The sequence below is a fragment of the Amycolatopsis endophytica genome (assembly GCF_013410405.1).
Lineage (GTDB): Bacteria > Actinomycetota > Actinomycetes > Mycobacteriales > Pseudonocardiaceae > Amycolatopsis_E > Amycolatopsis_E endophytica.
Map to the genome: position 1 here is coordinate 4,519,174 of NZ_JACCFK010000001.1, position 57,328 is coordinate 4,576,501.

Genomic DNA, 57,328 nt, shown 5'->3' on the forward strand with positions numbered 1-57,328 from the left:
GGTGAGGCCGCCGAACGCGATCACCTTCGTGATCCGCGCCCGCACGAGCGCTTCACCGGGTACGGCGTTGCGCTTGCCGAACTCCTCGGCTCGGTCCCCGCCCATGTAGCGGGCGCCGAGCCGGCTCGACCAGTACCGCATCTCCTCCAGGTCCTCGAACAGGTTCGCCTCGGCGGTGAACTGGACGAACGAGAACGGCGGCTGCTGGTCGTCCACGCACAGCGACAGGCGCGGGTCACGCCGCAGCGCCCGCCCCTTGACCGTGTCCAGGCCCGTGGTGAAGACCAGCTCGTCGTCGCTGCCGTTCGCGTGCAGGAGGAACCAGACGGGGGTGACGTGCGGGCTGCCGTCCGCGTGGGTGACGGCGAGCTTTCCGGTGCGGGTGCCCGCCGAGGCGAACCGCCACCAGTCGTCCCTGTTCAGTGCGTGCATGGCGCGACAGTAGCGCCGTGCGATCATCGGCTGCATGTCGAGCGAGGAACCGACCGCGTCGCTGAGCGGGTTCTCCCTCGCGTCGCGGCACCTGTCGCTGCCGTCCTGCCTGCTCTCGGACGGGCCGATGACGGTCAACGAGCTGGCCGCCCGGCTGGAGGTCGCGCCCACCACCGTCAGCCTGATGGTCGGCGGCCTGTCCCGCCGCGGCATCCTCGACCGCGGCGAGGACGAGAACGACCGGGGCCGCACCATCGTCAGCATCGCCGGGACCTACCGCGCGGACGTGGAGAGCCGGCTCACCGCCGGTGCCCGAGCCCGGCGCACCGCGCTCGACCCCCTCACCGCCGACCAGCGGCGGATGTTCATCGACACGCTGCTCACCTACGAGCGCGAAGTCGAGCGGGAGCGAGGGTAACCGTAGCCCGCCCGTCTGCCGCCACCTCCCTCAACCGACGCGCTGCGCGCGGCTGGCCTAATCTGAACCGCTGTGCGTGACTCGGACCTGATCAGCGGCGGGCTGGTGGATGAGGGCCTGGCCCGGCGGCTCAAGGCGCTCGCCTGCACCGCGCCCCTGCACGACCTCGACGCGCGCAAGGCGAAGCTGGACTGGGCCGACGCGACGGTTTACCAGATGGCCGAGATCGCGCTGCACACGATCGACCTGGTCACCATCGCGATGGACTTCGACACCGGCGCCGACCACGAGGACGTCGTGCGCCGCCTGCAGCCGTTCATCGCCGCGCAGGCCCCGCGCCGCCCCGCCGACGAGCACCTGCGGGTGGCGCGCTGGGTGCTGGACAACCTGATCAACGTCGGGACCACCGACCGCGGTTTCCGCCGGGTCTACGGCAGCGTCGACGCCGGGGGCACCTACCGGCGCCGCGCGTTCGACTTCAAGCTCCTCGTCGAGCTGTCCGCGCCGGACGGCGAGGTGTACCTGCGTGCCAGCGACGAGGCGATCAACGTGCTGGTCGGCGCGCTGGACACCGACGTCGAGTCGGCCCAGATCGCGGCCGAGGTCAAGCTGGAGAACCTGATCAGCCGCGGCCGCCTCGCCGACGCCAAGCTGGCCGCCGAACAGGCCCGCTACCGCACCGTCCAGTACGGCGAGACGCTGCGCGCCAAGCTCGACGCGACCCGCCGCGACGTGCGTGCCGTGGACTGGGACCGGGAGATGCCGGAGCTGCTGGACTCCGCGCTGACCCACATCGAGGCCCGGTTCCGCGCCGAGAACGCCATCCTGCGCAATATCACCGCCGCGCGTGACGAGGCCGAGGACGTCGACCACAAGCGCCGCGCCGCCGAGCTGGTCGACATCGTGGGCGACTGCATCAGCCGCCACACCCAGCTGCAGGCGCGGCTGCAGGCCGCGGGCGCCGTCTTCCGCGCCGAGCAGGACCGGCAGCAGTTCTCCGGGCCGCCGCAGCGGGCCACCGTCGACCTGTTCGGCCAGATTCTGGTGCCCGCCCTGGAGCTGCCGATCGCCGACGCGGTGTCGCCCCTGGAGTCCTACTTCCACGCCTCGGCCGGGCTGGTCGTGCCGACCGTGCCCGCGCTGCCGTCGCTGGTCTCGCTGCTGCTGCGGCCCTCGCCGGAGCGCGACAAGGTGGTCGGCGAGGTGCCGGAGCCGGAGCTCGTCCCGCCGGAGAGCCTCGACCACTACAGTGACGAGCAGTGGCGGCGGGCCGACGAGCTGCTGGACCTGCCGGAGGTGCCGCGGCGGCTGTCCGGCCTGCTGGCCGAGGCCCGCGAGCTGGACCCGGTGCTGCCCCGTCTGGTGGCACTGCGGGCGCTGCACTCCTACAGTCCCGGGGTGGGCGCGGCCCTCCGGCAGGGGGACGATCGCGCGCTGCTCGCCGTCGACGACGGCACGCTGCTGGAGGACGACGAGTTCGGCGGCGCCGACCTGCTGCTGAGCAGTGCGGCACTGGAGAGGGAAGAGGAGGGGGCGGCATGACGCGTCCGGTGACCACCGGCGACGCCGAGAACGCTGCGCGGCTGATCTCGTTCGGCATGCGGCCCAAGCACCTGCCCTCGCGCGACGTCGTCTACGCCGACCTGGTGCGCCGCTACGGCGAGGACAGCGTGTTCAAGCAGCTGACCAACTCGGTGGCCGCGGGGCTCGGCCTGATGGTGCTCGACGTGAGCCACCAGGCGGGCGCGGTGCTGGCCGCCACCGACGAGTCGGTGTTCGAGGTCAAGATGGACAGCTACGCGCGCCAGAGCAAGATCCGCGAGCGCCGCGACACCGAGAAGGTGCTGCACGGCCTCGTGCACCTGGCCACCGCGGCGCTGGGCTATCCGCGTCCGGACGATCTGGCCAACGACACCTACATCGGCCGGGTGAGCGTCGACCAGGTCGACGGGGTGGTGCGGGAGGCGTGCCGCATCCTCGACGAGCGCGCCGCCAAGGCGGAGGCCAACAACGATCCGCTGTCGGACTCGCCGGAGCTGGAACAGGCATGGCGCGCCTACGCCCGCCGTCCCGAGGCCGCGGCCACCAAGGACGGCAGGCTGGCCTCCGACACGACGCGCGGGATGGTGTCGCGTGCCCTGCGGTTCCTGTCCGACCAGGGGTTCCTGGTCCAGGTCAGCGGCGAGCAGGGCGGCACCTACCGCACCACGCCGCGCTATCAGGTGCAGGTGCGGGAGCTGGCCGCGGACAGCGCGTTCGAGGAACTGCTGGAGCTCGGTGTGGTCGCGGTCGGTGACGGCGGCGGCACGCTGCGGCCGTCCATTTCGGACACTCTGTAGGGGGAGACTGGTGTACGAGCTGTCCCGGGTGCGGCTGCACTCGGTCGGACCGGCCGGTGCCCGGTACCAGAACGTGGTGCTGGACTTCAGCGGCGTCGGCCCGCTGGTCAAGGCGCCGGCGCAGGACGCGTTGTTCACCGCGGGCATCCACTCCGCCGACGGGAGCCTGCCGCGGCGGCCGTCGCCGGCGAGCGTGCTGTTCCTGGAGAACGGCGGCGGCAAGTCGGTGCTGATCAAGCTGATCTTCTCGGTCATGCTGCCCGGGCGCCGCCAGGTGGTCGGCACGACGAGTACGCGGGTGCTGGAGAAGTTCGTCACCGCCAAGGACGTCGCGCACGTCGTGCTGGAGTGGCAGCACACCGAGACCGGGCAGCGCGTGATCACCGGCAAGGTGTCGGAGTGGCGCGGGCACGTGGTGTCGGGCGATCCGGCGAACCTGGTCGACTCGTGGTACTGCTTCCGGCCGACCGCGTCGCTGGGCCTGGAGTCGCTGCCGTTCACCGACGAGGGTCGCCTGCTCACGATGTCCGGTTTCGCGGAGAAGCTGGAGCAGGCACACAAGGCGGAGCCGGAACTGGAGCTGTCCACCACGCGCCGTCACCACGAGTGGACCGAGCGGCTGGACGCCCTCGGCCTGGACACCGAGTTGTTCCGCTACCAGCGCGCGATGAACGCCGGGGAGGGCGAGGCGGCCGACGCGTTCGCGTTCACCTCCGACGAGGCGTTCGTCGAGTTCCTGTTGCGCGCGGTGATCCCCGAGGACGATCCGCGCGATCTGGCCGAAGTCGTGCAGACCTACGCGCACAACCTCGGGCAGCGCGGCGAACTGATGAGCGAACGCGATTTCGTCGCGGGCGCGCTGGACCTGCTCGCCCCGCTCAGCGAGGAGGAATCGCTCGCTGCCGCGTCCCGCAAGCTCGCCGGCGTCGCCCGCGAGGAGGCCCGTGCGCTGGCCGCGTCCGTCATGGCGCGGCACGAGCTGGAGGCCGAGCGGCTGGACGGCCTCAAGTCCTATGTGGACGAAACGCGGGACGCGGAGAAGCTGGCGGAAGGTGACCACCGGCGCCTGCACGCGGTGGTGACCGAACTGCGCCGCGTGGTGGGGGAGCTGCGGCTGGCCGACGCGACGGCGGAGAAGAAGCGTCTCGACGACGAGCTGAAACGGGCGCGCGAGGCCGCCGCCGCGTGGCGCGAAACCGGCACGGTGCTCGCGCACGTCAACGCCGCGCAGAAGGCGACCGGCATCCGCGAGCTCGTCGGCGACCGCGAGCAGAGCGCGAAACCGGCCCTGGAGGCCAAGAACGCGGCGGCCGTCGCGCTGGCCCGCGGTCTGCTGGCACTGGCCCGCGAGGCCGAGGAGCAGGCTGCCGCTGCCGAGTCCCGCGCGAACACGGCGCGATCGGCGGCCGCGCGGGCGCAGGATCAGCGGGACGAGGCGACCGCCACCGCGGCCGGGCACCGGGCCGAGCTGGGACAGCTGACGCGCCGCATCGAGGAGGTCCGCGCGCAGGTGCAGCAGTCCGTCCGTGACGGGCTGCTCAGCGACGGTACTCAGGTCGCCGCCGCCGCGCAGGAAGCCCGCAGCCGCGGGGAAAACGCGGTCACCGAGCTGGGCGCGCGGGAGAGCGAACTCGAAGGTGTCGCCGAGGACCACGCGCAGGCGCAGTCCGCCCTGTATGCGGCGCAACAGCGCGCGGCGACAGCGCGTTCGGCGTCCGAGCACGCGGCCGAGGAACTGGCGAAGGCGCACCGCCGGTCGGACAGCCTGGCCGCGCACCCCCGCCTGCTGGAACTGCTCGGTGGCGACTCGGTGCAGCTGGAAACCGACACGCCGGCGTTGCTCACCCGCCTGCGTGAGGCTCGCGCCACCGCCGAGCGTGAGCAGACCGCGCTGCGCATGGAGGAGTCGGTCGACGAACGGGCGCTGGCCGCGCTCGGCAGCGGGGGACTGCTGCCCGCGCCGCCGGAAGTCCAGTCCGCTTTGGACGTTCTGGAAGCGGCCGGGATCACGGCGCGCTCGGGCTGGCGTTATCTGTCCACCATGGACGTCACGGGTCGCGAGCGGGTGCTGCGCGATCTGCCGCACCTGCTCGGCGGGGTGCTGATCAACGACCCGGCGCAGCTGGACCGGGCGAAGCAGGCGCTCGCCGGTGCGAAGCTGTTGCCGAGCGTGGTCCTGCCGGTCGCCACCACCGGGGCGGTGCGGGCCGAGGGCTCCGCGCCCGGCGTGGACTTCCTGGTCACGCCCAATCCGGCGATGTACGACGAGGACGCGGCGGACACCGAACGGCAGGCCATCGCCACCCGGCACGCGCGGCGTCAGAAGCAGCTCGAAGCGCTCGCCGGGGCGATCAACGACGACGCGGCGCTGGAGTGGAAGCTCACGACGTGGCGTGAGGACTACCCGGCCGGGGCGCTCGCGACGCTCGCGGAAGAGGCCGAGGCGGCGGCCACCGAACAGACCGAGGCCGAGGCCGCGGCGGCCGCGCAGGAACGGGCGGTGGCGGATCTGGCCGCGCGGCGGGCACGGCTGCGCGAGGTGATTCCCGCGCTGCGGGCCGAAGCCCGGTCCGGTGAGGAGCGGTCCCGCAAGCTCGCGGAACTGGCCGAGCGGGTCGCGATGATTCCGCAGTGGACGGAGACGGCGGAGCGCGCGCAGGAGGTCGTCACCCGCGCCGAGGCCGAGACCGAGCAGGCCGCGTCCCGCGCCGCCCGGCTGCGGGAAGAGGCGGCCGAGGAACAACGCACGGCCGACGGCCACCGCCGCACGGTGACCCACGCCCGCGCCGAGCTGGCCGAGGTGCCCGGCGGCGGTTCGGTGTCCGAGGACGAGCCGGTGCCCGCCGAACCGGTGGACGCGCTGCGCCGTACGTTCGCCGCGGCCAGCGACGCCTACGCACGCGTCGAGGTCGGCAGCGATCTGCGGGCCGAACTGGACCAGGCCGAAAACGCGGAGTCCGCGGCGCGGGCGGCGCTGGAAGCGCTGGACCCGGCGGTGCGGGAGCAGGCGGCGCGGCTGCTGGAAACGCCGGACGGCTCCGACGCCGCCACGCGTGCCGCGGCGCTGGCCCGCGCGGGGCGGACGGTGTCGGCGCTGGAGGCCGAGCACAGCGAGGCGATCGGGCTGGTCGCGACGTGCAAGGCCGAGCTGGACCAGTTGCCGAAGCAGAACGCGTCGCTGGACACCCGGCCGCGCGACGTCGAGCACGGCCGCGAGCTGATCGACGAAGCCGCGGAGGAGGTTTCGGCGGCGGCGCGGGCGCTGGAGGAGGCCCAGGCTCGCCGGGCGGAGGCCGAGCGCACCCTGGAGTCCGCCACGGCTTCGGCCGCGGGGTTCAAGATGCTCGCCGAGTCGCTGGCGCACCTGGCTCCCGAGGGTGAGCCGGACAGCGTGTTCGACGGCGACGTGGACGCCGCGCAGGCGCGCTACCGCAAGCTGAACACGACGCTGACCGACGCCGAGGCCGCGGTCGACTCCGCGGAGAAGCGGGTGCGCGCCGCGGCCGACACGCTCGCCCAGTACGCCACGGACAAGCGGTTCGAGAAACTGACCAGCCCGGTGCGGCAGCAGATCGTGTCGGTGCGCCGCGACAGCCTGCCCGCGCACGCCCGGGAGTGGACCACGGCGCTGAAGCCGCGGTTGCGCACGCTCACGGACGATCTGGCGCAGATCGACCGGCACCGGTCCGGGATCGTGGCGCGGTTGCAGGGCATGGTCGAAGGCGCTTTGCGGATGCTGCGGTCGGCGCAGCGGCTGTCGCGCCTGCCGGAGGGGCTGGGCGGCTGGTCGGGGCAGGAGTTCCTGCGGATCCGGTTCGGCGATCCGGAGGAGCCGAAGCTGTCCGAGGCGCTCGGGCAGGTCGTGGACGAGGCGGCGATCGGCAAGACCAGCGACGGCCGCGACGTGAAGCGGGACGGGATGTCGCTGGTGCTGCGCGGGGTGCGGGCGTCGGTGCCCAAGGGGTTCCGGGTGGACATGCTCAAACCGGATTCGGTGCTGCGCACGGAGCGGCAGCGGGTGTCCGAGATCCGCGACGTGTTCTCCGGCGGGCAGCAGCTGACGGCGGCGATCATCCTGTACTGCACGCTGGCGGCACTGCGCGCGAACAACCGCGGCCTGGTCCGCAACCGGCACTCCGGGGTGCTGTTCCTGGACAACCCGATCGGCCGCGCGTCGGCCGGGTACCTGCTGGAGTTGCAGCGGGTGGTCGCCGAGGCGCTGGGAGTGCAGCTGATCTACACGACGGGCCTGTTCGACGCCGGAGCACTGTCGGAGTTCCCCCTGATCGTGCGCCTGCGCAACGACGCGGACCTGCGCGCGGGCCGCAAATACCTGTCCGTCGACGCGACGATCCGCAACCACCTCGACGCCCTCGACGAGCCCGACGGCACAGCCCGCATCTCGGCGACGCGGCTGTTCACGAAGCCAGGGGAGCAGACGGCGGACACCTGACGCACACCCTCACGCCCCCGGGCGTGTTGGCCGCTCCCGGCGCCGTGTTTGCCCTTCCGGGCGCCGTGTTTGCCGTTCCCGCTGGCGTGTTTGCCCTTCCGGGACCGCCACCCGGCAACGCAAGGCAACACCCGACCGGCCCGGACCTCCCCCGCCCCTCATCCCCAGCCCGCTTCGGTCGCCGATCAGGCGGGTCAAGGCACTCTTTCCCGCCTTGACGCGTCTGCTCGGCGACTGAAAACCATCCGCGAGGAGGGGCGGGGGCGGTCTGTGGTGACCGACTACTGGGCGGCGGCGTGCCCAGCGGTCACCTCGCCTGCCGGAAGCCCGGGTTCAAAGATCAAGGGATAGTCCTCGCCGGACGGGCTGGCTCCGGGATGACCACCCAGCTCCGGTGTTACTGCAGCTCGCTGGCGCTCGCCACAGCACGGCGCCGCGCTTGTCCTAATCCGACCGCCCATTGACAGCCAGCCCGGCGCCGAGCCCGATCATCACCAGCCCACCCGTCCCGCCGACCAGTTCGAGTCGCTTCGGCGACCGCGCGAACCACGCACGAGCCGTCCCCGCAACCAGGGCCCACGCGCTGTCCGACACCACCGCGATCACCGGCAGCGCGATACCGAGCACGATGATCTGCAGCGGCACCCGGCCCGCCGAGTGGTCGACGAACTGTGGCAGCACGGCGGCCAGGAACACGATCGACTTCGGGTTGGCGAACCCGACCACGAAGCCGTCGCGCAGCACCGCCATCGTGCGGCCCGGTGTCGCGCGGACCGCGTTCGCCAGCGCCTCGGACAGCTTCCGGCGGCGCCGTACCGCCTGCACACCCAGGTAGACCAGGTACGCGGCCCCGGCCAGCTTGATCACCGTGAACACGGTCGTCGAGGTCTGCACGATCGCGCCCATCCCGAACGCGATCGCCACGACCTGCGCGTACACGCCGGCCGCGTTGCCGAGCACGGTGATGAGCGCGTCGCGGCGCCCGACCGTCAGCGCGCGGCTCACGGTGAACAGCACGCTCGGACCGGGAACCACGACCATCAGGAACACCAGTGCGGCGAAGGCCGCGAAGTGGCTGGGCGACACCATCCGCCGAGCGTATCGGCGCCGCCGCCCGGGTGACGAATGTTTATCCGCAGGTCGAGGGGCCAACCCCGGAACAGTGACCGGATACCCGCCGAGTGACCCGACCGAACCCGACTACGGCCGGCTGTGGGCCGGCGGGGTGGCGACCGCGGTCGTCGCCGCGCTGGTGGCCGTCGTCGGGCTGCTGATCAGCCGCGGCCTGTTCGACGTCGCCGTCCTCGCTCCGAAGGGCAACGGCATCTGGGGCAACGCGAACACCGTCACCTACGCGCTGTGCGCCGCCGCGGCGGCCCTGCTGGCGACCGGCCTGATGCACCTGCTCAGCCTCGCCACACCCGCGCCGAACCAGTTCTTCGGGTGGATCATGGTGCTGATCACCGCGATCGGCATCGTGCTCCCGCTGACGCTCACGGTCCGCTGGGACGGCAAGATCGCCACGGCGCTGATCAACCTCGCGATCGGCGCGGTGATCGCACTCCTGGTGAACACCGTGGCCGCCACCGCACGGCGCCGCCGCCACGAGCGCGACACGTCGACGGCGACGATGCGTTACGACAGCGGGCCGCCTTATTACTCCTGAACTGTCGTACCCCGGTGATACAACGGCCAGATGAGCAGAAAACTGGGGAACGACCAGCGCCGCGCCCGGCTGGTCGCCCGGCACCGTCTCGCGGCGCCGGCCGACAGCCCGGAAGAGGTCGCCGAAAGTCTCGTCGTCCTGCACGCGACCGATCCGGCCACGGTGCACCTGTCCGTGCTGGCCCGGACGGCGCTGGGCACCGAGGACGTCGAGCGCGCCCTCTACGACGAGCGCACTCTGGTGCGCATGCTCGGCATGCGCCGCACGATGTTCGTGGTGCCGCGGGGCCTCGTGCCGGTCGTCCAGGCCGCCTGCGCCGACGACATCGCCACACGGCAGCGCAAACTCCTGCTCCAGCACCTGGGCACCGCGGAACTGGACGGTGACCTGGACGCCTGGCTGGCTGATGTGGAAAAGGGCGCCTACGCGGCGCTGGAGGCCCGCGGCAAGGCGTTCGCCCAGCAGATCGCCGACGGTGAGCCCCGGCTGCGCACCGAGATCGTCATGGCCGCGGGCAAACCGTACGAAGCGCGCGGCTACATCACCAACCGGGTGCTGTTCCTGCTCGCCGCGCAGGGCCGCATCGTCCGCGGCAGGCCACGCGGCACCTGGCTGTCCACCCAGTACGCGTGGTCCACCGTCGGTGCCTGGCTGCCCGGCCTCGAACCACTCGACGCCGACCAGGCCCGCGCCGAGCTGGCGAGACGCTGGCTGCGCACCTTCGGCCCGGCGCCGGTCGCCGACCTCAAGTGGTGGACCGGGTGGACCGCGGGCCAGGTCAAGAAGGCGCTCGCCGCGCTGAGGCCGGCCGAGGTCGACCTCGACAGTGGCCCCGGGATCGCGCTGCCCGGGGACGACGAGCCGGTCGAGGTGCCCGGTCCCGTCGCCGCCCTGCTGCCCGCACTCGACCCGACCCCGATGGGATGGCAGGACCGGGGCTGGTTCCTCGGCGAGCACCAGCCGCTGCTGTTCGACCGCACCGGCAACATCGGCCCGACCGTGTGGTGGGACGGCCGGATCGTCGGCGGCTGGGCCCAGCGGCCGGACGGCGAGATCGCGATCCGTCTGCTGGAGGACATCGGTGCCGACGGAACGACGGCGATCGAGGCCGCCGCCGAACGGTTGCACGGCCGTCTCGGCGGGGTCACGGTCATACCGAAATTCCGGACGCCCGTCGAGCGAGATCTGTCATCTTGATCGACGTCTTGATCGATTCCCCACGGTGGTGCACATCTCGTTAGGGTGTGCGAGTACACGCAGGCCAGCCCAGCTAGGGTTGGCCCGGAGCCCGAAGATGTGTGCCCGGTTCTGCGAGCCGGGACGAACCCGAGGAGAGAAGCAGCAGTGACGGTTCGCGTAGGTGTGAACGGCTTCGGTCGGATCGGCCGCAACTTCTTCCGCGCCGTGCAGGCCGCGGGCCACGACATCGAGGTGGTGGCGTTCAACGACCTCGGCGACGTCAACACGATGGCGCAGCTGCTCAAGTACGACAGCGTCCTGGGCCGCTACCCCGAAGAGGTCAGCGTCAGCGAAGACGGCATCGTCGTCGGTGGCAAGACCATCAAGGCACTCGCCGAGCGCGACCCGGCCAACCTGCCCTGGGGTGACCTGGGCGTGGACGTCGTCGTCGAGTCGACCGGCTTCTTCACCAACGCCGACGCCGCCAAGGCCCATGTCGCCGGTGGCGCCAAGAAGGTGATCATCTCCGCGCCGGCCAAGGGCGAGGACCTGACCGTGGTGCTGGGCGTCAACGACAACCTCTACGACGGCTCGCAGACGATCATCTCGAACGCGTCCTGCACCACCAACTGCCTCGGCCCGCTCGCCAAGGTCCTGCACGAGAGCTTCGGCATCGAAAAGGGCCTGATGACGACCATCCACGCCTACACGCAGGACCAGAACCTGCAGGACGGCCCGCACAAGGACCCGCGCCGTGCCCGCGCCGCCGCGCTGAACGTCGTGCCGACCTCCACCGGTGCCGCCAAGGCCATCGGCCTGGTGCTGCCGGAGCTCAACGGCAAGCTGGACGGCTACTCGCTGCGCGTGCCGGTGCCGACCGGCTCGATCACCGACCTCACCGTCGACCTGGCCAAGAAGGCTTCCGTCGAGGAGATCAACGCCGCCTACCAGGCCGCCGCCGAGGGCCCGCTGGCCGGCATCCTCCGCTACAGCGAGGACCCGATCGTGTCGAGTGACATCGTCAACGACCCGGCGTCCTGCATCTTCGACGCCCCGCTGACCAAGGTCATCGACAACCAGGTCAAGGTCTTCGGCTGGTACGACAACGAGTGGGGCTACTCCAACCGCCTCGCGGACCTGGTCAAGCTCGTCGGCTCGAAGCTCTCCTGAGGCCATGGCAGTCAAAACTCTCGAAGACCTCCTGTCCGAGGGTGTCTCCGGGCGGCGCGTTCTGGTCCGGTCGGACCTGAACGTGCCGCTCGACGGCTCGGTCATCACCGATGACGGCCGGGTACGGGCCGCGCTGCCGACGATCCAGCGCCTGGCCGAGGCCGGCGCGAAGGTGATCGTGGCGGCCCACCTCGGCCGCCCGAAAGGCACTCCCGAGGCCAAGTACTCGCTGCGCCCGGTCGCCGACCGGCTCGGCGAGCTGCTCGGCTCCGAGGTGCGCCTCGCGGGTGACGTGGTCGGCGAGCAGGCCCGCGCGGTCGTCGCCGACCTGCCCGACGGTGCCGTAGCCCTGCTGGAGAACGTGCGGTTCGACCCGCGTGAGACCAGCAAGGTGGCGGAGGAGCGCGCCGGGCTGGCCCGCGAGCTCGCGACTCTGGCCGGCGACAACGGTGCTTTCGTGTCCGACGGGTTCGGTGTGGTGCACCGCAAGCAGGCTTCGGTCTACGACGTGGCCCGCGAGCTGCCCGCCTACGCGGGTGGCCTGGTGCTCGCCGAGCTGGACGTGCTGAGCAAGCTGACCGGCGACCCGCAGCGGCCGTACGTGGTCGTGCTGGGCGGGTCGAAGGTGTCGGACAAGCTCGCCGTCATCGAGGCGCTCCTGCCGAAGGTCGACCGGCTCCTCATCGGCGGCGGCATGGCCTTCACGTTCCTGTCCGCGCAGGGCTACCGCGTCGGTTCCTCCCTGCTGGAGGAGGACTTCGTGGAGACCGCGCGCAAGCTGCTCGCCGAGCACGCCGACAAGATCGTGGTGCCCTCGGATGTCGTGGTGGCGGACAAGTTCGCCGCCGACGCGGCCACCGACACCGTCGCGGCCGAGTCGATCCCGGACGGCTGGATGGGCCTGGACATCGGCCCGCGGACCACCGAGCACTTCGCGTCCGAGGTCGCCGCGGCGAAGACGGTGTTCTGGAACGGCCCGGCCGGCGTGTTCGAGATGGCCCCGTTCGCGTCCGGCACCAAGGGTGTCGCGCGGGCGATCGCCGATTCGGACGCGTTCAGCGTGGTCGGCGGTGGCGACTCGGCCGCCGCGGTGCGCGTGCTGGGTCTGCCGGAGGAGAAGTTCTCGCATATCTCGACCGGTGGTGGCGCCTCCCTCGAATATCTCGAGGGCAAGGAGCTGCCGGGTGTCGCGGTGCTGGAAGGTGGTGCCTGATGGCGCGCAAGCCGTTCATCGCGGGCAACTGGAAGATGAACCTCAACCACCTCGAGGCCATCGCCCTGGTGCAGAAGATCGCCTTCTCGTTGCCGGAGAAGTACTACGCCAAGGTCGATGTCGCGGTGCTGCCGCCGTTCACCGACATCCGCAGCATCCAGACCCTGGTCGACGGGGACAAGCTGCTGCTGACCTACGGCGCGCAGGACCTCTCGCCGCACGACTCCGGTGCCTACACCGGTGACGTCTCGGGGCCGATGCTCGCCAAGCTCGGGTGTTCCTACGTGACGGTCGGGCACTCGGAGCGGCGCGAGTACCACGGTGAGGACGACGAGCTGGTCGGCAAGAAGGTCCGGGCGGCGCTCAAGCACGGCGTCAAGCCGATCCTGTGTGTCGGTGAGAAGCTTGAGGTGCGGGAGGCGGGCGGTCACGTCGGCCACTGCCACGAGCAGCTGCTCGCCGCGCTCAAGGGACTCAAGGCCGAGCAGGTCCGCGACGTCGTGGTGGCCTACGAGCCGGTGTGGGCCATCGGCACGGGCAAGGTCGCGACGGCGGCCGACGCCGAGGAGGTCTGCAAGGCCCTGCGCGGGGCGCTGGCCGACAAGTACGGCGCGGAGATCGCCGACGAGGTCCGGGTGCTCTACGGCGGTTCGGTCAAGTCGGGCAACATCGCCGAGCTGGTCGCGTGCGACAACATCGACGGTGCGCTGGTGGGCGGGGCGAGCTTGCAGGCCGAGGAGTTCACCAAGCTCTGCGCGCTGGCCGCCGGTGGGCCGCTGCCGTAAGCGGGGGATCGGCGGGTAGTCTGGCAACCTCAGACCGTCACACGATCAGGCAACCCGAAGACCAGAGGATGAGATGAAGCTTTTCCTGCAGATCCTGCTGATCGCGTCCAGCACGCTGCTGGTGATCGCCGTGCTGCTGCACCGCGGGCGTGGTGGCGGGTTGTCCTCGCTGTTCGGGGGTGGCATGCAGTCGAGCCTGGCGGGGTCGAGCGTGGCCGAGAAGAACCTCGACCGCATCACCCTGCTGCTGGGTGCCATCTGGCTGATCAGCATCGTGGGCCTGGGCCTGCTGCTGAAGGTGTGACGGACACTGAATGCACGGGCGTGCCTATGGGGGGTGCGCCGCCACAAACACTGTGAGGATTCATGGTTGGCGGTAACGCAATCAGAGGCACCAGGGTCGGTGCCGGTCCGTCCGGGGAATCGGAGCGCGGCGAGTCCGCTCCCCGTCGCCGGGTATCGTACTGGTGTGCCAACGGGCACGAGTCCCAGCCGTCCTTCGCCATGGAAGCGGAGATTCCGAACGAGTGGGACTGCCCCCGCTGCGGGCTCCCCGGCGGTCAGGACCAGAAGAACCCGCCGGCCGCACCGCGGACCGAGCCCTACAAGACCCACCTGGCGTACGTGAAGGAGCGGCGCAGCGACGCCGACGGCGAGGCCATCCTCGCCGAGGCGCTCGAGCGCCTGCGCCAGCGTCGCCAAATCTGAGCACTACGCCCACGCACGGACCCGCTCCTCCGCCGTCACCCCGGCGGGACGGGTCCGTTCGTGCATCTGACCCACCCCTTTCGCCCTGCCCCGGACGTGGAACTCGCGCGCCGGAGCGTAGAACTCGCGCACGGGAGCGTGGGACTCGCGCGCCGGAGCGGCAAACACGGCGACCGGAGCGGCCAACACACTGCCGCGAACGGCAAACACGACGACGGGAGCGGCCAACACGCCGAGCCTTCGGCGTGTTGGCCGCTCCGGGCACTGTGTTGGCCGCTCCGGGCACTGTGTTGGCCGCTCCGGGCACTGTGTTGGCCGCTCCGGGCACTGTGTTGGCCACTCAGGGACCGCCACCCGGCAACGCAAAGCGACCAGCCCCGAACCACACCCCTCCTGCAACCCGATCCCCAGCTACATCGGTTGCCGAGCCGATGGCTCGGCAACCGAACACTAAAAGATCGGGTTCGGCAGACCCAAAAACGCCCGGCGCCCTCAGCCGCGCGCAGCGCCAAAGCGCGCGCAGCGCAAGAACCCGCGTACCGGCAGCCCAGGCAGCCGCGAGCACCAGCCGCGATTTCCGTACTCAGACCCCCAACGGATACCGGGCCCGCACCCGGAACCCGCCCCCCTCGGTGGGACACGTCTCCAAACTCCCGCCGAGCAACCGGGCCCGTTCAGCCAACCCGGTCAGCCCATACCCACCGGAGGGCAGCACAGGAGCTTCATCCCGGGGACACTCGTTCTCCACCTCGACGCTCAGCGCCTGACCGTCTCCGCGCACCTGCACCGTGGCAGTGGCGCCTGGCGCGTGTTTGCGGACGTTGGTCAGCGCCTCCTGCACCGTCCGGTACGCCGCGGCGGACACCTTCGGTGGGACCTCGTGCGGTACGTCGTCCATGGTGAGCCGGACCGGGACGGCGCAGTCGTGCACCAGTTTGCCGAGTTCGCCGATGCCGGGCTGTGGGCCGTCGTCCTCCAGGCCGGAGCGCAGTACACCGACCAGTGACCGCAGCTCCTCCAGGGTTCGGGTGGACAGTTGCCGGATGACCTCGGCGGTCTGTCGCGCCGACGGCGACTCCTGTGCGCTGAGCACCCCGGCCTGCATCGCGATCAGCGTGATGTCGTGGGAGACCCCGTCGTGCATCTCGCGGGCGAGCCGGGCCCGTTCCTCGGCGCGCACCGCATCCGCGGTGAGTTTGCGTTCCCGGTCGCGGGAGGCGGCCAGCTCACCCAGCTTCTGGGAGAGCTGCGCGCGGGCGCCGATGAGCAGCCCGATGGCGATCGGCATGCCCGCCACGAGCACGCCGTAGATGCCGTCGAGGACGTGTTCCCGCCAGCTGAGCTGGGCGAAGTCCGCCAGCGGCCACTGCACGAACCGGCACATCCACACCAGTCCGGCGGCGACCCACACCTGCCAGTGGGTCTGTTTGCGGGTGGCGAGCATCCCCAGCGCGATCATCGCGGCCAGCTGCGACCAGCCGGTGAGGAACCCGGGCACGGTCAGCAGCACCACGCCGAAGGGCAGCCACCGGCGCCCGGCCAGTGCCAGGCACGCGAGCCCGGACAGGTAGATCGAGTACGGCGGCGCCTTCTCGGGGATGACGAGCCAGACGTCGAGCACGGCGACGAGGATCGCGGCCACGTCGACCGCCAGCGCCGTCCACACCGCACGGCGAGCCAGAGCCGCCCGGCGCGAACCGCGGTGCGCCCGGTCGGCGGCCCCCGCGCCTGGGCCGCCGACCGAAATCCCGATGGAGAGTCCTTCGGTGCTCATGGTTTGGACCTCACTCGTCTTGTGGACTGACTATGAGAGTCCGGGATCACCCGATCGGGACGCGGGGGCGCACAACAATGTGCGGATGCTAACGCGGACCACACATGGCCCGAAAAACACCGGAAGGCCCGCCGGTGAGCGGGAAGCTCACCGGCGGGCCCTCCAGGACGTCGAGGTGAAGGCCCGGCGGCCTTCACCCACTCGGGTCAGGTCGTGGGCAGCTTGCCCGCCGCGGTGCGGTCGAGCAGCCACAGCGTCCGCTGCTGCCCCCGCGCCCCGGCCACCGGAACCTGCACCTCGCTCGCACCGGACAGGGCGAGCGCGACCGCCTCCGCCTTCGCCTCGCCCGTCGTCATCAGCCACACGTCGTGCGCGCGGCGGATCGCGGGCAGCGTCAGCGAAACGCGCGTCGGCGGCGGCTTCGGGCAGTCGCGTACGGCCACCACCGACCGCTCGGTCTCGTGCACCGCGGGCGAATCGGGGAACACCGAAGCGGTGTGCCCCTCGCCGCCGAGGCCGAGCAGACAGATGTCGAACTCCGGCACGTCGCTCCCGGCCGGGGCGTTGTCCGCCAGCACCCGCGCGTACGCGGCGGCGGCCGCGTCCACGTCGTCGCCGAACTCGCCGTCCGAGGCCGCCATCGCGTGCACCCGCTTCGGGTCGACGGGCACGTGGTCGAGCAGCGCCTCGCGGGCCTGCTTCTCGTTGCGCTCGTCGTCGTCCGCGGGCACGAACCGCTCGTCGCCCCAGTAGAAGTCCAGGCGCGACCAGTCGACCGCGTCACGGGCGGGGGAGCGGCGCAGCTGCTCCAGCACCGCGATCCCGGTGCCGCCGCCGGTCAGCACCAGCGACGCCGACCCCTTCGCGGCCTGCAGGTCGGCCAGGCGCGTGACCAGCCGGGCCGCCGCCGCGGCCGCGAGCAGCTCACCGCCGGAGTAGACCACCACCTCGGCCATCACGCGCCCGCTTTCGACTTCGCCGGCTTCTTCGCGGGCGCCTTCTTCGCCGCACCGGAGGCCAGCTTGTCCAGACCCTGCAGCGACGCCTCGAAGATCTCGTCCGGGTCGAGGCGCCGCAGCTCCTCGATCAGGCAATCCTTCGTGTTGCGCCGGTGCAGCGCGATGCGCCGCGTGGGCTGACCGGGCTGCATCAGCGTGCCGATCTTGCCGTCCGGCCGGTGCAGCTCGATCGCCCCGGACCGGCGCTCCAGCGCCACCGACACGATGCCCTGCGCCGTGGTCGTCTTGACCCGCCGCACCGGCACCTTCAGGTACTCGGCGAGCCAGCCCGCCAGCAGCTCGGTGGACGGCGAGTCCGCCTCACCGGTCACCGTCGCGGCGCTGACCTTCTCGTACGGCGGCAGGTCCAGCGCCGCGACCAGCTGGGCACGCCAGTTGGTCAGGCGCGTCCAGGCCAGGTCGGTGTCGCCGGGCACGTACGCCTTGCGGCGCGCGCCCAGAGCTCTTATCGGGTTCCGCTCGGCGGCCGAGTCGGTGATGCGCCGCTGCGCGAGCTCGCCGATCGGGTCCTGCGACGGCACCTTCGGCCCGGAACTGGGCCACCACGCCACGATCGGCGCATCGGGCAGCAGCAGCGGGATCACCGCGCTCTGCCCCTGCGAGGCCAGCGGGCCGTACAGCCGCAGGATGATCACCTCGCTCGCGCCGGCGTCACCGCCCACGCGGATCTGGGCGTCGATCCGGGCCGCGGCCGTGCGCGATCCGCGCGCCAGCACGATCACCCGGCACGGGTGCTCGCGGCTGGCCTCGTTGGCCGCGTCGATGTGTGCTTCCAGGTGCTCGCCGTCGTCGTCGACGATCACCAGCGTCAGCACCCGGCCCAGCGCGACGGCACCGCCGCGCTCACGCAGCTCGACCATCTTCCGGTTGACCTGCGAGGTCGTGGTCGAGGGCAGGTCGATGATCACGGGCGCCTCCAGTTGCGGCCGCTGCGCTCCAGAACCTCGTCCGCGGTGCCCGGGCCCCAGGTGCCCGGCGCGTAGGGCTCCGGCGCGCCGTTCTTGGCCCAGAAGTCCAGGATCGGGTCGAGGATCTCCCAGGACAGCTCGACCTCTTCGTTGACCGGGAACAGCGACGGCTCCCCGAGCAGCACGTCGAGGATCAGCCGCTCGTAGGCCTCCGGCGAGGACTCGGTGAACGCGTGCCCGTAGCCGAAGTCCATCGTGACGTCGCGGACCTCCATCGTGGTGCCCGGCACCTTGGAACCGAACCGCAGCGTCACACCCTCGTCCGGCTGCACCCGGATCACCAGGGCGTTCTGCCCCAGCTCCTCCGTCGAGGTGTAGTCGAAGGGCAGGTGCGGCGCCCGCTTGAACACGATGGCGATCTCGGTGACCCGGCGGCCCAGCCGCTTGCCGGTGCGCAGGTAGAACGGCACCCCGGCCCAGCGCCGGTTCTGCACCTCCAGCGACACCGCGGCGTAGGTCTCGGTGGTCGAGTCCTTGGCGAACCCGGCCTCCTGCAGCAGGCCCGGCACCTTCTTGCCGCCCTGCCAGCCGCCGGTGTACTGGCCGCGCGCGGTGGTCTCGTCGAAGGGCCGCATCGGCTTGATGGCCCGCAGCACCTTGATCTTCTCGGCCCGCAGCGCCCGCGGCTCGAACGACAGCGGCTCTTCCATCGCGGTGAACGCGAGCAGCTGGAGGAGGTGGTTCTGGATCACGTCGCGCGCCGCGCCGATGCCGTCGTAGTACCCGGCGCGGCCGCCCAGCCCGATGTCCTCGGCCATCGTGATCTGGACGTGGTCGACGTAGTTGGCGTTCCAGATCGGTTCGAACAGCTGGTTGGCGAAGCGCAGCGCGAGGATGTTCTGGACGGTCTCCTTGCCGAGGTAGTGGTCGATGCGGAACACCGACTCCTCGGGGAAGACGTCGTTGACGATCCCGTTGAGTTCCTTGGCGCTGGCCAGGTCGTGCCCGAACGGCTTCTCGATCACCACGCGGCGCCACGACTCGTCGTCGGCCGCGGCCAGACCGGACCGCGCGAGCTGCTTGGTGACCACCGGGAACGCGCTCGGCGGGATCGACAGGTAGAACGCGGTGTTGCCACCGGTGCCGCGTTCGGCGTCCAGGTCGCGCACCGTCTGCGCGAGCCGGTCGAACGCGTCGTCGTCGTCGAAGGTGCCCTGCACGAAGCGGATGCCTTCGGCGAGCCGGTTCCAGACCGACTCGCGGAACGGGGTCCGGGCGTGCTCGGCGACCGCGTCGTGGACCAGCTGACCGAAGTCCTCGTTCTCCCAGTCCCGCCGGGCGAAGCCGACCAGGGAGAACCCGGCGGGCAGCAGCCCGCGGTTGGCGAGGTCGTAGATCGCCGGCATCAGCTTCTTGCGGGAGAGGTCACCGGTGACGCCGAAGATCACCAGGCTGGACGGCCCGGCGATCCTCGGCAGCCGCTTGTCCCTCGGGTCCCGCAGCGGGTTGTTCCACCTGGGTGGAGTCACTCGCCAACCTCCTGTACGGCGCGCATCAGTTCGGCCAGGCCCGCGGCACGGTCGGTCAGGTGCAGCCGCAGCACCGGGCGGCCGTGCTCGGTGAGCACCTGGCCGTCACCCAGCGCCTGCGCGTGCTGCAGCTGGCCCAGGGTGTAGGGCCGGTCCGGCACGTCCAGATCGGACTCGGCGGCGCCGGTGATCTGCAGGAAGATGCCGTTCTGGTGACCGCCCTTGTGGTACTGGCCGGTCGAGTGCAGGAACCGCGGCCCCCACCCGAACGTGGTCTGCAGCCCGGTCCGCCGGGCCAGTTCCGGGCGCAGCAGCGACGCCGAGGCGTCGTCGAGCCGGTCCAGGTAGGCCTGCACCGCGAGGTAGCCGCCCTCCGGCGCGCTCGCGAGGAACTCGCGCAGCACGTCGGTCAGCGAGCCGTCGCCGCTCACTCCGGCCGCCGCGAAGATCTCCACCGCGTCGTCCACCGTGGTCGGCGTTTCGCCGCCGGTCAGCTTCGACGGGTCGTCCAGCAGCGCGCGGGCGGCCTTCTTCGCGGCCTCCACGTCCGGCTGGTCGAACGGGTTGATCTTCAGCAGGCGCCCGGCGATCGCGGTGGCGAACTCCCAGAGCAGGAACTGCGCGCCCAGCGAACCGGTGGTCGCGATCTTGGCGGGACCGCTGGCCGGGCCGACCGCGACCGGGGTCGCGTCGGCACCGGCGTCGGCGAACCCGGGTGCGGCCGGGCCGTCCACGGCGACCGGCAGCAGACCGGTGCCGAGCTTGCCGGTCGACTCGGCGATCAGCTGCTCCGCCCAGTCGGCGAAACCCGTGATGCCGGACCCGGTGTCGGCGAGCACGACCTTCTCGGCACCGCCCTCGTGCGCGGCGCCCCACGCGGCCGCCAGCTTGACGGCCGGGTTGTCGGCGTTGTCCTCGCCGAGGACCTGCGCGGCCGCCGCGGCCTGGTCGAGCAGCCGGGCGATGTCGGCACCGGCCAGACCGGCCGGCACCAGCCCGAACGCGGTGAGCGCCGAGTAGCGGCCACCGACGTGCGGGTCGGCGAGGAACACCTTGCGGTACCCCTCCTTCTCCGCCAGCTCCGACAGCGGCGAGCCCGGGTCGGTGACCACGACGATGCGGCTCGCGGCGTCGATGCCGTTGTCGGCGAACGCCTTCGCGAAGATCCGGCGATGGCTGTCGGTCTCCACCGTGCCACCGGACTTCGACGACACCACCAGCACCGTGCGCTGCAGGTCACCGGCCAGCGCGTCGGCGACCTGGCCCGGATCGGTGGTGTCGAGCACCGTCAGCGCCACGTGCTCGGTCGCCGCGATGACCTCCGGCGCGAGCGAGGAACCGCCCATGCCTGCCAGGACGATCCGGTCGACGCCCTCGCCGCGCAGCTCCTCGCGCAGCGCCTCGATCTCGCCGATCAGCGGACGCGACGACTTGTGCAGCGTCGTCCAGGACAGCCGGATCGAGGCTTCGGACTCGGCGTCGGACCCCCACAGGGCAGGGTCCTGCGCCGCGAGCTTCGACGCGACCTGGTCGGCGACGAGCGTGCCGACCAACGGGGCCGCCTTGGCGGCCAGCTCCTCGTCGCTGATCGTGACGGTCAGTTCTTCCCCCACCACGGCGTCAGCCCTTCGCCTTCTCGAGCTGGCCGGTGACCGTCTCCAGCAGCTCGGCCCAGGACTTGTCGAACTTCTCGACGCCCTCGTTCTCCAGCGTCAGGAACACGTCGGTGATGTCGATGCCGGCCGCGGCCAGCTTGTCGAACACCTCCTGCGCCTGCGCGCCGGTGCCGGTGACCTTGTCGCCCTCGACCTTGGCGTGGTCGGCGGCGGCGAACAGCGTCTTCTCCGGCATCGTGTTGACCGTGTCGGCGACGACGAGCTGGTCGACGTAGCGGGTGTCGGAGTAGGACGGGTCCTTCACGCCGGTGGAGGCCCACAGCGGCCGCTGCGGCCGGGCGCCCGCGGCGGCCAGCGCCTGCCAGCGGTCGGTCGCGAACAGCTCCTCGTAGGCGGCGTAGGCGAGCCGGGCGTTGGCGATGGCGGCCTCGCCGCGCAGCGCCTTGGCCTCGTCGGTGCCGATCTTGTCCAGCCGCTTGTCGACCTCGGCGTCCACGCGGGACACGAAGAACGACGCGACCGACTCGATCGAGGCGAGGTCGTGGCCGTTGGCCTTGGCCTGCTCCAGTCCGGCGAAGAAGGCGTCGATCACCGCGCGGTAGCGCTCGACCGAGAAGATCAGCGTGACGTTGACGCTGATGCCCTCCGCGAGCGTCTTCGTGATCGCGGGCAGGCCCTCCTCGGTGGCCGGGATCTTGACGAAGATGTTCGGCCGGTCGACGGTCTTCCACAGGTCCTGCGCCTGCGCCACCGTCTTCTCGGTGTCACGGGCCAGGCTCGGGTCGACCTCGATCGACACGCGGCCGTCCACGCCGCCCGAGCTCGCGTAGACGTCGCGGAACACGTCCGCGGCGTTGCGCACGTCGGTGGTGGTCAGCTCGCGCACGGCGGCGTGGACGTCGGCACCGCGGGCGGCCAGCTCGCGGACCTGCTCGTCGTATGCCTCACCGTGGGACAGGGCGTTGGCGAAGATCGTCGGGTTGGTCGTGACACCGACGACGTGCCGGTCACGGATGAGCTCGGCCAGGTTGCCGGAGTTCAGCCGTTCGCGGGACAGGTCGTCGAGCCAGATCGACACGCCGGCCTGAGACAGCTGAGCAAGGTTGTCGCTCATGACTTCATCCCCTTAGTGCGTGGTCAGGAGTTCTTGGTCTTGGCGAGCGAGCGTCGCGCGGCGTCGACCACGGCGTCGGCGGTGAACCCGAACTCGCGGAACAGGGTCTTGTAGTCGGCCGAAGCCCCGAAGTGCTCGATCGAGACGATCTCCCCGGCGTCACCGACGAAGCGGTACCACGGCTGCGCGATGCCGGCCTCGACCGACACGCGGGCCTTCACCCCGCTGGGAAGCACCGACTCGCGGTAGGCCTCGTCCTGCGCCTCGAACCACTCGAAGCACGGGACCGACACGACCCGGGTGGGCACGCCATCGGCCTCCAGCGCCTCGCGGGCCTCGACCGCGAGCTGGACCTCCGAGCCGGTGCCCATCAGCACCAGTTCGGGGGTGCCGGAGGAGGCTTCGGCGAGCACGTAGGCACCCTTGGCGACCTTGTCCGCCGAGGTGCCTTCGAGCACCGGCACGTTCTGCCGGGTCAGCGCCATGCCGGTCGGGTGGCGCTTGTCCTCCAGCGCGGCCTTCCACGCGCCGGCGGTCTCGTTCGCGTCCGCGGGCCGGACCACGTTGAGGCCCGGGATGGCGCGCAGCGCGGACAGGTGCTCGATCGGCTGGTGCGTCGGGCCGTCCTCGCCGAGACCGATCGAGTCGTGCGTCCACACGTAGGTGACCGGCGCGTGCATCAGCGCGGCCAGCCGCACCGGCGGGCGCATGTAGTCGGAGAACACCAGGAAGGTGGCGCCGTAGGGACGGGTGCCGCCGTGCAGCGCGATGCCGTTGAGGATCGAGCCCATGGCGTGCTCGCGGACACCGAAGTGCAGCGTGCGGCCGTAGGGGTTGGCCTGCCACATGCCGGTCGAGGCCTTCTCCGGGCCGAACGAGTCGGCGCCCTTCATGGTGGTGTTGTTGCTCTCGGCCAGGTCGGCCGAACCGCCCCACAACTCCGGCAGCACGTCGGCCAGTGCGTTGAGGACCTCACCGGAGGCCTTGCGGGTCGCGATGCCCTTCGCGTCCGGCTCCCAGCTCGGCAGCTTCTCCGCCCAGCCTTCGGGCAGGTCACGCGTGGAGAGCCGGTCGGCCAGCTTCTTGCGCTCCGGGTTCGCCGCGGCCCACGCGTCGTAGCGCTCCTGCCAGGCGGCGCGCTCCTTCTTGCCGCGGTCCAGGGCCGCCCGGGTGTGGGCCAGCACCTCGTCCTCGATCTGGAAGCTCTTCTCCGGGTCGAAGCCCAGGATCTGCTTCACCGCGGCGACCTCGTCTCCGCCGAGCGCGGCGCCGTGCGCCTTGCCGGTGTTCATCTTGTTCGGCGCCGGATAGCCGATCACGGTGCGCAGCAGGATGAACGAGGGGCGCGTGGTCTCCGCCTTGGCGGCCGCGATGGCCTCCTCGATCGCCACGACGTCCTCGCCGCCCTCGACGACCTGGACGTGCCAGCCGTAGGACTCGTACCGCTTCGCGGTGTCCTCGGACAGGGCGATGTTCGTGTCGTCCTCGATCGAGATCTTGTTGTCGTCGTAGATGACGACCAGGTTGCCCAGCTCCTGGCGGCCCGCGATGGACGACGCCTCGGAGGTCACGCCTTCCTCGATGTCGCCGTCGGAGGCGATCACGAAGACGTGGTGGTCGAAGATGCTCTCGCCGGGGGCGGGCTCGGGGTCGAGCAGACCGCGCTCGCGGCGGGCGGCCATCGCCATGCCGACCGCGTTGGCCAGGCCCTGCCCCAGCGGGCCGGTGGTGGTCTCCACGCCCTTGGTGTGCTGGTACTCCGGGTGGCCCGGGGTCTGCGAGCCCCACTTGCGCAGCTGCTCCAGGTCCGCCATCTCCAGGCCGTAGCCGGCGAGGAAGAGCTGGATGTAGAGCGTCAGGCTGGAGTGCCCGGCGGAGAGGACGAACCGGTCACGCGCCGGCCACTCCGGATCGGCCGGGTCGTGCCGCATGATCCGCTGGAAGAGCGAGTACGCCACCGGCGCCAGGCTCATCGCGGTGCCGGGGTGGCCGCTGCCGCAGTTCTCGACCGCGTCGGCGGCGAGCACCCGGACGGTGTCCACCGCGCGGGTGTCGAGGTCGGTCCAGTCGGCGGGCAGGTTCCGCCGCAGCAGTGGGTTGTTCTCGCTGATGGAGGCGATATCGGACACTGAACTCGAACTCCCCGTCCTTCTCGGTGGCAATCTCTGTAGTTTCGGGGTCTTCGCGCGCGCAGGCTCCACTCATCTCAATCGATCCCGAAGAGACGATATTCCTGCTGGCGGGCGTGCGCACGACCACAAGCGCAACCCCGCGCGCCAGCCTAATGGGTCGGGTACCCGTGCACTCCGGCACCGACACACCCCGCCGTGTCAACACCCCGGTGCGCGCGCGGTCCGACCCCGGTGATTACGATCGGTCGTGGTGCCTGGCTCGCTCGGTACCGCCCGAATCTGACTTCAGGGAGCGGAATTGTCGTTGGTGAACGCTGCGCACGGGCGCAGTGACAGCACCAGCGCTGTCGACCCCGGCGAGGAGCGCCCGCGAGGTCTGCGGCGCGCCCGCCGGATCGTCGGCGCCTACGTCGCCCTGACCAAGCCCCAGGTCATCGAACTCCTGCTGGTCACCACCATTCCGGCGATGTTCCTCGCCGCGCGCACGATCCCGTCGCCGTGGCTGATCCTGGCGACGCTGGTCGGCGGCACCATGGCGGCCGGCAGTGCGAACGCGCTGAACTGCGTGATCGACGCCGACATCGACAAGGTGATGAACCGGACCAAGCGGCGGCCGCTGGTCCGTGACTCGGTGCCGCGGCGCAACGCGCTGGTGTTCGCGCTGGCGCTGGGGCTCGGCTCGTTCGCGATGCTCTACTTCACGGTGAACCTGCTGGCCGCGGTGCTGGCGATCGCCACGATCCTGTTCTACATCTTCGTGTACACGCTGGTGCTCAAGCGGCGCACCGCGCAGAACGTGGTGTGGGGCGGCGCCGCCGGGTGCATGCCGGTGGTGATCGGCTGGGCCGCCGTCACCGGCACGGTGCAGTGGCCCGCGTTCGTGATGTTCGCCGTCATCTTCTTCTGGACGCCGCCGCACACCTGGGCGCTGGCGATGAAGTACCGCGACGACTACGAGCGCGCCGGCGTGCCGATGCTGCCGGTGGTCGCCACCGCCGAGCACGTGGCCCGCCAGATCCTGATCTACTCGTGGGTGATGGTCGGCTGGACGCTGCTCCTGCTGCCGGCGACGAGCTGGCTGTACGCGTCGTTCGCGGTGCTGGCCGGATCGTGGTTCCTGTTCTACGCGCACCGCCTGTACTCGGCGGTCCGGCGTGGTGTGGAGACCAAGCCGATGGCGCTGTTCCACCGGTCGAACACGTACCTGATGATCCTGTTCTGCGCACTCGCGGTCGACTCGGCGATCGGGCTGCCGACGCTCGGGCTGCCCTTCTGACGGCTCCGGGGAATTCCCCGGCCACGACCTTCGTTGGTTCTAGGCCGACCGATCACCCGAAAGCCGAAAGTGGGTTGCTCTTGTCCGTGGCCGGGGACCGCCAGCACGACAACACCACCACCGACCTCCAGCACGAGCAGGACTACGTGTCCATGCTCTACTCGAGGCTCGACTCCGAGCGCGCCACCGCCGAACGCCGTCTGGAGCGCGCGCTGCGTTCCCACGGCGACACGCCGCAGGAGAGCGCCGAGCGTGACGCGGCCAGCAGCCTGCACAGCGAGCGGCTGGCGCAGCTGGGCTCGGTCGAGCAGGGGCTGTGCTTCGGCCGCCTCGACTTCCACGACGACCCCGAGCCCGCCTACGTCGGGCGGCTGGGCCTGTTCGACTCCGACGGCGACTACGAGCCGCTGCTGCTGGACTGGCGCGCGCCCGCCGCGCGGCCGTTCTACCTGGCCACCGCCGCCTCCCCGGAGGGGGTGCGGCGCCGCAGGCACATCCGGACGCTGAGCCGCCGGGTGGTCGGCCTCGACGACGAGATCCTGGACCTCGGTGCCGTGGACGACAGCCAGGCCGACCTGGGCCTGGCGGGCGAGGCCGCCCTGCTGGCCGCGCTGGAGCGCCGGCGCACCGGCGAGATGAGCGACATCGTCGCCACCATCCAGGCCGAGCAGGACGACATCATCCGCGACGACCTCAGCGGCGTCGTGGTGGTGCAGGGCGGGCCGGGCACCGGCAAGACCGCCGTGGCGCTGCACCGCGCTGCCTACCTCCTCTACACCTACCGGCGGCAGCTCGCCTCGCGCGGCGTGCTCGTGGTGGGCCCGAACAACACGTTCCTGCGCTACATCGGCCAGGTGCTGCCCTCGCTCGGGGAGACCGGCGTGCTGCTGTCCACGATCGGGCAGCTCTTCCCCGGCATCCGGGCGCGCGGCACGGACAGCAGGGAAGCCGCCGAGGTCAAGGGCCGCACGGTGATGGTCGACGTCCTCACCAGGGTGGTGGCCGACCGGCAGCGGGTGCCGGAGGAGCGGTTCGAGGTGTCCTTCGACGACGACGTGCTGGTCCTCGACCGCGAGGTCGTCGAGCGGGCCAGGGACAAGGCCCGCCGCACCCGCCGCCCGCACAACCTGGCGCGGCGCGTGTTCGTCGACGCGATGCTCGACGCGCTGACCGAGCGCGCCGCGGTCCGCATGGAGGTCGACCTGTTCGCGGACGTGCCGGACATCCCGCTCGCCGAGGGGGAGGACGCCGACGCGCCGGTGCTGGACGCGGGCGACCACGTGGAGATCCGCAAGGAACTCGCGGAGTCCGAGGCCGTGACCGGGGCGATCGACGAGCTCTGGCCGAAGCTGACCCCGCAGCGCCTGCTCCGGGACACCTACGCCGATCCGGATCGCCTGCTCAGCGCGTCCGCCGGCCTGCTGGCCGACGAGGACCGGGCGGTGCTGAAACGGCCGGCGCGGTCGCCGTGGGCGCCCGCCGACGTGCCGCTGCTCGACGAGCTCGCCGAGCTGCTCGGCGAGGACGACGCCGACGAGCGCGCCGCCCGCGAGCGCCGGGAGCGCGAGGAGCGTGCCTACGCCGAGGGCGTGCTGGACATCATGGACCAGGACGAGGAACTGCTCGACGAGGACCAGGTCCGCATCGCCGACGTGCTCGACGCCGAACTGTTCGCCGAGCGGCAGGAGCGCAGCAGCCAGCTGACCGCCGCGCAGCGCGCCGCGCGCGACCGCACGTGGACGTTCGGGCACGTCATCGTCGACGAGGCGCAGGAGCTCTCGGCGATGGACTGGCGGCTGCTGATGCGCCGCTGCCCGAGCCGGTCGATGACGGTGGTCGGCGACGTGGCGCAGACCGGCGCGCCCGGCGGTGCGTCGTCGTGGCAGGACATGCTGGGCCGCCACGTCGAGGACCGCTGGCGGCTGCGCGAGCTGACCGTCAACTACCGCACCCCGGTGGAAATCATGGACATCGCCGCGGAGGCACTGGCCGAGGTCGATCCGGAGCTGCGGGTGCCGACGTCCGTGCGCGAGACCGGGGTGCGGCCGTGGCGCGCCACGGCGGGGGAGCGGCCACTGACGTCCATTGTGGACGAGGAGGTCGCGGCCGCCGACGGTGGCACCGTCGCGGTGCTGGCCCCGGCGTCCCGGCTGGGCGCGGTCCGCTCCGAACTGGACGGTCACGGCGAGGCGGTGTCGGTGCTGACCGTCGGCGAGGCCAAGGGCCTGGAGTTCGACGGCGTCGTGGTGCTGGAGCCGGAGCGGATCGTGGCGGAGTCGCCGCGCGGCTGGAACGACCTCTACGTCGCCTACACCCGCGCCACGCAGCGGCTGGGAGTCGTGCACTCCGCCGGATAGCCGACGTCAACGCCCGGTTAAAGTGGCGCCATGCGTACTGCTGGCAAGATCGTGCTCGCGGCGGCAGCCGCCCTCGCCGTCGGGGCCTGCGCTCCCGACCAGGACCCGTCGTCCTTCCCGCCCGGTGGCGGCCCGACCTACCCGGCGCCGGAGCCGGCGGGCGCCTCGGTCAGCGCCTCGGCGGGGCACGACTCGGGCAGCGCCGCGCACGAGTGCACCGCGGACGACATCACGGTGACCGGTGACTTCGGCACCAAGCCGGCGATCACCATCCCATCCGGCTGCACCGCCCCGACGAAGCTGCTGACCAAGGACCTCAAGCCGGGCACCGGCGCGACGGCCGAGGCGGGCAGCACCCTGCAGATGGACTACGACCTGGTCACCTGGTCGGACAAGGTCGACCAGCAGAACTCGTTCAGCGGCCAGCCGTTCGCGCTCCAGCTCGGCGCCGGCACCGCCATCCCGGGCTGGGACCAGGGCCTGGAGGGCATCAAGCAGGGCGGCCGCCGCCTGCTGGTCATCCCGCCGGACCTGGGCTACGGCGCGAGCGGCAACGGCCCGATCAAGCCGAACGAGACGCTCGTCTTCGTCGTCGACGCCGTCCAGGTCGCCGGCTGACGATGGCCGTGCGGGGGGCGGTCGCGGCGGTCACCGCCATGACGGCGGTGGCCCTCCTCGGGGCGTGCTCGCCCGGTCAGTGGCAGCCGTTCGTCCCACCTGAGCCGGCGCCGCCATCGGCGGGCACATGGGTGGGCAACGGTCCCGGCGCCATCGAGTGCACCGTGGACGACATCACGGTGGCCGGCGACGTCGGCAGCGAGCCGGCGGTCACGATCCCGGACGACTGCATCGCGCCGAACACGGTGCTGACCAAGGACCTCGTTCCCGGCGCGGGGCCCGCCGCCGGGACCGGCAGCACCATGGGAGTGAATTACGTGCTCCTCACGTGGTCGGACAAGGTCCGGATGGAGGATTCCTTCCGCACTCCACAGCTGGTGCAGGTCGAGGTCGGCAGGTTCGGCGGGATGCCGGGCTTCCGGGAAGGCCTGCCGGGGATGCGGCAGGGCGGCCGTCGGCTGCTGGTCCTCCCGCAGGACGTCGCGGCCAAGGCGGGCGGAACGGTCGACACGCTGGTGTACGTCGTCGACGCTGCCCGGGTCGGGGTCTGATGGACGTCCGTGGTGCGGTCGCGGTGGTCACCGGCGCCTCGTCGGGCATCGGGGCGGCCACGGCGCTCCGGCTGCACGAGGCAGGTGCTCGCCTCGTGCTGCACGGGCGCGACGGCGACCGGCTGAACGCGCTCGCGGAGCGCACCGGCGGGGTCGCCGTCCGTGCGGACTTCGCCGAGCCCGGTGCCGCGGAGGCGGTGGCCGGGGAGATCGCCGGGCGGGCCGGCCGCGTGGACGTGCTCGTCAACAACGCCGGGATGGGCTGGGCCGGCCCGGTCACGGAGATGACCGCGGCGGATGCCCGGCGGTTGCTGACGGTGAACCTGGCGGCACCGGTCGAGTTGACCCGCGCGCTGCTGCCCGCTCTGCTGGAGCGGCCGCGCGCGGCGGTCGTCTTCGTCACCTCCATCGCGGGCCGGGCGGGCGTGGCGGGGGAGTCGGTGTACTCCGCGAGCAAGGCCGGGCTGGACGTGTTCGCCGAGAGCCTCCGGCTGGAACTCGTGGGTACCGGTGTTCACGTCGGAGTGGTCGTGCCGGGGGTGGTGGACACCGAGTTCTTCGCCCGCCGTGGCCGCCCTTACCAGCGGCGCAGCCCCAGGCCGGTGCCCGCGGGCGCGGTCGCGGAAGCGGTGTGGAAGGCCGTGGTCGCGGAGCGTGCCGAACAGTACGTCCCCCGGTGGCTGAGAGTGCCGATCGCGGTGCGCGGGACCATGCCCGCGGTGTACCGTGCACTATCTGCCCGATTCGGGGGTTCAGGCTGAGTTCCCGGAATCTTTCCGCCACTGGAAGCGCTGAAAAGTGACGTGTTAGTCCCGGTATTCCTCGGATTCGCCGCGGCGTTCCTGTTCGCCGCGTCAGCCGCGCTGCAACGCCGCGCGGTGATCGAGGTTGCCGACAGTGACGTCGACGGTCGCGCGGCCAAACACCGCGTCCCCGTACTGTGGCTGATCCGCAAGCTGTTGCGCAAGAGGGTCTGGCTCGCGGGGTGGGCCACGAACCTGTTGGGCTTTTTCAGTCAGGCCGCCGCGCTGCACTTCGGGTCGATCGCGCTCGTGCAGCCGCTGCTGGTCACGGAGCTGCTCTTCGCGCTGCCGATGGCCTCGGCCGCGATCCGGCGGTGGCCGCCGCTGCGGGACTGGTTCGCCGGACTGGCCATCACCGGGGGAGTGGTGGTGTTCCTGGCGGTCGAGGGCACCGCACCGCTGGGCGGGTCGCCCGACCAGGGCCGCCTGCTGATCGCGGTGCTGATCGCCGCCGCCACCGTCGTCACGCTGGTGCAGGTCGCGCAGAAGCGCGGCCCGCTGATGCACAGCGCGCTCATCGCCGCCGCGGCCGGGATCTGCTACGCGATGTCCGCGGCCATGATGAAGGTGACCACCGACCTGCTGTTGAACGAGGGTGTCGGCCACACGGCACTGACCTGGCCGGGGTACGTGCTCGCCTTGTCGACCCTGTCCGGGTTGCTGCTGGGGCAGCAGGCCTACGGATCGGGTTCGCTGTCCGCGGCGATCGCGGTGATGTCCATCGTCAACCCGGCGGCCAGCTACTTCCTGGGACTGCTGGCGTTCAACGCGACGCTGGTGGTCGAGCCGGGTCCGCTGGCCGCGACGGCGGGCGCCGCCGTGCTGCTCGGCCTCGGGGTGTTCGGACTGGCGAATTCCCCGAGCGTGCAGGCCGAGACGAGCCGCACAGCCGAACACGGGGTTTATCCCGGGAGTGGTAAATTCTCGGGAACCGTTCACGCACCGGTCCGTTCATCGGACACCTTCGCTCAGGAATAATTCAGGTTTCCGGCGTAGGTTTCGGGCCCGGCGGGCGGTGGAACCTACAGAGCCTGCTGACGAGTGCGCCGCCCCCGCGCACCCCCAGGCAGACCCTTGGAGGCTGGAGCCTGTGCACCACCGAGCGCCGTCCGGCGAGCGCCACCTGGTGATCGAGATCCCGCACCTGCGGAAAACGATCAAGGATGCGGCGATTCTTCTGCTGGAAACGGTCGTCATCCCGACCGTTCTGCTGGGATTGCTGTTGCATTTCGTCGGCCTGGTTCCCGCGTTGTGCGCGGTGCTCGGCTGGAGCGCTTTCGTGATCGGCGCGCGGCGTCTCATGAAGCGCGACCTGCCCCGCACGTTGCTGTTGTGCACCGTGATGCTGGTGGGCCGCGCGGCGGTCGCCCTCATCACCTCCAGTGCCGTGGTGTACGTGCTGCAGCCCGCGCTCGGATCGGTGCTGATGTTCCTCATCTTCGTCGGCAGCGCGGTGCTGGGGCGCCCCATCACGGCCCGCCTGGCCAACGACTTCGTCCGGCTGCCCGCGGAACTGTTCAAGCACCGCACGGTCAACCGCGTGTTCGTCGAGGTGGCCCTCCTGTGGGGCGGCTCGCGCCTGATCGACGCCGCCATGACCATCGGTTTCCTGCACTGGGGTGTGGAGGCGGGCCTGATGTCACGCGGCATCCTCAGCGGCCTGCTCACCGCCCTGACCGTCGCGGTCTGCGCCGCGCACGGCTGGCGCAAACTGCGCCGCAGCGGCGTCACCCTCCGCCTGGCCGGGCGCCACACCCCGGCCCCCGCCCCCGCCTGACGCGAGTTCCAGATGTCGCCGTCGAAGTACCAGTCGCCGAGCGTCCCGCCGTCGCCGAGCCCGTGGCCGGGCCGGGAGCCGTGATCGCCGTTGGTGCCGCGGGACGTGTGGCCGGCCGCGACACCTACGACGACTTCGATCACTTCGGCGGCGGCAGCCCGCACCCGGCCGCCCGGCTCGTCGTCCTTGGCCACCGCGACGCCCCGGAGATCACCGACCGGCAGATCCTGCTCACCACCGGCATCGAGGACGCGATCGCGGTGGCGCGGAAGCTCGCGGACGGCAAGGACGTCGGCCTGATGGGCGGCGGTGTCCTCGCCGCGGCGATCGAGGCCGGACTCGTCGACGACGTGGTCGTGCACCGTGGAGCGTTGACTTCCCGCGAGCGCGGCGCCCGCAAAGCGTGATATACGACGGTGTGCTCACCGTCGGTTCCAGACCACAGCCTCCGGTGACCCTGGACGCGCGCACCGCGGCCGTCCGGCGCCCGAGCTGGTGGCGCGAGCTGCTGCTCGGGCTCGGGCTGTTCGGCGTCTACCTGCTGGTCGAGGCGCTTCCGCTGCCCGGCAGGGAAGAGCGTGCGCACGCCAACGGCGAGGCGCTCCTGGCCTTCGAACGCTGGCTGCACCTGGACTTCGAACTGCCGGTCAACCTGTGGCTGGCAGGCCAGGGCTGGATCCGCGTGTTCGCCAACTACGAGTACGCGGTCACCTACATCGCCAGCGCGATCGTCCTGCTGATCTGGGTGCACGCCCGGCATCCCGTGCACTACCGCTCGGTGCGCAACTCGTTCGTGTGGCTGAACCTGTTCGCGCTGGCCTGCTTCTGGCTGTACCCGGTCGCGCCGCCGCGGATGCTGGAGGGCGCCGGGTTCGTCGACACGGTGCGGCTCGGGCACACGTTCCTGTCCTGGGGTTCGCCCGCGCTGCAGGGTGCCAACCAGCTCGCCGCCATGCCGTCGCTGCACGTCGGCTGGGCGCTGTGGGTGTCGGTGGTGCTGGCGCGCATCCGCGGCGGCCGGGTCGTGCAGGTCGTGAGCGCGGTGCACGTGCTCATCACGTTCGCCGTCATCGTGGCGACGGGCAACCACTACTGGATCGACGCGGCGGGGGCGGTGGTGTTCATCGTGGCGGCGACATGGCTGGCGCAGGTCGCGAAACCGGTGGAGCGGGTCCCGGCGTCGGACACGTTCTTCCTGCACGTCGAGACCCGTGACTTCCCGCAGCACGTGGGCGGGCTCATCATGCTCGACACGACGAAGAACCCGTCCGGGCCGACGCGCGAATGGGTGCGCTCCGCGCTCGAAGCGAAGCTGCCCGTGATGCCCCGCTACGCGCAACGGCTGTCGCCCTACTCGCGCTGGCGACGGCAGTTCTGGGTGCCCCATCCCGGCATCGACTGGGACTGGCACGTCCCCGACTTCGACCTCACCCGCCCGGACGGCACTCCCGGCGGCATGGGCGCGCTGCACGAGCTGGTCGCCCGGTTCCAGAGCGAACCGCTGCCGCGGGACCGCCCGCTGTGGCGCTTCGCCGTCGTGCGGGGCGTCGAGGAGGACACTGCGGCGGTCATCTCGCTGGTGCACCACGCCGTCGCCGACGGCATCGGCACGATCAGCCTGATGCTCGAACTGTTCGAGTCACCCAGCCTGCTGGCGGGCCTCAACGAGACGAAGCGGCCGAACGCCCTGCAGAAGGTCGCCGCGGGCGCGGTGGGCCTGGCCCAGCTGGCCACGGACGGCAGGCCCAAGGCGGAGCTGCCCTCGGGTCACCCGCCGGACCGCCGCTACGCGACCCTGCGGATCCCGCTCGACGAGGTGCGCGAACTGGCGCGCAGGTACGGCGTGCGGGTGACCGATCTGCTGCTGAGCGGTGTCGCGGGCGCGTTGCGGAGGGTCGCGGTGGCGCCGCTGCCGGAGTCGATGCTGACCTCGGTCACCCTGATGGCCGCCGAGCCCCGGCCAGGGGCGGAGGGCAACGTGACCGCCGCGGTGATGGTGGACGTCCCGCTCGGCGACCTGCCCGAGACCCAGCGGCTGGAGCGGATCGCCAAGGCCACGAAACGGCTGCGCACCGGCACCCGCGTCGTCGCGTCGCGGTTCGTGCAGCACACCGTCGCCAACTTCATGCCGCCGTTCTTCCACAGCTGGTTCGCCCGGACCGTCTATGGTGGACGGTTCTTCAACGGCACCGTGTCCAATATGCCGGGTGCGGCCTGGCCGACGTCCTTCGGCGATTTTCCGCTCCACACCGCGTTCGCCATCATCCCGCTCGCGCCGGGAACACCGTTCACCATCGGCGTGCTCGGGTGGCACGGCTCGTTCTCGCTGAGCGCCACGGTGGACGCCGAGCTGGTGGACAGCGTGGACGGTTTCCTCGCCGAATTCCGCGCGGTACTGGCCGAACTGGACTGAGACCCGCGCCGGGAGCGGCCAACACGGTGACCGGAGCGGCCAACACGGTGACCGGAGCGGCCAACACGGTGACCGGAGCGGCCAACACGGTGCTCAGGTGTCGTCGGGGTCCGAGCCGCCCCAGGCGAGTGCGAGGGTGAGGCGGCGGCGGTTGTCCGGGTCGTCCAGGCTCTCGCCGAACAGCTCGCGCAGCTGGGTCATCCGGTAGCGCACCGTCTGCGGGTGGATGTGCAGCTCCTCCGCCATGGCACGGCGGTCGCCGAGGTGCCGCAGCCAGCAGGCGAGCGTCTCGCACAGCCGTTTGCGCGTCACCGGCCCCAGATGCGACAGGGGGGCGAGACACTGGTGGCGGAAGGCGTCGAACAGCTTCGCGTCGCGGTGCACGATGATCGAGTCCAGGTGGTCGTCCACGAACACCGGATCGTCCTCGAGCACCTGGGCCTGGCGCAGCTGGGCGGCGAGCTCGGCGACGTGCATGCTGGCGGGCAGGCGCTCCAGCGCGACGGCGTGCCCGACCACGGCGCCGGCACCGCGCAGCGCGCTCGCCAGCCGCTCCCGGCGTTGCGGACCGTCCGGATCGGGCACGATGGCACAGACCAGACGCTGCCGCCGCACGTGCAGTGACGAGTTCCCGAGCCGTCCCAGCAGTGCGCTGCCGACCGGGTTGTCCGGCTCCACCAGGACGACCGCCGCCTGCCGGGGCAGCGGCCAGTCCACCCGGGCCGCGGCGGTGCGGATCGCGGCGGAGTCGGACCGGTCCGACAGCAACATGTCCGCGAGCTCGTCACGCAGCCGTTCCCGCGTCGCGGCCGCTTCGGACTGCTCCAGCACGTACCCGCGCGCGGACGCCGACGACAGCTGGTCCACGAAGATGAACACCGCTTCGGCCAGCGAGGCGAACATGTCCGAGGGGACACCGACCTCCAGCGCGACCTCGGCGACGTGGTGCCAGGCGACGCGCGCGCCGATCTGGTAGGCCGACAGCAGGCTCGTCAGATCGCGGCCCTGCTGCCACTGCGCGCGCCCGATCTCCTCGAACAGCGGTTGTTCCCCGAACCGGTCACCCGCCTGGTCGGCGATGCCGGACAGTTCCGTGATGTCCCATTTGGCCATGCGCAGCAGCCGCCGCAGGAACATGCCCGCCGAAACGAGGACCTCGTCCCGCTCGGTGATGATGAACTCGGCGTAGTCCGGCCAGTGCTCGTTGAGCAGCCGTGCCACGTCGTCGAGCATGCGCGGCAGCCGTTGCGAGGTCGCCGCCGCCAGCTGCTCGAGCTTGCCGTCGCTGGTCTCCGTTCTTCTGACCGCCATGTCGTGGACCCCCACTCGCCTGCCCGCGTGCCGTCCATCGTCCGGGTCAATACTGTCAGCTCGTGACAACCGGGGCTTCTTCATTTTTGTTTCCGGTGCGAAGAATTCGTCACAGCGAGGGAGCGATTATGAGGCGATGGCTCCCGCACCCCCCGGTCCCGGCACGGTCGGCGAACGCACGCTGCGCGAAAAGGAACAGGCCGAGAACTTTCCCGTAGCGCTGCGGATACTTCCGCGTGACCTGCGTGACGACCTCGGCGCGATCTACGACGTGGCGCGCGTGATCGACGATCTGGGTGACGAGGCAGCCGGATCCGCGGAAGATCGCACGGCCGGGTTATTGCGATTCCAGGAAGATCTGGACCGCACCTTTCGCGGGGACGAACCACACGAACGGGTATTACGTGATCTTCTCCCCGCGGTTCGGCGCCGCGATCTGGAAGCGGACCCGTTCAATCGCCTGGTGCGGGCGAACCTCCAGGACCAGCGCGTCGGCAGGTACGCCACGCAGGCCGAGCTGGAGGACTACTGCGTGCTCTCCGCCGACCCGGTGGGGCGCCTGGTGCTCCGCGTGTTCGGGGTGCGCGACGCCGTGGCCGGGCAGCTCTCGGACAAGGTGTGCACCGCGCTCCAGCTGATCGAGCACTGCCAGGACGTGGCCGAGGACCGTCGCAACGGGCGCGTCTACCTGCCGCAGTCCGGCCTCGCCGCGTTCGGGGCCGCCGAAACCGACCTCGACGCGGTCACCACGAGCCGCCCGGTGCGCCTGGCCGTCGCCGCGCAGACCGCCCGCGCGCTCGACCTGCTCACCACCGGCGCGGCGCTGCTGGACCGCCTGCACGGCTGGGCGCGGATCGCCGTCGCCGGCTACGTCGCGGGCGGTCTGGCCACGCTCGACGCGCTGCGACGGTCCCGGTGGGACGTGCTGTCCGCGACGCCGCGCCCGCGCAAGACCGACGTGCTGGCGCACCTGATCGCCCTCCTGGTGCGCCGCGAAGCCCATGTCCGCCGGATCCGGGAAGGGGGCCGGTCCGCATGACGGCACCGACGCTCGAACAGGCATACACCACCTGTGAGGACATCACGAGGACGGAGGCCCGCAACTTCTACTGGGGCATCCGGCTGCTCACGAAGCAGCGCCGCTCGGCGCTGTGCGCGGTGTACGCGCTCGCGCGGCGCGTGGACGACATCGGTGACGGTGACCTGCCGATCGAGGAGAAGGCCACGCAGCTGGAGGCGGTCCGCAAGGAGTTGTCCGCGCTCGATCGCAGCACCGATCCGGTGATGGTCGCGGTCGCCGACGCCGCACACCGCTTCCCGGTGCCGCTGGAGGCGTTCGACGAGCTGCTCGACGGCGTCTGGATGGACATCGAGGGCCGCCGCTACGGCACCTTCGACGAGCTGACCGAGTACTGCCGGTGCGTGGCCGGGTCGATCGGCAGGCTGTGCCTGGGCGTGTTCGGCAGCAAACCGCACCCCGGGGCCGCCCACTACGCCGACGCGCTCGGCATCGCCCTGCAGCAGACCAACATCCTGCGCGACATCCGGGAGGACCTGCTCACCGGCCGGGTGTACCTGCCGAAGGAGGACCTCGACGCGTTCGGGGTCGACCTGCGGATCTCCGACGGCGTGCTGGCCGACCCGGACGGCGGCCTGGCGAACCTGATCCGGCACAGCGCGGCCCGGGCCCGCGAGTGGTACGCCGACGGCCTGCGCCTCGGCCCGCTGCTCGACCGCCGCAGCGGCGCGTGCTGCCTGGCGATGGCCGGGATCTACCGGCAGCTGCTGGAGCGCATCGCCGAGCAGCCGTCGGCGGTCTACGACAAGCGGCTGTCGCTGTCCGGCCGGGAGAAGCTGGGCGTGGCGGTCCGCGCGCTGGGCGGGAAAGCGGCATGACGCAGCGGGTCGCGGTCGTCGGCGGTGGTCTGGCCGGGATCACCGCGGCCCTGCGCTGTGCCGACGCCGGGCACCGGGTGACCCTGCTGGAGTCCCGGAACACCCTGGGCGGACTGACGCACTCGTTCACCCGCGACGGGCTCGACGTCGACAACGGGCAGCACGTGTTCCTGCGCTGCTGCACCTCCTATCTGGGCCTGCTGCGGCGGCTCGGCGTCACCGGCCGGGTGCACCTGCAGCCGCGCCTGGAGATCCCGGTGCACTCGCCGAAACGGCGCCGCCCGGTGTGGCTGCGCCGCAACCCGCTGCCCGCGCCGCTGCACCTGGCGGACTCGGTGCTGCGCTACGGCCCGCTCGGCCTCGGCGACCGGATGCGGTTCGCCGGTGCCGCGCTCGCGCTGAAATCGGTCGACCCGGCCGCGCCCAGTTCCGACCGGCGCACGTTCGGGGAGTGGCTCCAGGCGCACGGCCAGAGCCCGGACGCGATCAGGAAACTCTGGGACCTGGTCGGCATCGCGACGCTGAACGCCCCGGCGGCGAAGGCGTCGCTCGGCCTGGCCGCGACCGTGTTCCAGGTCGGCCTGCTGACCGCCGCCGACGCCGCCGACCTCGGCTGGGCCACCGTGCCGCTGCGCCGGCTGCACGGCGAACCCGCGCTGGCGAAGCTGACCGAGGCGGGGGTGGACGTCCGTCTCGGCACCAAGGTCACCGGGCTGGCCCGCGCGGAGGGCACCTGGCGGATCGGCGCGGACGAGCCGGTCGAGGCCGACCACGTCGTGCTCGCCGTGCCGCCGCCGGTGGCCGCCAGGCTGCTGCCCGAAGGCGCGGTGCGCCTGCCGCCGGACTTCGCCGACGGGCTCGGCAGCTCGCCCATCGTCAACGTGCACGTCGTGTTCGACCGCAAGGTCACCAGCGCACCGTTCTTCGCCGCCGTCGACTCGCCGGTGCAGTGGGTCTTCGACCGCACGGCGTCGAGCGGTCTCACCCGCGGTCAGTACCTGGCGATCTCCCTCTCGGCCGCCGACGAGGAGATCGACCTGCCGGTGCGGGTCCTGCGGGAGCGGATGCTGCCCGCCCTGCTCGACCTGCTTCCCGCCGCCCGCGGCGCCGGGGTGCTCGACTTCTTCGTGACGCGAGAGCGCCACGCCACGTTCGCTCCCGCGCCGGGCTGCGCGGGACTGCGCCCGCCCGCCCGCACCCGCGTGCCGGGGCTGGTGCTGGCGGGCGCGTGGACCGCCACCGGCTGGCCGGCGACCATGGAGGGCGCCGTGCGCAGCGGAGAGGCGGCCGCCCAAGCCGTGCCCGGCACTCCAGCGGGGGTTCCGGGCCGTCCGGAAGGGATACCCGCATGACCGCTGTACTCGATTCCCTGCAGCAGGGCAGGCAGGCCGTCCTGCCCGCGATGCGGGCCGCCGTGGACCGGCTCGACCCCGCCAGCCGCGCGATCGCCTACTACCACCTGGGCTGGACCGACCTGGACGGCAACCCCACCTCGGGTGGTGGCAAGGCGGTGCGCCCGGCGCTGGCGCTGCTGTCGGCCGAGGCCGCGGGCGCCGGCCCGGACAGCGGGCTGCCCGGCGCGGTGGCGGTGGAACTGGTGCACAACTTCTCGCTGCTGCACGACGATCTGATGGACGGCGACACCGAGCGGCGGCACCGGCCGACCGTGTGGGCGGTGCGGGGCGCGGCCAGCGCGATCCTCACCGGCGACGCGATGCTGGCGCTGGCCAACGAGGTCCTGCTGGACGCCGACGAACCGGGCGCGGTCGCGGCGGCCCGGCTGCTGTCCGAAGCCGTCGGCGAGCTGATCCGCGGCCAGGTCCTCGATGTCGCCTTCGAACAACGCGACGACGTCACACTCGACGAGTGCCTGGACATGGCGGGCGGCAAGACCGGCGCGCTGCTGTCCGCCAGCGCCGCGATCGGCGCCGTGCTCGCGGGCGCGCCGGACCGCACGGTCGAGGCGCTCGCCGGGTTCGGCGCCGACCTTGGCCTGGCGTTCCAGCTGGTCGACGACGTGCTCGGCATCTGGGGCGAGCCGTCGGTGACCGGCAAGCCGGTGCACTCCGACCTGCGGGCCCGCAAGAAGAGCCTGCCGGTCACCTACGCCGTCACCCACGGCGGCGCGCCCGGACGCGAGCTGGCCGTCTGGCTCACCGACGGCGACGTCGCGGACGAAGACGCGGTGCGCCGCGCCGCCGACCTGGTCGACCTGGCCGGCGGGCGCGCGTGGGCGCTGGAGGAAGCCCACCGCCGGATGGCGGCCGGGCAGCGCAAGCTCGAGGACGCCGAGGTCCCGGGACGGGTGCGTGCGGAGCTACTGGCCCTCGCGCGGTTCATCGTGACCAGGGAGGCCTGAATGACGCAGACCGCCGATCCCGCCACCAGATCGGGCACCGGCCCCGCCGAGGTGCTCGACCGCGCGGTCGCCCATCTCAAGGGGCTGCAGCGCGACGGCGGCTGGTGGAAGGGCGAACTGCAGACCAACGTGACCATGGACGCCGAGGACCTGCTGATGCGGGAGTTCCTGGGCATCCGCACCGCGGCCGAGACCGAGGAGGCCGCCCGGTGGATCCGCTCGCAGCAGCGCGCGGACGGCACCTGGGCGACCTTCCACGGCGGACCGGGTGACCTGTCGACCACGGTCGAGGCATGGGTCGCACTGCGGCTGGCCGGCGACTCGCCGGACGAGCCGCACCTGCGCCGGGCCGCGGAGTTCATCCGCCGCGGCGGCGGGGTCGAGGCCAGCCGCGTGTTCACCCGGATCTGGCTGGCGCTGTTCGGGCTGTGGTCGTGGGACGATCTGCCGAACATGCCGCCCGAGCTGGTGCTGCTGCCCTCCTGGGTGCCGCTCAACGTCTACGACTGGGGCTGCTGGGCGCGCCAGACCGTGGTGCCGCTGACGGTGGTCAGCACGCTGCGCCCGGTGCGGCCGTTGCCCTTCGGCATCGACGAGCTGCGCTCCGGCGTCCGGCGCGGCGGTGGCCTGGTCGCGCCGTGGACCTGGTCGGGCGCCTTCCAGTACCTGGACAAGGCGCTGCACCTCTACGCGAAGGTGCCGCTGAAACCGGTGCGCGAGTTCGCGATGCGGCAGGCCGCGGAGTGGATCCTCGCGCGGCAGGAAGCCGACGGCGGGTGGGGCGGCATCCAGCCGCCGTGGGTGTACTCGCTGCTCGCGCTGCACCTGCTCGGCTACTCGCTGGACCACCCGGCCATGCGCGAGGGGATCAGGGGCCTCGACGGGTTCCTCATCCGCGAGGAAACCCCCGAGGGCACGGTGCGGCGGCTGGAGGCGTGCCAGTCCCCGGTGTGGGACACCGCGCTGGCGATCACCGCGCTGCTGGACGCGGGCGCCCCCGGCGACGACCCGCACCTGCTCAAGGCCGCCGACTGGATGCTCGGCGAGGAGATCGCGGTGCGCGGCGACTGGGCCGTGCGGCGACCGGACCTCGACCCGGGCGGATGGGCGTTCGAGTTCGCCAACGACCTGTACCCGGACACCGACGACACCGCCGAGGTCGTGCTCGGCCTGCGCCGCGTCGGCCACCCGGACCGCGAGCGGCTCGGCAAGGCACTGGACCGGGCGGTGAAGTGGACCACCGGGATGCAGTCACGCGACGGCGGCTGGGGCGCGTTCGACGCCGACAACACGCGGGAACTCACCACGAAGCTGCCCTTCTGCGACTTCGGCGCGGTGATCGACCCGCCGTCGGCCGACGTCACGGCCCACGTCGTGGAGATGCTGGCCAAGGAGGGGCGGGCGGACAGCCGCGAATGCCGCCGCGGCGTGAAGTGGCTGCTGGACCACCAGGAGGCCGACGGGTCGTGGTTCGGCCGCTGGGGCGCGAACTACGTCTACGGCACCGGCGCGGTCGTCCCGGCGCTGGCCGAGGCCGGGGTGCCGGTGTCGTCCGGCGCGATCCGGCGGGCCGTGCGGTGGCTGGGCGAGCACCAGAACGACGACGGCGGCTGGGGTGAGGACCTGCGGTCCTACCGTGACCCCTCGTGGTCCGGGCGCGGCGAGTCCACCGCTTCGCAGACCGCCTGGGCGCTGCTGGCCCTGATCGCGGCGGGGGAGCGGGACTCCGAGGTCACCGCGCGCGGTGTGGGCTGGCTGGCCGAGACCCAGCGGGCGGATGGCACGTGGGACGAGCCGCAGTTCACCGGGACCGGGTTCCCCGGCGACTTCTACATCAACTACCACCTGTACCGGCTCGTGTTCCCGGTGACCGCGCTGGGCCGTTACCTGGGCCGGTCATGACCGGCGTGGTGGTCGCGCCGCTGCGCGTCGAAGCCTCGGCTCTGCGGATGCCGGGCCTGGTGGTGCTGCACGGCGGCATGGGCCCGCGCCGCGCGGCCGAATCGTCGTTGCGGCTGGCTTCCGCCGGGCACCCGGTGCTGGTCGCCGGGGTCGGCGGGGCGCTCGTGCCGCGGGTGCGGCCGGGTGATCTGGTGGTGGCGACCGAGATCGACGGTCCACGCGGGCGGGTGCCGTTGCCGTCGGCGCCACTGCTGGCCGCGGCGTTGCGGCGACAGGGGCTGACCGTCCACCTGGGACCGATCGCGTCTTCACCGGCCGTGGTGGACGGCGCGGAGCGGGCCCGGTACGCCGAAAGCGGTGCGCTGGCCGTCGACATGGAGTCCGCGGAGTTCGCCACACTGCCCGGGCCGACGGCTGTCGTCCGGGCCGTTGTGGACACTCCCGATCAGCCGTTGTGGCGGCCGGGCACGGTGTTGCGCGGCATCAGCGGACTGCGGTCGCTGCGGCTGGCGGCGCCGGTGTTGCGTGAATGGTGCGAGGCCGCCGGTGCGGGCGAGTTGCTGATGGCCAGTCCGCGGTCGTTCTGCGCCGGCGTGGAGCGGGCGATCGAGATCGTCGAGCGGGCGCTGGACCGGTACGGCGCCCCGGTGTTCGTGCGACGGCAGGTGGTGCACAACGCACACGTCGTGCGGCGGCTGGAGGCGCTGGGCGCGGTGTTCGTGCAGGAGGTCGAGGAGGTTCCGCGAGGCGCCACGACCGTACTGGCCGCGCACGGTGTCGCGCCGTCGGTACGGGCGGCGGCGCGGGCGCGGGACCTGCGGGTGATCGACGCGACCTGCCCGCTGGTGATGAAGGTGCACACCGAGGTCAAGCGCTACACGGGCCGCGGCGACACCGTGTTCCTCATCGGGCACGCCGACCACGAAGAGGTCGAGGGCACGGTGGGGGAGGCGCCCGAGCGGATCGTGGTGGTGGAAGACGCGGAGGCGGCGGCGCACGTGCGGGCACCCGCGGGCCGGGCGGCCTACGCGATGCAGACGACGCTGGCCGTGGACGAGGCGGAGGAGATCGCCTCGGTGCTGCGCTCGCGGTTCCCCTCGATCGAGGGCCCGCGGCGCGACGACATTTGTTACGCCACCACGAACCGCCAGCGCGCGGTGACGGCGGTGGCGGAGGAGGCGGACCTCGTCCTCGTGGTCGGCTCGGTGAACTCGTCCAACTCGCAGCGCCTGGTCGAGGTGGCGCGGCGGCGGGGGACGCGGGCCAGGCTCGTCGACGACGTGTCCGAAGTGGACCTGCGCTGGCTGGCGGGGGCGACGCGGATCGGGATCACCGCGGGCGCCTCGGCTCCACCGGATCTGGTGGCGGAGCTGGTGCGGTGCCTGCGCGGGCTCGGGCGCACGAAGGTGACCGAGACCGCGGGGGCCGATGAGGACGTGGTTTTCACACTACCCCGGGAGGTGAGCTAGACCATGGGCATGCCGTTGCGCCAGTCGATCCGGCTGGGAGCGTTCCTGGCCAAGCAGAAGCTGCGGCGACAGGAGAAGTTCGCGATCCTGGTCGAGCTGGAACCGTTGTTCGCGTGCAACCTCAAGTGCGGTGGCTGCGGGAAGATCCAGCAGCCCGCGCACCTGCTGAAGCAGCGGATGCCGGTGCAGCAGGCCGTCGGTGCCGTGGAGGAGAGCGGCGCGCCGATGGTGTCCATCGCCGGCGGCGAGCCGTTGATGCACCCGCAGATCGACGAGATCACCAGGATCCTGCTGGAGCGCAACAAGATCGTGTTCCTGTGCACGAACGCGTTGTTGCTGCCCAAGCACATCCACAAGTTCAAGCCGCACCGCAACTTCACGTGGATGGTGCACATCGACGGCCTGGAGGACAAGCACGACGCCTCCGTCCGCAAGGAGGGCGGTTTCCAGGCCGCGGTCGAGGCGATCAAACTCGCGCAGTCCCAGGGTTTCAAGGTCATGACGAACACGACGTTCTTCAACACCGACAGCCCGCAGGACGTGATCGACGTGCTGGACTACCTGAACGATGTCGTGAAGGTCGACAACATGCAGCTGTCCCCGGGCTACGCCTACGAGAAGGCACCGGACCAGGAGCACTTCCTCGGTGTGCAGCAGACGCGGGAACTGTTCACGAAGGCTTTCGCCGAGGGCCGCCGCAAGAAGTGGCGCCTGAACCACTCGCCGGTGTTCCTCGACTTCATCGAGGGCAAGCGGGATCTCGAATGCACGCCGTGGGGAATCCCGTCATACTCGTTGCTGGGCTGGCAGCGTCCGTGTTACCTGCTGGACGACGGCTACGCGAAGACCTGGCGCGAGCTGATCGAGGACACGGACTGGGACAAGTTCGGCCGCGGCAAGGACCCACGCTGCGCGAACTGCATGGCCCACTGCGGCTACGAACCGACAGCCGTCATCGCCACGACCAGCAGCCTCAAGGAGACGATTCGCGCCGCCGTGAGCGTATAACGGTACGCAGCCGCCGTGCTGTGGCGAGCGCCAGCGAGCTGCAGTACCACCCAGCGACCCCCTCGCGAAGGTGAGCCGGACTGCGAAACCCCTGGTCATCCCGGAGCCAGCCCGTCCGGCGAGGACTATCCCTTGATCTTTGAACCGGGCTTCTGGCAGGCGACGTGACCGCTGGGCACGCCGCCGTCGGGTAGTCGGTCACCCCACGACCGCCCCCGCCCCTCCTCGCGGAGGGTTCCAGTCGCCGAGCAGACGCGTCAAGGCGGGAAAGAGCACCTTGACCCGCCTGCTCGGCGACCGAAGCGGGCTCGGGATGAGGGGCGGGGGAGGTCTGGACCGGTCGATTCGTGGCTTGCATTGCCGGGTGGCGGTTTTCGCCGGGAACTCAGGGGATCAGCAGAACCTTGCCCGTCGTGCGGCGGGCCTGCAGATCCTCATGCGCCCGGGCCGCCTCCGCCAGGGGATACCGGCCCCCGATGCGGATGTTCAGCGTCCCGGACGTCACAGCCCCGAACAGTTCGCCCGCTCGCCAGTCCAGTTCCTCGCGCGTGGCCACATAGTGGGCGGAGGTGGGGCGCGTCAGGTAGACCGAGCCTGCCGCGTTCAGGCGTTGCGGGTCGACCGGGGGGACGGGGCCGCTCGCCGCCCCGAACAGCACCAGGAAGCCCCGCGGGCGCAGGCTGGCCAGGCTTCCGTCGAACGTCGACTTGCCGACGCCGTCGTAGACCGCGGCGACACCCTCGCCGTCGGTCAGTTTCCGGACCTCCTCGGCGAAATCGACCTGGTCGTACCGGATCACCTCGTCGGCGCCGGCCTCCCGGGCCAGTGACTCCTTCTCCGCCGTCGACACCGTGCCGATCACACGCGCGCCCCGGGCCTTGGCCAGTTGGGTCAACAGCAGACCGACCCCGCCCGCCGCGGCGTGCAGCAGGATCGTGTCGCCCTCCTGGACCTCGTACGTCGAGCGCACCAGGTAGTGCGCGGTGACGCCCTGCAGCATGGTCGCGGCGGCGGTTTCGTCCGAAACGCCGTCCGGAACCTTCACCGCGATCTGCGCGGGGATGCGGGCCCGCTGCGCGTAGCCGCCGAGGTGACCCTGCCACGCGACCCGGTCACCCGCCGCGAAGCCGGTCACCCCCTCGCCGACCGCGGTCACCGTTCCGGCGCCCTCCTGGCCCAGTGTCACCGGCAGGTCCAGCTTGTAGATCCCGCTCCGCTGGTAGGTGTCGATGTAGTTCACCCCCGCGGCGGCGACATCGACGAGCAGCTCACCCGGACCGGGATCGCCGATCTCGACGTCACCGACCTCCAGCACCTCGGGTCCGCCGGTCCGCCGGATCTGCACTGCCGTGGGCATCTCGTCTCCTCACTGACGTGGTCGGGTTCACCCCGTACAAGCCGGTGGGGCCGCCCGATCTTCCCTAGGATGCCGACATGGCTGAAGAGACCGAGGCACCGGCGCCCACCGCCGAGCAGCTTACGACCGCACGCCGCTTCGTCGCCGAGCACGGCAAGCCGTCCAAGGCGGTCGTGGAGAACATCGGCCGGGCCGGGGCGCGGGTAGTGCTCGTCGGCCACGACGGGGCCATGGGCGACATCGTGGTGAAGACCGTGGCCACCGGCGAGGCGCTCGTCGAAGCCGTCGAGGACCTGGAAACGGCCGAGTGGGACGCCGGGACGGTCAACGCGACCCAGATCGGGCCCGGCCACCGCCGCCGCATGGCCGGGCACTCCTTGTAAGACCTAGGAAGCGGGTTCGAGGCGCTTCGCGGCGAGGCGCTCGGCGCGCGGCCACCGCACGTCGCGCGCCCAGCCCAGCTTCTCGAACATCCAGATCAGCCGCGCCGACACGTCCAGCTGCCCCCGCAGCACCCCGTGCCGGGCGCACGTCGGGTCGGCGTGGTGAGAGTTGTGCCACGACTCGCCCATCGACAGGATCGCCAGCGGCCAGAAGTTCGCCGCCTTGTCCCGGCTCGCGAACGGGCGGTCGCCGATCATGTGGCAGATCGAGTTCACCGACCACGTCACGTGGTGCAGGAACGCGATCCGCACCAGACCGGCCCAGAAGAACGCGGTGACCGCGCCCCACCACGACCAGCTCAGCAGCCCGCCGAGCAGCGTCGGCAGCCCGAGGCTCAGCACGATCCACAGCCAGAACAGCCGGTTGACCACCCGCAGGTCGTCATCGGCCAGCAGGTCCGGGGCGAACCGCTCGTAGTTGGTCACCTCACGCTGGAACATCCAGCCCATGTGCGCGTGCCAGAAACCCCGCAGCAGCGCCGCCGGGCTCGTGCCGAACAGCCACGGCGAGTGCGGGTCGCCCTCCCGGTCGGCGAACGCGTGGTGCCGCCGGTGGCTGGCCACCCAGAAGATGACCGAACCCTGCACGGCCATGCTGCCGGCGATCGCCATCGCGACCCGCAGGGGACGCCCCGTCTTGAACGCCCCGTGGGTGAAGTAGCGGTGATACCCGACGGTCACGCCGAGCGTCGCGACGACGTAGAACACCACGGCCAGGCCGAGGTCCAGCCAGGTCAGGCCCCAGCCCCACGCCAGCGGCACAGCGGTGATGAGGGCCAGGAACGGGATCAGCAGGAACGCCTTCAGCACGATCATCTGACCGGAGGACCGGCGATGCGAGATCAGCGGTTTCGTCATGGGTGGCAGCAACCTCTCTCTCCGGCCTCACCTTACGGGGCCGTTCTGGCGGATACCCCCACGTGCGTTACCACCGCGTAGCCGGTGGCGGAACCCCTATCGCGCGGCGGCCAGCTCCGGGCTCTCCGGCGCCGCGGCCGACACGACCGGTCCGCGGTCACGGCAGCCGCACCACAGCGCCGCCGTCGCCACGATCACCAGCGCCGACCCCAGGACGTGCAGCGACACCAGCGCCTCCGGGATGCCGAGCGCGTACTGCACCGACCCCAGCACCCCCTGCGCCAGCGCCACCACCCAGACGATCGCGTAGCGGCGCCACACCGCGGCCGGGGTGCCGCCGCGCATCAGCGCCAGCCCGAACGTCGCGAGCACCAGCAGGTAGAAGACCAGGATCCCGCCGTGGACCTGGGCGAGGGTCGCGATCGGCGCGTCCAGCCGGTGCGTCTCCGGGTCACCACCGTGCGGGCCCGCGCCGGTGACGGTGGTGCCGGCGATCAGGATCCCCCACATCGCGACCACGAGCGTCACCAGCAGCTTCTTCGCCAGCGGCGGGACCAGCCACCGCGCGGGCTGATCGCCCTCGTTGAAGGCGCGCAACAGCAGTACCGCCAGCCACACCAGCGGGGTGGAGGCCAGGAAGTGGATCGCGACCGTCCACCACTCCAGCCGCGCGAGCACGGTCATGCCGCCGACCACGGCCTGCAGCACGACACCGCCCGGCATCGTCCACGCGAGTTTCACCAGGCGCTTGCGCTCGGGATGGGCGATCTGGACCCGCCACGCGGCGAGCACGGCCAGCGCGGAGACCAGGACGACGACGACCGTGAGCAGCCGGTTGCTGAACTCGATCCACTGGTTGAGCGTGTCGAACTCGGGGTGCGCGACCGGCACGAGGCTGCCGGGGAAGCACTGCGGCCAGGTCGGGCAGCCGAGCCCGGACCCGGTGACCCGCACGACCGATCCGGTGACCCCGATGCCGGCCTGGGCCACGATCGCGGCGACGGCGATCGCGCGCTGCGCCGTGCGCGACGGGTAGGGCAGGCGGGCGATCAGGGAGTTCAGTGACACGGCAGAATGATAGACGGGCGCGAAGCGCCGCCTTTGCGGGCGGTGGTGGGAGACGGGCGGGCCCGGGTTCAGGTCAGTCTTGTCGTCTTCGCGGCCACCGCGCTCGCCACGACGGTCCACCCGGCCAGCACCGCGACCGGACCGCCCGCGAGATGCCCGTCGACCAGCGCGGCACGCAGACCTTCGGCCAGCGCACCGGAGGGCAGCAGCTCGACGACCGTCGCGGCACCGCCGGGCATCGTCGAGGGAGCCAGCAGGATGCCGCCCGCGAGCAGCAGCACGAACCACACGATGTTGGCCAGCGCCAGCACCGCCTCCGCGCGCAGCGAACCGCCGAGCAGCACGCCCAGGGCGCCGAAGCTCAGCGTGCCGAGCACGAGCAGGACGACGGCCGCGGCGATCCCGGCCGCCGACGGGCTCCACCCGAGGAACGCGGCGACCACCCCGAGCACGACGACCTGCAGCAACACCACCACGAGCGCGGCGACGATCCGCCCCGCCACGAGCAGCCACCGCGGGATCGCGGTGGCGGACAACCGTTTCAGCACGCCGTAGCGGCGGTCGAACCCGAGCGCGATCGCCTGCCCGGTGAACGCCGACGACATCACCGCGAGCGCGAAGATCCGCGGCGTCAGCCAGTCCACCTTGGACACCCCGTCGAGGTCTCCGGTGGGCAGGATGTCCAGCAGCGTCAGGCCGATCAGCAGCGCCAGCGGGATCAGCAGGGTGAGCAGGATCTGCTCGCCGTGCCGCAGCGTCAGGCTGGTCTCCACCTTCGCGTGGGTCAGCAGCATGCGGGCGCGGCTGCCCATGCCGGGCGCGGGCGTGAAGGTGCCCACGGGGAACCGGGGCGGTGCGGTCACGATCGGAGCTCCCGTCCGGTCAGCTCGAGGAAGACCTCTTCCAGGTCGCGCTTGCCGACGTGCAGCTCCTCGGCCAGCACACCCTGCTGCGCGCACCACGCGGTCACGGTGGACACCACCTGCGGGTTCACCTTCCCGGCCACCTGGTAGCTGCCGGGCGCGGCCTCCTGCACGTGGTAGCCCTCGGGCAGCGCGGCGGACAGCAGGCCGGTGTCCAGCCCGGCACGGGCCTTGAACCGCAGCTGCGCGGTGTCGGCGTCGTCGGCGGTCAGCGCGCTGGGCGTGCCCTCGGCGATGACCCGGCCGTGGTCGACGATCACGACGTCGTCGGCCAGCGCCTCGGCCTCCTCCATGAGGTGCGTGGTGAGCAGCACGCTGACCCCGTCGGAGCGCAGCGCGCCCAGCAGCTCCCACACCAGGCGGCGGGCCTGCGGGTCCATGCCCGCGGTCGGCTCGTCGAGGAACACCAGCTCGGGACGCCCGACCAGGGCGCAGGCCAGCGACAGGCGCTGCTGCTGCCCGCCGGACAGCCGTTTGAACGGGGTGCGTTTCGCGGGGGCGAGGCCGAGGACGTCCAGCAGCCACGCGGGATCGAGCGGGTTCGCGGCGCAGGAGGCGACCAGGCCCAGCATCTCGCCTGCCCGCACGCCGGGGTAGGCGCCGCCACCCTGTGGCATCACGCCGATCCGCGGCCGCAGCGCGGCGCCTTCACGCGCCGGATCGAGGCCCAGCACACGCACCGAACCGGAGTCGGCGCGGCGGAAGCCCTCGCAGATCTCGACGGTGGTGGTCTTGCCCGCGCCGTTGGGCCCCAGCAACGCGAGCAGGCGGCCGCGGTCCATTTTCAGGTCCAGGCCGTCGACCGCGGTCTTCGAGCCGTACCGCTTCACCAGCCCGGTGATCTCGACGGCAGGTGTGCTCACGACTGTCAAGCGTACGACCCCGGCTCAGGCCACCGGCTGCGGATCCCTCTTCACCAGAAGAGGTGCCCTGCGCCACACGGTCAGCACCGCGACGGCGACGACGAGGAGCGCGGCCAGGTAGGCCTGCGGCACGACGAACGAGCGCCCGTCGAACGTGCTGCCGGGCGGCGCGGCCAGGAACGCCAGCGCGACGCTGACGACGGTGGCCGCGTGGCGGAACCGCGACGTGCCCGCCGCGGCGGCGAGCGGGATGACCGCCCACAGCAGCCACCACGGCTGCATCGCGACGTGCAGCATCATGAACGCGCCCAGCGAGACGCCGAGCCCGATGATGGGCCGGTAGCGCCAGCGGAAGCTGTCCCACAGGAACTTCACGGTGATCAGCGCGGCGAGGGCGGTGCCCGCCAGCTGCAGGATCGATACCAGCGCGTCGGTGTGGTTGCCCAGCCCCAGCGCGATGCCCAGCAGACCGCCGAGGTTGGACAGTTCCGCGGTGGGGGAGATCCAGCTGCGCACCATTCCGGGGGTGCCGAGCGCGCCGACCCAGCCGAAACCCAGCCCGGTACCCAGGCAGATCGCGACCATGACCACCCCGAACACCCCGGTGACCAGCGCCGCGGCCCGCAGCAGATCGGAGATCCGGCCGTGCCAGCGTCGCGCGATCATGACGCCGAAGAAGCCCAGCGCGATCAGCGCGTTGATCTTGATAGCGGCACCCAGCGTGATGACCGTCGCGCCCAGGACGATGAACAGCAGTTCACCACGGGCCAGCGGCGGCGGCGTGTCGCCGGTGACGCGGACCGGCAGCTTGCGGATGCCCAGTTCCAGCCCGGCGACCATCAGCCCGATGCCCAGCGCCTCGTTGTGCGCGCCGGCGACCAGGTGGAACAGCACGAGCGGGTTCGCCGCGCCCAGCCACAGCGCGGTCGCCGGCTCGACCCCGAACCTCTGCGCGAGGCGCGGCAGCGCCCAGATGACCAGTGCCACGCCGACGAGCGCGAGCGCGCGCTGCAGCAGGACACCGGCGACGATGTTGTCGCCGACCAGCGCGGAGATCCAGCTGCCCACCTTGAGGAACAGCGGACCGTAGGGCGCGGGGGTCTCCCGCCACATGTTCGACACGCCGCTGGTGAGCGGATCGGCCACGCCGAGCGCCTGCGCGGGCCCCAGCGAGTAGGGGTCCATGCCGCGGTGCACGATCTCGCTCTGCGCCAGATAGCTGTAGACGTCGCGGGAGAACAGCGGCGGGATGAACATCAGCGGCACCAGCCACATGACCAGCGTGCGGGTCAGCTGGGCGCGGGTGGCGAGCCGGTCGCGGCCGGGCCTGGCGAACCGGCCGAGGAGCAGCCAGCCCACGACGAGCATGCCCATGCCCGCGAAGCAGATGGCCAGCGAGACCGTCGGGATGCGGGAGAACAGCCGCAGGACGGGCAGTTCCTGGACCGGGTTGAGCACGGGCGCCGCTCCGGCGCCCAGCGAGCCCAGCGCGAGCAGCAGCGCGCCCATCGTCCCGAGGCGGCGGATGATCTCCAGCGCGCGGCGCTCGTCCCGCTCCAGCGGACCGGCCCGGGGAGGCCGCACCGGGGACAGCGGTACCGACACCGCACCGCCTCCGGTGCTCTGCTCGCCCAATGCCACACACAGAGGGTATCGGCGCCGCAAAGGGGCACTGTGAAGGGCAGCGAGCAGCACCGGCAGGCGCCGTGCCCAGCAGCGCGAACGCAGGACTCGCGCCCCGGACGGTGGGACTCGCGGGCGGGAGCGTGGGACTCGCGCATGCCGCGAGTTCCACGCTCCCGAAGGTGGGTTCCGCGTTCCCGACGGCGCCGCAGGTCACGGGTGGCGTGGGCGGCTGCGGCGTGACACCGGTCACCCGATGACGGCCCGGTCTTTGCGGCCCCGCCCGAAATACGACACAATTATGTTGTGAAAAACAGCGGACCCACCCGGCACCGGGACGGCGAGCCCCGCCACCCCGGTGACGTGGTGCCCGCTCAGGCCACCCCCGAGGGTCGCACACGCCACGAGGTCGCCCGTCTCCTGCTGGAGGACGGGCCGATCGCGGCGGGTGTCGTCGCCGACCGGCTGGGCATCAGCCCGACCGCGGTGCGGCGCCACCTGGACGCGCTGCTGGCCGACGGGGAGGCCGAGACGCGGGACGCGCCCCGGCGCGGACCGCGCGGACGGGGGCGCCCGGCCAAGCTCTTCCTGCTCACCGAGACGGGACGGGCACGGTTCGGCCATGCCTACGACGACCTCGCGGTATCGGCCATCCGCTTCCTCGCCGAGCACGCGGGAGAGGAAGCGGTGCGGGCGTTCGCGGAAAGCCGGGTGGCCGCCCTGGTCGAGCCGCACCGGGCCGCGGTCGCCGAAGCGGACGGTCCCGCGCACAGGGCGGAGGCCCTGGCCGCCGCCCTGACCAGGGAGGGTTACGCTGCGTCCGCCCGTCAGGTGGGTGCTTCGGCCACCGGTGCGGGCGCGCAACTGTGCCAGCACCACTGCCCGGTCGCCCACGTCGCCGCTGAGTTCCCGCAGCTGTGCGAGGCGGAAACCGAGGCGTTCGCCAGGTTGCTGGGCACCCACGTCCAGCGGCTGGCCACCATCGCGCGCGGCGACGCCGCGTGCACGACACACGTCCCAGCGGAGAATCCGCCGGGTCTGCAAGCGAAAGCTCCGGACGGAGGGGAACGCGAATGACTGCCGCTGCCGAGCAGCGCAATCCCACCACAGCGCCGTTGTCCCAGGAAGAGACGATCGACTCCCTGGGTAACTACGCCTTCGGGTGGGCCGACTCGGACGCCGCGGGGGCCAGTGCCCGCCGCGGGCTGAACACCGAGGTCGTGGCCGACATCTCCGCGAAGAAGAGCGAACCGGAGTGGATGCTCGAAGCGCGCCAGAAGGCGCTGAAGCTCTTCGAGCGCAAGCCGATGCCCAACTGGGGCGCGGACCTGTCGGGGATCGACTTCGACAACATCAAGTACTTCGTGCGCTCCACCGAGCAGCAGGCCGCGAGCTGGGACGAGCTGCCCGAGGACATCAAGAACACCTACGACAAGCTGGGCATCCCGGAGGCGGAGAAGCAGCGCCTGATCGCCGGCGTCGCGGCCCAGTACGAGTCGGAGGTCGTCTACCACAAGATCCGCGAGGACCTCGAGGCCCAGGGCGTCATCTTCCTGGACACCGACACCGGCCTCAAGGAGCACCCGGAGCTGTTCGAGGAGTACTTCGGCTCGGTCATCCCGGCCGGTGACAACAAGTTCTCCGCGCTGAACACCGCGGTGTGGTCCGGTGGGTCGTTCATCTACGTGCCGCCGGGCGTGCACGTGGACATCCCGCTGCAGGCCTACTTCCGGATCAACACCGAGAACATGGGCCAGTTCGAGCGGACCCTGATCATCGTCGACGAGGGCGCCTACGTCCATTACGTCGAGGGCTGCACCGCCCCGATCTACAAGTCCGACTCGCTGCACTCGGCCGTCGTGGAGATCATCGTGAAGAAGGGCGGCCGCTGCCGCTACACGACGATCCAGAACTGGTCGAACAACGTCTACAACCTGGTCACCAAGCGCGCCAAGTGCGAAGAGGGCGCGACCATGGAGTGGATTGACGGCAACATCGGGTCCAAGGTGACCATGAAGTACCCGTCGGTGTTCCTGATGGGCGAGCACGCCAAGGGCGAGGTCCTCTCGATCGCGTTCGCGGGCGAGGGCCAGCACCAGGACGCCGGCGCGAAGATGGAGCACCTGGCGCCGCACACCTCCTCGACCATCGTGTCGAAGTCGGTGGCGCGCGGTGGCGGCCGCACCTCCTACCGCGGCCTGGTGAAGGTGGCCAAGCGGGCGCACCACTCCGCCTCCACGGTGAAGTGCGACGCGCTGCTGGTCGACACCATCTCGCGGTCGGACACCTACCCCTACGTCGACATCCGCAACGACGACGTGTCGATGGGCCACGAGGCCACGGTCTCGAAGGTGTCCGAGGACCAGCTGTTCTACCTGATGTCGCGCGGTCTCACCGAGGACGAGGCCATGGCCATGGTCGTGCGCGGGTTCGTCGAGCCCATCGCGCGCGAGCTGCCCATGGAGTACGCGCTCGAGCTGAACCGCCTGATCGAACTGCAGATGGAAGGAGCCGTCGGCTGACATGACGGTAGCCGAGAACACCGCTGCCGCCGCGGAGGCCGTCGTCCCGGCGACCTCCCGCGCGGAGCGTTTCACCGGGTACGACGTCCAGGCCTTCGAGGTCCCCGGCGGCCGCGAGGAGAACTGGCGCTTCACCCCGATGAAGCGGCTGCGCGGGCTGCACGACGGCACCGCCGCGGCCTCCGGTGAGGTCAAGGTCGACGTCGAGGCCGCGCCCGAGGTGCGTGTCGAGACCGTCGGCCGTGAGGACGAGCGCCTCGGCCAGGCCGGCGTGCCGAGCGACCGGATCGCCGCGCAGGCGTACTCGTCGTTCGGCACCGCGACCCTGGTGACCCTGCCGAAGGAGACCAGGGCGTCGAAGCCGACCGTGCTGCGGCTGACCGGCCCCGGCGAGGGCAACACGGCCTACGGGCACGTGCAGGTGCGCGCCGAAGCCTATGCCGAGGGCGTGGTCGTGCTCGACCACCTCGGTTCGGGCACCTACGCCGACAACGTCGAGTTCGTCGTCGGCGAGGGCGCGAAGCTCACCGTGGTCAGCGTCCAGGACTGGGCCGACGACGCGGTGCACGTCTCCGAGCAGCACCTGAAGCTGGGCAAGGACTCCACGATCAAGCACATCGTGGTCACCCTGGGCGGCGACCTGGTGCGCGTCTCGCCCACCGCGGCCTTCGCAGGCCCCGGCGGCGACGTGGAGATGCTGGGCCTGTACTTCGCCGACGCCGGCCAGCACCAGGAGCACCGCCTCTTCGTCGACCACGCGGTCCCGAACTGCAAGTCGAACGTGATGTACAAGGGCGCGCTGCAGGGCGACGACGCTCACGCGGTGTGGATCGGCGACGTGCTGATCCGGGCCGCGGCCGAGGGCACCGAGACCTACGAGCTCAACCGCAACCTCGTGCTCACCCCGGGCGCGCGCGCCGACTCGGTGCCGAACCTGGAGATCGAGACCGGCGAGATCGCCGGCGCCGGTCACGCCAGCGCCACCGGAAGGTTCGACGACGAGCAGTTGTTCTACCTGCAGTCGCGCGGGATCGAGGAGGAGCAGGCGCGGCGTCTGGTCGTGCGCGGGTTCTTCCACGAGATCCTGATGAAGATCGACGTGCCCGAGGTGCGCGAGCGCCTGACCGCGGCGATCGAGCAGGAACTCGAAGCAGTCGGCAGCTGAGCCCCTTCCTTCCACCACGAGAGACAGAGACGAAAAAGGCCATGGCCACACTGGAAATCAAGGACCTGCACGCGAGCGTCACCACCGACGAGGGCGCCAAGGAGATCCTCAAGGGCGTCAACCTGACCATCCGCTCGGGTGAGACGCACGCGATCATGGGCCCCAACGGCTCCGGCAAGTCCACCCTGTCCTACGCCATCGCGGGGCACCCCAAGTACGAGGTGACCTCCGGCGAGGTGCTGCTGGACGGCGAGAACGTGCTCGACATGTCCGTCGACGAGCGCGCGCGGGCCGGGCTGTTCCTGGCGATGCAGTACCCGGTCGAGGTGCCGGGCGTGTCCATGTCGAACTTCCTCCGCACCGCGGCCACCGCCGTGCGCGGCGAGGCGCCGAAGCTGCGCCACTGGGTCAAGGAAGTCAAGGACGAGATGGGCAAGCTGGAGATCTCGGCCGAGTTCGCCGAGCGCAGCGTCAACGAGGGCTTCTCCGGCGGTGAGAAGAAGCGCCACGAGATCCTGCAGCTGGCGCTGCTCAAGCCGAAGTTCGCGATCCTCGACGAGACCGACTCGGGCCTGGACGTCGACGCGCTGCGGATCGTCTCCGACGGCGTCAACGAGTACAAGGCGAACAACGAGGTCGGCGTCATGCTGATCACGCACTACACGCGGATCCTGCGGCACATCACGCCGGACTTCGTGCACGTCTTCGCCGACGGCAAGGTCGTCGAGTCCGGCGGCAAGGCGCTGGCCGACGAGCTGGAGGAGAACGGTTACGTCAAATACACCGGCAAGAAGGAAGCCGCCGCGGTCTGACGTTGTTGTACCTCCTGAACTGACACCGCGAGAGAGGAGTTGGCGCGCATGACCACCACAGCCGCGGCCAACACACCTTTGGACGTCGCTGCGTTGCGCGCCGACTTCCCCATCCTGTCGCGCACCGTGCGCGACGGGAAACCCTTGGTGTACCTGGACTCCGGCGCGACCTCGCAGCGGCCCGCGCAGGTGCTGGACGCGGAGCGCCGGTTTCTGGAGACCTCCAACGCGGCGGTGCACCGCGGTGCGCACCAGCTCGCCGAGGAGGCCACCGACGCCTACGAGTACGCCCGTGCCCGCACCGGCGAGTTCGTCGGCGCGGACCCGGGCGAGCTGGTGTTCACCAAGAACGCCACCGAGGGCATCAACCTGGTCGCCTACGCCATGAGCAACGCGGCGACCGCGGGCCCCGAGGCCGAACGGTTCCGCGTCGGCCCCGGTGACGAGATCGTCATCACGGCGATGGAGCACCACGCCAACCTGGTGCCCTGGCAGCAGCTGTGCCAGCGCACCGGCGCGACGCTCAAGTGGTTCGACCTGACGGACACGTTCCGGCTGGATCTGTCCGGCCTGGACGAACTGGTCACCGAGCGCACCAAGATCGTCGCGTTCGCGCACCAGTCCAACGTGCTGGGCACGATCAACCCGGTGGAGCCGATCGTGCGGCGGGCGCGGGAGGTCGGTGCGCTGACGCTGCTCGACGCGTGCCAGTCGGTGCCGCACTTCCCGGTCGACTTCCACGCCCTTGGCGTGGACTTCGCGGTGTTCTCCGGGCACAAGATGCTGGCGCCGTCCGGTATCGGCGTGCTCTACGGGCGCCGCGAACTGCTCGAAGCGATGCCGCCGTTCCTGACCGGCGGATCGATGATCGAGCTGGTCACCATGGAGCGCACCACGTTCGCGCCGCCGCCGCAGAAGTTCGAGGCCGGCGTGCCGATGACCTCGCAGGCCGTCGGGCTCGGTGCCGCCGTGGACTACCTGTCCGCGATCGGCATGGACCGCGTCGCCGCGCACGAGCACACGCTGGTGGAGGCCGCGCTGGCCGGGATCGCCGAGATCGACGGGGTCCGGCTGATCGGGCCGGGCGACTCCGCCGACCGTGGCGCGACCGTCGCGTTCGTCGTCGACGGGGTGCACCCGCACGACGCCGGGCAGGTGCTGGACAGCCTGGGCATCGCCGTGCGGGTGGGGCACCACTGCGCGTGGCCGCTGCACCGGGTGTGCCAGGTGCCCGCCACCGTGCGGGCGACGTTCTACCTGTACAACGATCTGTCCGAAGTGGACGCCCTGCTCGGTGGTGTCCGCGAGGCGCAGAAGTTCTTCGGGGTCGCCTGACCATGAACCTGGAGAGCATGTACCAGGAGATCATCCTGGACCACTACAAGAACCCGCACGGCCACGGTCTGCGGGAGCCCTTCGACGCCGAGTCGTTCCAGGTCAACCCGACCTGCGGCGACGAGATCACCCTGCGCCTCAAGATCGAGGACGACAAGGTCGCC

General features: G+C 71.4%; 50 protein-coding genes (2 of these 50 running past the window's edge). 34 read left to right on the top strand and 16 right to left on the bottom strand.

From position 1 onward, the window contains the following. Nucleotides 1-432 carry the 5' portion of a PPOX class F420-dependent oxidoreductase gene (locus HNR02_RS22300; protein WP_179775070.1) on the bottom strand. Its footprint begins 6 nt before the window's first position, so only the first 432 of its 438 coding nucleotides appear in the window; its start codon is at nucleotides 430-432; its stop codon lies off the left edge, out of view. 34 nt (nucleotides 433-466) lie between these two features. Here HNR02_RS22300 and HNR02_RS22305 point away from each other — a divergent pair, with 34 nt between their 5' ends. From HNR02_RS22305 to HNR02_RS22320, 4 genes are all read left to right on the top strand, one after another. Then, on the top strand, nucleotides 467-850 hold the full coding sequence (locus HNR02_RS22305) for a MarR family winged helix-turn-helix transcriptional regulator (protein WP_179775072.1): 384 nt from the start codon (nucleotides 467-469) through the stop codon (nucleotides 848-850). 72 nt (nucleotides 851-922) lie between these two features. Next, nucleotides 923-2,392, top strand: coding sequence for a hypothetical protein (locus HNR02_RS22310; protein ID WP_179775074.1), 1,470 nt, complete (start codon nucleotides 923-925; stop codon nucleotides 2,390-2,392). Next, nucleotides 2,389-3,189, top strand: a complete 801-nt coding sequence (locus tag HNR02_RS22315; protein WP_179775075.1) for a hypothetical protein — start codon at nucleotides 2,389-2,391, stop codon at nucleotides 3,187-3,189. Before HNR02_RS22310 ends, HNR02_RS22315 begins: the two co-directional genes overlap by 4 nt. Nucleotides 3,190-3,199: 10 nt before the next feature. Beyond that, a complete protein-coding gene (locus HNR02_RS22320) occupies nucleotides 3,200-7,642 on the top strand; it encodes a coiled-coil domain-containing protein (protein WP_179775076.1) in 4,443 nt (1,480 codons plus the stop codon). A gap of 444 nt (nucleotides 7,643-8,086) precedes the next feature. Here HNR02_RS22320 and HNR02_RS22325 read toward each other — a convergent pair whose 3' ends face one another. Next, nucleotides 8,087-8,731: a LysE family translocator gene (locus tag HNR02_RS22325; protein WP_179775078.1), complete on the bottom strand. Its 645-nt coding sequence runs from the start codon at nucleotides 8,729-8,731 to the stop codon at nucleotides 8,087-8,089. A 73-nt stretch (nucleotides 8,732-8,804) separates the two neighbouring features. Here HNR02_RS22325 and HNR02_RS22330 point away from each other — a divergent pair, with 73 nt between their 5' ends. The 7 genes from HNR02_RS22330 to HNR02_RS22360 all read left to right on the top strand — a co-directional run bounded on the left by HNR02_RS22330 (nucleotide 8,805) and on the right by HNR02_RS22360 (nucleotide 14,363). Continuing rightward, complete coding sequence (locus HNR02_RS22330) at nucleotides 8,805-9,308, top strand: DUF6069 family protein (RefSeq protein ID WP_179775079.1); 504 nt, start codon at nucleotides 8,805-8,807, stop codon at nucleotides 9,306-9,308. 30 nt (nucleotides 9,309-9,338) lie between these two features. Beyond that, nucleotides 9,339-10,505: a winged helix DNA-binding domain-containing protein gene (locus HNR02_RS22335; RefSeq protein ID WP_179775080.1), complete on the top strand. Its 1,167-nt coding sequence runs from the start codon at nucleotides 9,339-9,341 to the stop codon at nucleotides 10,503-10,505. A 147-nt stretch (nucleotides 10,506-10,652) separates the two neighbouring features. Next, complete coding sequence (gene gap, locus HNR02_RS22340; RefSeq protein ID WP_179775081.1) at nucleotides 10,653-11,657, top strand: type I glyceraldehyde-3-phosphate dehydrogenase; 1,005 nt, start codon at nucleotides 10,653-10,655, stop codon at nucleotides 11,655-11,657. Between the two features lie 4 nt (nucleotides 11,658-11,661). After that, nucleotides 11,662-12,870, top strand: a complete 1,209-nt coding sequence (locus HNR02_RS22345; RefSeq protein ID WP_179775082.1) for a phosphoglycerate kinase — start codon at nucleotides 11,662-11,664, stop codon at nucleotides 12,868-12,870. Continuing rightward, nucleotides 12,870-13,655, top strand: coding sequence for a triose-phosphate isomerase (tpiA, locus tag HNR02_RS22350; RefSeq protein ID WP_179775083.1), 786 nt, complete (start codon nucleotides 12,870-12,872; stop codon nucleotides 13,653-13,655). The genes HNR02_RS22345 and tpiA overlap by 1 nt, the downstream gene beginning before the upstream one ends. A 73-nt stretch (nucleotides 13,656-13,728) precedes the next feature. Then, a complete protein-coding gene (gene secG / locus HNR02_RS22355) occupies nucleotides 13,729-13,959 on the top strand; it encodes a preprotein translocase subunit SecG (protein ID WP_179775084.1) in 231 nt (76 codons plus the stop codon). Between the two features lie 62 nt (nucleotides 13,960-14,021). After that, nucleotides 14,022-14,363 carry an RNA polymerase-binding protein RbpA gene (locus tag HNR02_RS22360; protein ID WP_179775085.1) on the top strand — a complete coding sequence of 114 codons (342 nt, stop codon included), beginning with the start codon at nucleotides 14,022-14,024 and terminating at the stop codon, nucleotides 14,361-14,363. Nucleotides 14,364-14,946: 583 nt separating this feature from the next. Here the strand turns inward: HNR02_RS22360 and HNR02_RS22365 are convergent. From HNR02_RS22365 to tkt, 7 genes are all read right to left on the bottom strand, one after another. Next, nucleotides 14,947-16,137 carry a sensor histidine kinase gene (locus tag HNR02_RS22365; RefSeq protein WP_179775086.1) on the bottom strand — a complete coding sequence of 397 codons (1,191 nt, stop codon included), beginning with the start codon at nucleotides 16,135-16,137 and terminating at the stop codon, nucleotides 14,947-14,949. A gap of 206 nt (nucleotides 16,138-16,343) precedes the next feature. After that, nucleotides 16,344-17,093 carry a 6-phosphogluconolactonase gene (gene pgl, locus HNR02_RS22370; protein ID WP_179775087.1) on the bottom strand — a complete coding sequence of 250 codons (750 nt, stop codon included), beginning with the start codon at nucleotides 17,091-17,093 and terminating at the stop codon, nucleotides 16,344-16,346. Continuing rightward, nucleotides 17,093-18,064, bottom strand: coding sequence for a glucose-6-phosphate dehydrogenase assembly protein OpcA (opcA, locus tag HNR02_RS22375; RefSeq protein WP_179775088.1), 972 nt, complete (start codon nucleotides 18,062-18,064; stop codon nucleotides 17,093-17,095). The genes pgl and opcA overlap by 1 nt, the downstream gene beginning before the upstream one ends. After that, nucleotides 18,061-19,593, bottom strand: a complete 1,533-nt coding sequence (gene zwf / locus HNR02_RS22380; RefSeq protein ID WP_179775089.1) for a glucose-6-phosphate dehydrogenase — start codon at nucleotides 19,591-19,593, stop codon at nucleotides 18,061-18,063. The genes opcA and zwf overlap by 4 nt, the downstream gene beginning before the upstream one ends. Next, on the bottom strand, nucleotides 19,590-21,209 hold the full coding sequence (locus HNR02_RS22385; RefSeq protein WP_179775090.1) for a phosphoglucose isomerase-related protein: 1,620 nt from the start codon (nucleotides 21,207-21,209) through the stop codon (nucleotides 19,590-19,592). The genes zwf and HNR02_RS22385 overlap by 4 nt, the downstream gene beginning before the upstream one ends. A 4-nt stretch (nucleotides 21,210-21,213) precedes the next feature. After that, nucleotides 21,214-22,323, bottom strand: a complete 1,110-nt coding sequence (gene tal, locus HNR02_RS22390) for a transaldolase (RefSeq protein ID WP_179775091.1) — start codon at nucleotides 22,321-22,323, stop codon at nucleotides 21,214-21,216. Between the two features lie 23 nt (nucleotides 22,324-22,346). Continuing rightward, the gene (tkt, locus tag HNR02_RS22395) at nucleotides 22,347-24,452 is read right to left on the bottom strand and encodes a transketolase (protein WP_179775092.1); all 2,106 of its coding nucleotides are present in this window, start codon (nucleotides 24,450-24,452) and stop codon (nucleotides 22,347-22,349) included. 301 nt (nucleotides 24,453-24,753) lie between these two features. On the opposite strand from tkt, the gene HNR02_RS22400 reads away from it, so the two are divergent. The 9 genes from HNR02_RS22400 (at nucleotide 24,754) to HNR02_RS22440 (ending at nucleotide 34,250) form a co-directional block, all read left to right on the top strand. Continuing rightward, nucleotides 24,754-25,731: a heme o synthase gene (locus HNR02_RS22400; RefSeq protein WP_179775093.1), complete on the top strand. Its 978-nt coding sequence runs from the start codon at nucleotides 24,754-24,756 to the stop codon at nucleotides 25,729-25,731. An 86-nt stretch (nucleotides 25,732-25,817) separates the two neighbouring features. Next, on the top strand, nucleotides 25,818-28,088 hold the full coding sequence (locus HNR02_RS22405) for an AAA family ATPase (protein ID WP_179776063.1): 2,271 nt from the start codon (nucleotides 25,818-25,820) through the stop codon (nucleotides 28,086-28,088). A 30-nt stretch (nucleotides 28,089-28,118) separates the two neighbouring features. Then, complete coding sequence (locus HNR02_RS22410) at nucleotides 28,119-28,706, top strand: FKBP-type peptidyl-prolyl cis-trans isomerase (protein WP_179775094.1); 588 nt, start codon at nucleotides 28,119-28,121, stop codon at nucleotides 28,704-28,706. A gap of 2 nt (nucleotides 28,707-28,708) precedes the next feature. Beyond that, nucleotides 28,709-29,257, top strand: a complete 549-nt coding sequence (locus tag HNR02_RS22415; RefSeq protein ID WP_179775095.1) for an FKBP-type peptidyl-prolyl cis-trans isomerase — start codon at nucleotides 28,709-28,711, stop codon at nucleotides 29,255-29,257. Further along, on the top strand, nucleotides 29,257-30,018 hold the full coding sequence (locus HNR02_RS22420) for an SDR family NAD(P)-dependent oxidoreductase (protein WP_179775096.1): 762 nt from the start codon (nucleotides 29,257-29,259) through the stop codon (nucleotides 30,016-30,018). The genes HNR02_RS22415 and HNR02_RS22420 overlap by 1 nt, the downstream gene beginning before the upstream one ends. 42 nt (nucleotides 30,019-30,060) lie before the next feature. Then, nucleotides 30,061-31,038: a DMT family transporter gene (locus tag HNR02_RS22425; RefSeq protein ID WP_179775097.1), complete on the top strand. Its 978-nt coding sequence runs from the start codon at nucleotides 30,061-30,063 to the stop codon at nucleotides 31,036-31,038. A 112-nt stretch (nucleotides 31,039-31,150) separates the two neighbouring features. Next, nucleotides 31,151-31,837: a DUF3159 domain-containing protein gene (locus HNR02_RS22430; protein WP_179775098.1), complete on the top strand. Its 687-nt coding sequence runs from the start codon at nucleotides 31,151-31,153 to the stop codon at nucleotides 31,835-31,837. A gap of 80 nt (nucleotides 31,838-31,917) precedes the next feature. Then, nucleotides 31,918-32,244 (top strand): dihydrofolate reductase family protein, encoded by a 327-nt coding sequence (locus HNR02_RS22435; protein WP_179775099.1) that lies wholly within the window; start codon nucleotides 31,918-31,920, stop codon nucleotides 32,242-32,244. Between the two features lie 44 nt (nucleotides 32,245-32,288). Continuing rightward, on the top strand, nucleotides 32,289-34,250 hold the full coding sequence (locus tag HNR02_RS22440) for a bifunctional phosphatase PAP2/O-acyltransferase family protein (RefSeq protein WP_179775100.1): 1,962 nt from the start codon (nucleotides 32,289-32,291) through the stop codon (nucleotides 34,248-34,250). Between the two features lie 93 nt (nucleotides 34,251-34,343). On the opposite strand, the gene HNR02_RS22445 is transcribed toward HNR02_RS22440, so the two are convergent. After that, nucleotides 34,344-35,561: a PucR family transcriptional regulator gene (locus HNR02_RS22445; protein WP_218903038.1), complete on the bottom strand. Its 1,218-nt coding sequence runs from the start codon at nucleotides 35,559-35,561 to the stop codon at nucleotides 34,344-34,346. Between the two features lie 136 nt (nucleotides 35,562-35,697). Between HNR02_RS22445 and hpnC the strand changes: the two genes are divergently transcribed. The 7 genes from hpnC to hpnH are packed head-to-tail and all read left to right on the top strand — an operon-like array spanning nucleotide 35,698 to nucleotide 44,195. Beyond that, complete coding sequence (hpnC, locus tag HNR02_RS22450; RefSeq protein ID WP_179775101.1) at nucleotides 35,698-36,600, top strand: squalene synthase HpnC; 903 nt, start codon at nucleotides 35,698-35,700, stop codon at nucleotides 36,598-36,600. Next, entirely contained in the window at nucleotides 36,597-37,457 is an 861-nt protein-coding gene (gene hpnD / locus HNR02_RS22455; RefSeq protein ID WP_179775102.1) for a presqualene diphosphate synthase HpnD, read from the top strand. Before hpnC ends, hpnD begins: the two co-directional genes overlap by 4 nt. Next, a complete protein-coding gene (gene hpnE, locus HNR02_RS22460; RefSeq protein WP_179775103.1) occupies nucleotides 37,454-38,809 on the top strand; it encodes a hydroxysqualene dehydroxylase HpnE in 1,356 nt (451 codons plus the stop codon). Before hpnD ends, hpnE begins: the two co-directional genes overlap by 4 nt. Next, complete coding sequence (locus HNR02_RS22465; protein ID WP_179775104.1) at nucleotides 38,806-39,816, top strand: polyprenyl synthetase family protein; 1,011 nt, start codon at nucleotides 38,806-38,808, stop codon at nucleotides 39,814-39,816. Before hpnE ends, HNR02_RS22465 begins: the two co-directional genes overlap by 4 nt. After that, nucleotides 39,817-41,718, top strand: a complete 1,902-nt coding sequence (gene shc, locus HNR02_RS22470; RefSeq protein ID WP_179775105.1) for a squalene--hopene cyclase — start codon at nucleotides 39,817-39,819, stop codon at nucleotides 41,716-41,718. Next, a complete protein-coding gene (gene ispH, locus HNR02_RS22475) occupies nucleotides 41,715-43,187 on the top strand; it encodes a 4-hydroxy-3-methylbut-2-enyl diphosphate reductase (RefSeq protein ID WP_179775106.1) in 1,473 nt (490 codons plus the stop codon). The genes shc and ispH overlap by 4 nt, the downstream gene beginning before the upstream one ends. A 3-nt stretch (nucleotides 43,188-43,190) precedes the next feature. Beyond that, a complete protein-coding gene (gene hpnH / locus HNR02_RS22480) occupies nucleotides 43,191-44,195 on the top strand; it encodes an adenosyl-hopene transferase HpnH (RefSeq protein WP_179775107.1) in 1,005 nt (334 codons plus the stop codon). 385 nt (nucleotides 44,196-44,580) lie between these two features. Here hpnH and HNR02_RS22485 read toward each other — a convergent pair whose 3' ends face one another. Next, nucleotides 44,581-45,552 carry a quinone oxidoreductase family protein gene (locus tag HNR02_RS22485; RefSeq protein ID WP_179775108.1) on the bottom strand — a complete coding sequence of 324 codons (972 nt, stop codon included), beginning with the start codon at nucleotides 45,550-45,552 and terminating at the stop codon, nucleotides 44,581-44,583. 77 nt (nucleotides 45,553-45,629) lie between these two features. Between HNR02_RS22485 and HNR02_RS22490 the strand changes: the two genes are divergently transcribed. Further along, nucleotides 45,630-45,935, top strand: coding sequence for a hypothetical protein (locus HNR02_RS22490; RefSeq protein WP_179775109.1), 306 nt, complete (start codon nucleotides 45,630-45,632; stop codon nucleotides 45,933-45,935). 3 nt (nucleotides 45,936-45,938) lie between these two features. On the opposite strand, the gene HNR02_RS22495 is transcribed toward HNR02_RS22490, so the two are convergent. The 5 genes from HNR02_RS22495 to mptB all read right to left on the bottom strand — a co-directional run bounded on the left by HNR02_RS22495 (nucleotide 45,939) and on the right by mptB (nucleotide 51,342). Next, nucleotides 45,939-46,853: an acyl-CoA desaturase gene (locus HNR02_RS22495; protein WP_179775110.1), complete on the bottom strand. Its 915-nt coding sequence runs from the start codon at nucleotides 46,851-46,853 to the stop codon at nucleotides 45,939-45,941. A gap of 96 nt (nucleotides 46,854-46,949) precedes the next feature. Then, entirely contained in the window at nucleotides 46,950-47,921 is a 972-nt protein-coding gene (locus HNR02_RS22500) for a COX15/CtaA family protein (protein WP_179775111.1), read from the bottom strand. A gap of 68 nt (nucleotides 47,922-47,989) precedes the next feature. Then, nucleotides 47,990-48,733 (bottom strand): ABC transporter permease, encoded by a 744-nt coding sequence (locus HNR02_RS22505; protein WP_218914161.1) that lies wholly within the window; start codon nucleotides 48,731-48,733, stop codon nucleotides 47,990-47,992. Nucleotides 48,734-48,780: 47 nt separating this feature from the next. Beyond that, nucleotides 48,781-49,707: an ABC transporter ATP-binding protein gene (locus HNR02_RS22510; protein WP_179775112.1), complete on the bottom strand. Its 927-nt coding sequence runs from the start codon at nucleotides 49,705-49,707 to the stop codon at nucleotides 48,781-48,783. A gap of 24 nt (nucleotides 49,708-49,731) precedes the next feature. Continuing rightward, nucleotides 49,732-51,342 (bottom strand): polyprenol phosphomannose-dependent alpha 1,6 mannosyltransferase MptB, encoded by a 1,611-nt coding sequence (mptB, locus tag HNR02_RS22515; protein ID WP_179776066.1) that lies wholly within the window; start codon nucleotides 51,340-51,342, stop codon nucleotides 49,732-49,734. A 294-nt stretch (nucleotides 51,343-51,636) separates the two neighbouring features. Here mptB and HNR02_RS22520 point away from each other — a divergent pair, with 294 nt between their 5' ends. The 6 genes in view from HNR02_RS22520 to sufU are tightly spaced (at most 48 nt apart) and all read left to right on the top strand, a layout consistent with a single transcriptional unit that may run on beyond the window. After that, on the top strand, nucleotides 51,637-52,407 hold the full coding sequence (locus tag HNR02_RS22520; RefSeq protein WP_179775113.1) for a helix-turn-helix transcriptional regulator: 771 nt from the start codon (nucleotides 51,637-51,639) through the stop codon (nucleotides 52,405-52,407). Next, nucleotides 52,404-53,852 (top strand): Fe-S cluster assembly protein SufB, encoded by a 1,449-nt coding sequence (gene sufB, locus HNR02_RS22525; RefSeq protein WP_179775114.1) that lies wholly within the window; start codon nucleotides 52,404-52,406, stop codon nucleotides 53,850-53,852. The genes HNR02_RS22520 and sufB overlap by 4 nt, the downstream gene beginning before the upstream one ends. Before the next feature lies 1 nt (nucleotide 53,853). Beyond that, entirely contained in the window at nucleotides 53,854-55,017 is a 1,164-nt protein-coding gene (sufD, locus tag HNR02_RS22530; RefSeq protein WP_179775115.1) for a Fe-S cluster assembly protein SufD, read from the top strand. 41 nt (nucleotides 55,018-55,058) lie between these two features. Next, nucleotides 55,059-55,829, top strand: a complete 771-nt coding sequence (gene sufC, locus HNR02_RS22535) for a Fe-S cluster assembly ATPase SufC (RefSeq protein ID WP_179775116.1) — start codon at nucleotides 55,059-55,061, stop codon at nucleotides 55,827-55,829. A 48-nt stretch (nucleotides 55,830-55,877) separates the two neighbouring features. Continuing rightward, complete coding sequence (locus tag HNR02_RS22540; RefSeq protein ID WP_179775117.1) at nucleotides 55,878-57,164, top strand: cysteine desulfurase; 1,287 nt, start codon at nucleotides 55,878-55,880, stop codon at nucleotides 57,162-57,164. 2 nt (nucleotides 57,165-57,166) lie between these two features. Next, nucleotides 57,167-57,328, top strand: partial view of a Fe-S cluster assembly sulfur transfer protein SufU gene (gene sufU, locus HNR02_RS22545; RefSeq protein WP_179775118.1) — the start only. It continues 282 nt past the right edge of the window; 162 of the gene's 444 nt are visible here — the first part of the coding sequence; its start codon is at nucleotides 57,167-57,169; its stop codon lies beyond the right edge, outside the window.

What these genes read in the sequence shown, in the direction of transcription:
- shc (WP_179775105.1), top strand. Translation starts at nt 39,817, where the DNA reads ATGACGCAGACCGCCGATCCCGCCACCAGATCGGGCACCGGCCCCGCC.
- HNR02_RS22505 (WP_218914161.1), bottom strand. Translation starts at nt 48,733, where the DNA reads ATGGGCAGCCGCGCCCGCATGCTGCTGACCCACGCGAAGGTGGAGACC.
- sufD (WP_179775115.1), top strand. Translation starts at nt 53,854, where the DNA reads ATGACGGTAGCCGAGAACACCGCTGCCGCCGCGGAGGCCGTCGTCCCG.
- secG (WP_179775084.1), top strand. Translation starts at nt 13,729, where the DNA reads ATGAAGCTTTTCCTGCAGATCCTGCTGATCGCGTCCAGCACGCTGCTG.
- HNR02_RS22465 (WP_179775104.1), top strand. Translation starts at nt 38,806, where the DNA reads ATGACCGCTGTACTCGATTCCCTGCAGCAGGGCAGGCAGGCCGTCCTG.
- hpnD (WP_179775102.1), top strand. Translation starts at nt 36,597, where the DNA reads ATGACGGCACCGACGCTCGAACAGGCATACACCACCTGTGAGGACATC.
- HNR02_RS22335 (WP_179775080.1), top strand. Translation starts at nt 9,339, where the DNA reads ATGAGCAGAAAACTGGGGAACGACCAGCGCCGCGCCCGGCTGGTCGCC.
- HNR02_RS22490 (WP_179775109.1), top strand. Translation starts at nt 45,630, where the DNA reads ATGGCTGAAGAGACCGAGGCACCGGCGCCCACCGCCGAGCAGCTTACG.
- HNR02_RS22315 (WP_179775075.1), top strand. Translation starts at nt 2,389, where the DNA reads ATGACGCGTCCGGTGACCACCGGCGACGCCGAGAACGCTGCGCGGCTG.
- HNR02_RS22365 (WP_179775086.1), bottom strand. Translation starts at nt 16,137, where the DNA reads ATGAGCACCGAAGGACTCTCCATCGGGATTTCGGTCGGCGGCCCAGGC.
- HNR02_RS22325 (WP_179775078.1), bottom strand. Translation starts at nt 8,731, where the DNA reads ATGGTGTCGCCCAGCCACTTCGCGGCCTTCGCCGCACTGGTGTTCCTG.
- sufB (WP_179775114.1), top strand. Translation starts at nt 52,404, where the DNA reads ATGACTGCCGCTGCCGAGCAGCGCAATCCCACCACAGCGCCGTTGTCC.
- tal (WP_179775091.1), bottom strand. Translation starts at nt 22,323, where the DNA reads ATGAGCGACAACCTTGCTCAGCTGTCTCAGGCCGGCGTGTCGATCTGG.
- hpnH (WP_179775107.1), top strand. Translation starts at nt 43,191, where the DNA reads ATGGGCATGCCGTTGCGCCAGTCGATCCGGCTGGGAGCGTTCCTGGCC.
- ispH (WP_179775106.1), top strand. Translation starts at nt 41,715, where the DNA reads ATGACCGGCGTGGTGGTCGCGCCGCTGCGCGTCGAAGCCTCGGCTCTG.
- hpnE (WP_179775103.1), top strand. Translation starts at nt 37,454, where the DNA reads ATGACGCAGCGGGTCGCGGTCGTCGGCGGTGGTCTGGCCGGGATCACC.
- pgl (WP_179775087.1), bottom strand. Translation starts at nt 17,093, where the DNA reads ATGGCCGAGGTGGTGGTCTACTCCGGCGGTGAGCTGCTCGCGGCCGCG.
- HNR02_RS22415 (WP_179775095.1), top strand. Translation starts at nt 28,709, where the DNA reads ATGGCCGTGCGGGGGGCGGTCGCGGCGGTCACCGCCATGACGGCGGTG.
- sufC (WP_179775116.1), top strand. Translation starts at nt 55,059, where the DNA reads ATGGCCACACTGGAAATCAAGGACCTGCACGCGAGCGTCACCACCGAC.
- HNR02_RS22410 (WP_179775094.1), top strand. Translation starts at nt 28,119, where the DNA reads ATGCGTACTGCTGGCAAGATCGTGCTCGCGGCGGCAGCCGCCCTCGCC.
- HNR02_RS22360 (WP_179775085.1), top strand. Translation starts at nt 14,022, where the DNA reads ATGGTTGGCGGTAACGCAATCAGAGGCACCAGGGTCGGTGCCGGTCCG.
- HNR02_RS22485 (WP_179775108.1), bottom strand. Translation starts at nt 45,552, where the DNA reads ATGCCCACGGCAGTGCAGATCCGGCGGACCGGCGGACCCGAGGTGCTG.
- HNR02_RS22305 (WP_179775072.1), top strand. Translation starts at nt 467, where the DNA reads ATGTCGAGCGAGGAACCGACCGCGTCGCTGAGCGGGTTCTCCCTCGCG.
- HNR02_RS22495 (WP_179775110.1), bottom strand. Translation starts at nt 46,853, where the DNA reads ATGACGAAACCGCTGATCTCGCATCGCCGGTCCTCCGGTCAGATGATC.
- HNR02_RS22420 (WP_179775096.1), top strand. Translation starts at nt 29,257, where the DNA reads ATGGACGTCCGTGGTGCGGTCGCGGTGGTCACCGGCGCCTCGTCGGGC.
- tpiA (WP_179775083.1), top strand. Translation starts at nt 12,870, where the DNA reads ATGGCGCGCAAGCCGTTCATCGCGGGCAACTGGAAGATGAACCTCAAC.
- HNR02_RS22540 (WP_179775117.1), top strand. Translation starts at nt 55,878, where the DNA reads ATGACCACCACAGCCGCGGCCAACACACCTTTGGACGTCGCTGCGTTG.
- hpnC (WP_179775101.1), top strand. Translation starts at nt 35,698, where the DNA reads ATGGCTCCCGCACCCCCCGGTCCCGGCACGGTCGGCGAACGCACGCTG.
- HNR02_RS22345 (WP_179775082.1), top strand. Translation starts at nt 11,662, where the DNA reads ATGGCAGTCAAAACTCTCGAAGACCTCCTGTCCGAGGGTGTCTCCGGG.
- HNR02_RS22445 (WP_218903038.1), bottom strand. Translation starts at nt 35,561, where the DNA reads ATGGCGGTCAGAAGAACGGAGACCAGCGACGGCAAGCTCGAGCAGCTG.